Origin of the sequence: Ensifer sp. R-19 (genome assembly GCF_049905105.1) — a bacterium.
GTDB lineage: Bacteria > Pseudomonadota > Alphaproteobacteria > Rhizobiales > Rhizobiaceae > Ensifer.
The window spans coordinates 3,763,832-3,820,121 of sequence record NZ_CP184569.1 but is presented as its reverse complement, the minus strand read 5'-3'; the positions used below and the strand labels follow the sequence as shown (position 1 = coordinate 3,820,121).

Sequence of the window (56,290 nt, the reverse complement as noted above, 5' to 3'; positions counted from 1 at the left end):
GCCGCCGCCCGGCTTCAGGTCCATATCGATCACCTTGCATATTGCCGGCGCCGGGACCCACCATTGCTCAAGCCGGGTCCGATCGCTCCAGGCGCGCCAGACGGTCGCGCGCGGCGCCTTGATGATGCGTGCCATCGTCAGGTCGAGTTCGGGATCTGGAGAGCGGATCATGTCATTCCTCCTCGTGTTCAGTGACGAATTTTTCCAGCCGGTCGGCACGGCCTTCCCAGAGCGCGCGCTGCGCCGAAAGCCAGGTCTCGACCACGGCGAATTGCGCCTTCTCGATGGCGCAGGTCCGCACCCGGCCCTGCTTGTGCGTGCGGATCAGGCCGCTGCCTTCCAGGAAGTGGATGTGCTTCATGAAGGACGGCAGGGCCATGTCGAAGGGTCTGGCGAGATCGCTGATGCTCGCCGGGCCGCCGCCGAGCCGCGAAAGCACGGCGCGCCGGGTGGGATCGGCGAGCGCCTGAAAGATCACGTCCAATCGGCCTGAATACTGTTCCATAAGGCTAAGTATCATGACCAAACACTTAGCGCAACAGCTAACTATTGAAGTCCTCCCCGACAGGCTCGAGCCACTTTGTCTCACGGCGCCGTGCCGTCGACCGCAGGTCGAGAGCCGAGACCATTTCCCCATTTCCCGCTGATATGTTTTACTTGCTGCACTTTGCGGGATCGACAAAGGTCAGGGGCCAAAGCTCGAATGATGCGCTTTTTTGTATTCGCGGTCGCCGCGCTCATCGCATTCGACGGGAATGCAGCAGAGCAGAATTTCCCCGCCGATGGCGGTCTGATTTATTTCAACATGCCGACCGGCAACATCGGTTGCCAATACACGCCAGCCGGTGGCTCCGATGTTTATGTCCCGGAGGACGGCGGCCCGGAACTTGGCTGTGACCGCATCGAACCGACCTATCAGAGGTTCATTCTGGGAAAGGCGGGCAAGGCCCGACGATTCCAGAACGCGGGCGATACAGCATGCTGCGACGGCTCCCATATCCTGAGCTACGGCAACAGCTGGAAGAAGGGGCCGTTTAGCTGTCGGTCCAGCAAGACCGGGCTCAGCTGCGAGCGCAGTGACGGCCACGGTTTTTACATCAGTCGATCGAAGACCGACGTCTATTAGAGCGGCAGCAGGAAAGGTGCATACGGTTTGCCGCGCGCCCTGACTTCTGGTTGATGGCCAGAGCGGGTTTGGTCGCAATCCTGTCGCGTTAGCGCTGACGAGGCCAGCAAGGGGTCGCCGCAGCACGCGGTAGCTCGATCCGGCAGAAGATCAGCGCTCGCCTATCTCCTGCAGAAAAGTCTCCAGGACGCTGCGGCTCTGCGCCAGCTTTTCCGTCTTCTCTTCGACAAGCCGGATCTGCTCGTGCAGGGTGACGCGCAGTTCGTCGCAGGGCTCAAAGATCGGACCTTCTCCGCGAACGCACGGCAGGAACTGCAGGATCGTCGGAAGGGTCATGCCGCCGGCGCCCAGGAGTTTGATGCGCTCGACGGTTCTCACCTCCGCCAGATCATAGTCGCGATAGCCGCTTTCGGTGCGTCCAGGCTTCAACAGCCCTTCGGCTTCATAGTAGCGCAGCATCCGAATGCTGACGCCGGTGCGTTTCGACAGCTCGCCTATTTTCATTCCGGTCCCTTCGCCTCGCCCTTGACTCTGACAGCGCTGTCAGACCTTAGACCTATTGGCTCCTTCATGTGAACACACCCAGGAGCAAGACCATGCCGAACGAAACAAGCCTCTATCCCGCAGCGCTCAACGGCCGCCCGGCCAGCGCTGCCGATCTGATCCCCTTGGCTTTTGCCGGCTTCGCCCACTTCACCGCAATTCAGGTCAGGGACTGCAAGATCAGAGGTCTGGACCTGCATCTGAAGCGCCTCAGCAACGCCTCTCTCGCCTTCTTCGGCCGCGCGCTGCGCGACGAAGAATTGCGCGCCCACATCAGACAGGCAATCGACGCCGGTCCGGCGGACCAGTCGCTGGCGGTCACGATCTTTTCGCCGGACGGCGAGTTTACCGCCGACAGCATGCAGGGAGACCTCGCCGTCCTCGTGCGCAACGGCCCACCCTCCAATGGCCCGAAGGGTCCGTTGCGGCTCGCCGTCATCGAGCACGAACGGCCACATGCCACGATCAAGCACGTCGGCGAATCCGGCAAGACCTATTACCTGCATCAGGCGATCAGGGCGGGTTTCGACGACGCCGCCTTCATCGATCGGCAGGGGCACCTCAGCGAAGCCAGCATCTGGAACCTCGTCTTTTGGGACGGCGAAGCGGTCATCTGGCCCAGGGCCGAGATGCTGACCGGCACGATGATGGGCACGGTCCAGCGACAACTCGAACGCCTGGCCGTGCCGCAGCGCCGGGAGGAAATCACCCTTAGCCGGCTCAAGGATCTCTCCGGTGCGGCCGTCATGAATTCATGGACGCCAGGCATTGCCGTCAGCGCCATCGGTTCGACGGCAATCCCGGAAGCAAAGGCGTTTCTGGATCTGCTGCACCGTGCGCATGCCGCAGAGCCGGCCGAGTCAGTTTAGGGCAGTTGAGTTTGGCCGAGGCGGACAACCCATGCTGCCGCGGCCTGCCTCAGCGCTTGCGAGCAACGATATAGGGACGGTTGTCGTTGCCTTTGGTCGCGTGGTTTTCGATGTCCAGAATGTCGAAGCCGGCAGCCGTTATCTCCTGGCTCAGCTCGATCAAGCCGAAGGTTCCTGCATAGGGTGCCTTTCCGAACGCGCGCATCGCCGGCAACAGCGCCAAACGGATCAGGGGGCTCATCTCCCCGACGCAGGGCGTCTTGGAGATGAACAGCCCGCTCGATGCGAGCAGGGCATGGATGCTGCCGAGCGTGCCCGAAAGGTCGCGCACCAGATGCAGATAGTTGAAGGCCAGGACCGCATCGTATTGCACGCGCTCGGCGGCCAGCGCTTCGGCCGTTGCGGCGCGGAAGACGAGGTTCGGCACCAGGTCGACGGCGTATCTCTCGCTGGCAATTGCGATCATCTCGCTGGAAAAATCGGTCGCAAGATAGTCCCGGACATCGCCTGCGAGCCGAAACGCCGTTGTCCCCGTGCCGCAACCGAGTTCCAGCACGCCGTCATCGGGCAGAAGCAGAGAGCGGGTACGGTCGAGCGTGCGCTCATATCCGGCCGGGTCCGCGATCGCCCCCTTGGCGTATCGCTGCGACGTCCGGTCCCAGAAACGCGCGTCACTCGCCGTCTTCATGCTGCCTGCTCCCCAGAGCGCGACCAGATCTCCTCGGCACGGTCGAGGCCGGAGCCACGCCGGTCAAGGGATTCCGGCTACCGCGCAACCGTCAACAAATGGCGGATATCGTTGAAAAACTCGTAGTTTGAGCATCCGCGACGCTCTCCACGCGGTTTTTCGAAGAGTTGGCAAGGTGTCTCTCGTTGTGATGCGGTGGGATGGCTCCAGGCAACCGGCCGTTATGCCACCATAACGGCGGATGGGAGGCGAGAAGGTCTAAGCTTTGCCAGCCTTCTGAGGTTTTGTGCCGTTGCTGCGAGCAGGAATTCATCGCGAGCACCACACGGACCACGCAGTCTCAACCTGGCCATCCGCAGGATGCGCTTGAGGTGAGCGAAGAGCATCTCGACCTTCTTGCGACGATGCCGTGAACGCTCGTAATCGGGCGTGCCGGCAATGGCTCTGGCGACGTCACGGGCATCCTCATTGAGATCACGAGGGACTTTGCGAGCAACTGCATTCGGGCAGCAGCGCTGTTTCAGGTCGCACACATCACAGTCCTTCTTGCTGGCCCGATAGAGCCGGGTGCCCTCACTGGTGATGCCCGATCGGGGCGTCGCGTAGGTGCGACGGAACTGAACCAGCTCCTTGCCCGCCGGGCAGATGTAGCGATCTGCCTCGCCATCCCAATTGAAGTCGGCACGCGAGAAAGTCCCGTCTGTCCGGTTGGACTTGTCGAACACAGGAATGTGCGGAGCAATCTCCTTTTCCTTCACAAGCCAGGCCAGATTGTCAGCGGAGCCATAGGCACTGTCGGCGACCAGATAGCCTGGCTTCAGGCCAAAGCGGTTCTCTGTTCTGTCGATCATGGTGCGCGAAGCGCCAACCTCAGCCTGTCGAATGGCACGGGTGGCCTCAACATCGAGAATGACGCCATGGTCGGTGTCGATCAGATAGTTGGTGGCGTAGGCGAAGAAGGCATGGCCTTTATGGGCACCCGTCCACTGGGCTGCCGGGTCTGACGGGGAAATAAACTTCGGCGTTACCGGCGAAGCCGCACCAAAAGCAGCGTCATCAAGCACCGCCAGATATTCCTGAACGGAGCGGCCTGCATTCTCCTTCGCTTCTTGCGCGCTCCATTCTGCACTAGATACCGAGCGCTGTTTGTTGGCATCCGCGGCGATCAAGCTGGCATCGACGGCAAAGCCTTCAGCACCGACAAGACCCTGTACCAGGCAGCGCTCAACCACCGTCTCGAACAGATGCCGAAGGATATCGCTTTGCCGGAAACGTCCGTGGCGGTTCTTCGAGAAGCTGGAATGATCCGGCACCTTGCCGTCCAGTCCAAGCCGGCAAAACAGACGATAGGCGAGATTGAGATGAACCTCCTCGCACAGCCGGCGCTCCGACCGGATGCCCATGCTGTAGCCAATGATCAGCATCCGCATCATCAGTTCCGGATCGATCGACGGACGGCCGGTGCTGCTGTAATAGGGCTTCAACTGCGCGCGGACGCCATCGAGGTCCAGGTGGTTGTCGATCCGGCGGAGAAGATGGTCGGCTGGCACGTGCTCATCGAGACTGAAATCGTAAAAGAGCTGCGCCGGAGCCGCCTGCGTTCCCATCATTCGCCTGATCCCCTGCCAAATCACTCAGAGGATTGAATCACGCGTCCCAAGTGCCCGCAATGCCGAGTTTTTCAACGGTATCGGCGGAGATCGGACGGTCAATCAACGGAGGCCCCTTCGCGCTAGGCCAGACGAACCCAATCGACGGTTTCAAGCACATAGGGCGCGAAGAGAAAGTCGCGGATCGCAGCGATCTCGTCCTCGTGCCAGTCGAGAAGGACGAAATGCGCCGGCTTCTCCATGGCACCGGTGCTGTCGAAAACCAGCATGACCGGACGCCCTTCGATCGCTCCAAGCGCGAAACGCCACCTCGTCTCCCCGGCATAACGGGTGAAGTAGCGGCCAATGCCCTCACGGCCCTCCAGCCTCAGCCTGTTGACCAGCTCGAGCTTGACGTCGTCGGCCAGCATGGCGCGGATCGCATCGAAATCGCCCCCCTGAAACAGGCGCACATAGGTCGCCATCTTCTGCCGGTTGGCATCGGACATCAGCGGCAGCCGCACATCGTCCGGGCGGTCCGCCAGTTGCCGGAGCGACGCGCGTCCGCGCTGGAGCGCCGACTTGGCAGCCGCCGGCGTGCAGTCGGCAATATCCGCGATTTCTTCGATCGAATGTCCGAGCACATCCTTGAGAATCACGGCGCAGCGCTGAAATTCAGGCAGCTGCAGGAAGGTGTGAAAGCCGACCGCAACGATGTCCGCTTGGGGCAGCGGTGCGTCCTCCAGATCATCGCGCAGCGGAACGACCCTGTGCCTGGACCGCCGGCGCAGGAAATCGAGGCTGGTATTGTGGGCGATGCGAAGCAACCAGCCCTCGAAATTGTCCACGACCACACCGTCCGCCCGCGCCTGCAGGGCCTTGATCAAGGTATCCTGCAGCACGTCCTCGCCGTCCACGGCCGAGCCGGTCATGCGCGCGCAATAGCGATGCAGCCGCGGCCTGAACTCGCGCAGGCGATCCTCGAAATCTTCCACGTTCATGTATCGAGCTCCATGGGCGCATCTCCAGGCGTCAGCCCACGGGCGACGACGGCACGATAACGCGGCTCCAAGAAAATGTCCGCCGCCTTCCGGCCACTCTCGGCGGGCGTCGGCGGCGGATCGACATCACCTGTTGTCGCTGAACACGGCCTCGCCCAGGATCGACTCAAGGCTTGCCAGTTCCAGGATCTGCGGAAAGTAGGCCTTCATCCGGGGATCGGCCCGCATCGCCTCAATGGCCGCCGGCGTCTCCCATTCCGAATAGATGATGACGCTGGCGCCGTCCTTGGCGGCGATCAACCGGCTTGTGCGCCAACCGCCGAGTGTGCTGATCACGGTTTCGATGTTGCGCTTCAGGAGCGCGATCAATTGCGCCTGCTTGCCGGGGTCGACCTTCAGCAGATTGACGAGTGTGACAGGTTCGGTGGTCATCAGCGTGTCTCCTTTGCTACGGACACAGCGAAGACGAAACGGAGAGGCGAAACGGATCGCGCCGAAGAAGATTTCTTGCGTGATGGCGCCAAGCGGGTTGGCAACGTCTCGATATTGATCGCTGTGGCAAGGGAGGAGAATGGCGGACAGAGAGGGATTCGAACCCTCGATACGCTTTCACGTATACACGCGTTCCAGGCGTGCGCCTTCAACCACTCGGCCACCTGTCCATCCGTCAGCAGCCGATGGTTAATCCGGCTGGATGGGAAGGGCGGGGCCCTTCGGTGTCGACCGGTGTAAACCGGCGGACGCGCGTCTATATACCGATGATTTGCTTGGGATCAACTGCTTTCTGACAGATTGTTGACATCTTGTGAAACGAGTGGCCCGTCGTCCCCATTGTGCATACCAGGCGGCACGCTTATCTCTTGCGCCGGTACGAGCGTCACGCTCCCGGCAGCGTCCAGATGCCAGCTCGGCTCTACTGCGATCACCGCATAATTTCGCCACTGGGCCTTGTCCGAGACCCCCGCGATCGAAGAAGATGCCGCCGGGGCGTTGCGCTTGACCATGGCAAGGCGCTAGCCAGTGACATGAAGGGAAAATTGGACCAATGCGGTTTCTGTTGAGGCTGGCGAGCGCCGTCGTGTTGTTTGCCGCCGTACTTGCCGGTGCCGTCGATGCGATTCAGTCGGTCGCCGCATCGGAACTGGTGATGACCTCGCTTGGCGACGACCTGGAGGCACTGGGCGCCGACACGGCGAGCTGGATCCAGTTTGCGCAGCGTTCCGATACGGCGCAGACGATCTGGCATTCGGTGCTGCATTGGCTGCTGATGCAGCCGGCCTTCGCCGTGCTGGCGCTGCTCGCGCTCGTTCTGTGGATGGTCGGTTACAAGAAGCGGCCGGCGGCGGGCCGCTTCGCCGCCTGATTTTTAGCGGAGCCCGTCTCCGCACCGACGAGGAGTATGCTGATGTTCCTGATCGACATGTTCAACAAGAAGACGATCATGCCCGATGCGCAGACAGCGCTGCTGGGTCGCGACGAGGCGATCCCGACGGCCGAGACGCATTTCGTCTCCGGGCGGCCGCTGAGGGGCCCCTACCCCGACGGCACGAAGCAGATCCTGCTTGGGATGGGCTGCTTCTGGGGCGCCGAACGGCTGCTCTGGAAGATCCCCGATGTCTACGTGACGGCTGTCGGTTACGCCGGCGGGCTGACACGGAACCCGACCTATCAGGAGACGACCACCGGGCTCACAGGCCATGCCGAGGTGGTGCTGGTCGTCTATGATCCCGAGAAGGTTCCGCTTGCGACCCTGCTCAAGACTTTCTTCGAGGAGCACGACCCGACCCAGGGCATGCGCCAGGGCAACGATATCGGCACCACCTACCGCTCGGCAATCTACACCTATGACGACGAGCAGCTGGCGGAGGCCAAGGCCGCGCGCACCACTTTCCAGGCGGCGCTGAAGTATTCCAACCATGGCGGCACGATCACCACCGAGATCGGCAAGGCCGGCCCATTCTACTTCGCCGAGGACTACCACCAGCAATATCTGGCGAAGAACCCGAACGGCTATTGCGGCCTGCGCGGCACCGGGGTGAGTTGCCCGATCGGGTACTAGAGCGCCGTGCGTTCGACTGAATGCACGAAGGACGCTCTAGCACTTTGATTCTAGAGCGTCTTTCCGCCTCCGGTGGTTCCACCCGAGAGCGGGATGTTCCAGGCAGGCCGATGTGCTTGGCCTCAATCGACCCGAACCATCGACGTGATCGTTTCGTGTAAACAAGCGCGGGATGCGGGCGGAGAACCGCACACACTATTCCTCATCCCGCTCCGACACCGGGGGCCGCTTTGGCCTCTCGAAAGCAAGCGCGATACCCACAACCCAGAGGTCGCGCCGGATGGGCGCGCACACTTGCCGGCGATCTCAAAAGCGCAACAGAACCGGTGCCTTACGGGTACCGGCTTCTGTGGCTTGTATTTTTACCATCTGAAAAATTTTGAGTGTTTTTTTGCCGTGACCGTGCAAGGATGCGCCACCCTAGCCCCAAGGAGAAGGGGGTGGGTTCCGCAGACAGGTTCCGTCAGGGAGCCGGCGGGAGGACCCAATAAGATCAATAGCGACAACAGGGCTGCACGATGAAAAAAACCATTCTCGGTCTCTTTGCCTTTTCGATGATGTCCGCGACGGCACTGGCCGCCGACATCAAGCCAGCGATCATCTACGATCTCGGCGGCAAGTTCGACAAATCCTTCAACGAGGCTGCCTTCAACGGCGCCGAAAAGTTCAAGACGGAATCGGGCGTCGAATACCGCGAGTTCGAAATCGCCAACGATGCCCAGCGTGAACAGGCGCTGCGCCGCTTTGCGAGCGACGGCAACAGCCCGATCGTCATGGCCGGCTTCAACTGGGCGGCTTCGCTCGAGAAGATCGCGCCGGAATACCCTGATATCAAGTTTGCGATCATCGACATGGTCGTCGAGAAGCCGAACGTCAAATCGGTCGTCTTCAAGGAACAGGAAGGCTCCTACCTCGTCGGCGTTCTCGCTGGCCTCGCTTCGAAGTCGAAGACCGTCAGCTTCATCGGCGGCATGGACGTTCCGCTGATCCACAAGTTCGCCTGTGGCTACGTTGGCGGCGCCAAGTCGACCGGCGCTGACGTCAAGGTTCTGGAAGCCTACACCGGAACGACGCCGGACGCCTGGAACGACCCGGTCAAGGGCGGCGAAATCGCCAAGTCGCAGATCGACCAAGGCTCGGACGTCGTCTACCACGCAGCCGGCGGCACCGGCGTCGGCGTTCTGCAGGCAGCAGCAGATGCGGGCAAGCTCGGCATCGGCGTCGACTCCAACCAGAACGGCCTGCAGCCGGGCAAGGTCCTGACCTCGATGCTGAAGCGCGTCGACGTTGCCGTCTATGAAGCCTTCACGGCGGCCAAGAACGACAAGTTCGAGTTCGGCATTTCCAACCTCGGCCTCAAGGAAGATGGCGTCGGCTATGCGCTCGACGACAACAACAAGGCACTGATCACGCCTGAGATGCTCGACGCAGTGGAAAAGGTGAAAGCCGAAATCATTGCCGGCAAGGTCGAAGTTCACGACTACATGAGCGACGAGTCCTGCCCCTACTAAGAGCAGCACTTATGTAAATAGAGAGGCCGCCGGTTCGTTGGACCGGCGGCCTTTTAATTTCCGTTTGCCGTGGCGCTCGATCAGTAGTGCGGCGGCCGGGTGATCGCCGGCGCATCGAGCGATTGCTCCTCGAGCGACAGGAAACGCTCGGTCAGCCGGTCGAGCTTGGCGCGCGTCTGTTCCACCACCTTCCATTGCTCGGCAAGCTGATCGGAAAGTTCCTCGATGGTCTTGGCCTGGTGGGCCACCGTTTCCTCGAGGTGGGTGATCCGTTCGTCCGTCTTGTTCATGTCCGCCAACTCCGTCCTGCCACGCGCCGGCGCGCCCGCGCAGCACAATGGGATCTTGCCGGCAGATTGGCCATAGCCGGCATCATGTCAAGCAAGAGCCTCTCAGGCCTTCGCCGCCGCACTGCCCGAGAGCGAAAATCCGGGATCCTTTGCCGAAAGCCGCTTGTGCAGATGCACCATCAGTCCGGCAGCAAAGAGCGGCGTCAAAAGGTTGACGAACGGCACCGCCAGAAAGGCCGCGAGCAGAAGGCCGGCGAGAAAAACGGTGGAACGGTGCTTCTCGCGGAAGAGCCGCGCCTCCGCCGGTGCACGATAGCGCATTGCCGCGAACTCGAAGAATTCGCGGCCGAGCAGATAGCCGTTGACCAGAAAGAAGGCGACGAGATTGACGCCCGGAACGAGCAGCAGGAAGAGCGCCAGCAGGTTGCCGAGGATGACAACGCCGAGAAACTTCAGCGATCCGGCGATCGCCTCGCCAAGCGGCAGCGGCCGGCCCTGCGGCTCGCTCGGATAGTCCCGCTTCTCGATCACCTCGGCAACATCGTCGAGGAAGAAGCCGGCGATCAGCGCGGTGACGGGGGCCAGAAGCAAAGCCAAGGCGAGCGCCAGCCCGAGGCTCGCGAAGATGCCGACGACGAAGGTCAGCCAACCGGCCCAGACGGGCGTGCCCGGCATCAGCGTATCGATCCACGGCAGCGCCAGCCAGATAAACACTTCGCGCACCGCAAACCAGAGCGCGACGAGCGCCAGTATCGTCAGGCCCAGCACCTTCCAGAAAACCGATCGGGTCTCGGGCGCAAGGAGATTGGCAAGCGAAAGTCGCGCCGCGTCCAAGATCATCATCGCTCTCCAGTATGGCCCAAGGTTCGATGATGCATGTAGGCAGGGGCACCACCAGCGACAAGACACACGCGGCGGAAGCCAGTCTTTATGCAAGATTCACGCGCCTCGTCTAAGGGAAGCATGGAAAACGCCAAGGGCGGCGATATTGTAGACGTAGCGGACAGCAGCCGCAGGCAAGAACAGCATTCCGCGGAGGATGACATGACAGAACAAAAGACACTCGCCAGCCTTTCCGTGCTGGTGCAGAGCGGCAAGCTGGACCCCGTGGAGCTCGCCAAGCAAACCTATGCGGCGATCGACGCACACGGCGACTATGCCATCTTCGTCGAACTGACGCCTGAGCGCGCGACGCGGGATGCCGAGGCCGCCTCGAAACGCCTCAGGGCGGGACGCTCGCTCGGCCTGCTCGACGGCCTGCCGGTCGCGTGGAAGGACCTCTTCGATGTGGCCGGCAGCGTCACGACCGCCGGCTCGAAGGTGCTGCAGACGCACGCCCCGGCGAGGAGCGACGCTCCGGTCGTTGCCGCCGTTGCCGCAGCCGGCATGGTCAGCGTCGGCCGCACCAATATGAGCGAGTTCGCCTTTTCGGGCCTTGGCATCAACCCGCATTACGGCACGCCGAGGAACCCCGCGGCCACCGACGTTGAGCGCATTCCCGGCGGCTCGTCGTCAGGCTCGGCGGTCGCGGTCGCGGCCGGGCTGGTGCCAGCAGCCATCGGCACCGATACCGGCGGGTCCGTGCGCATTCCCGCGGCGATGACCGGCATCGTCGGCTACAAGGCAACACGCGGCCGCTACGCGATGAAGGGCGTCTTTCCCCTGGCTGAAAGCCTGGATTCGCTTGGCCCCCTTTGCCACACGGTGCAGGACGCAGTCTGGGTGGACGCTGCCATGCACGGGCTGACGGCCCCGACCGTGCGCCGCGCCGATCTTTCCGGCGTCGCGCTGGTGATCCCGGAAACGGTGGTCTTCGACGATGCGGAGACGGAAGTCGTCGAGGCGTTCGAGGATGCCATCAGGCGGCTTGAAAAAGCCGGCGTTGCCGTCAGCCGCCGCGCCTTCCCGACCTTCTCGGCGGTCTTCGGGCTGATGGCCCGCCACGGCGCCCTGGTGACGGCCGAGGCCTATGCGCTTCATCGCGAGCGGCTGGCCGGGCACGAGGCCAATGAGATGGATCCCCGTGTCGTTGCCCGCACCAGGCTCGGCGAGAAGATCACCATGCCCGACTACATTGCCCTGCTCGACGCGCGCGACCAACTGATCCATGAAACGGTCGACAGCCTGAAGCCGAACGAGCTCATCGCCCACCCGACGCTGCCACATGTAGCGCCGCCGATCGCGCCGTTGATCGAGGACGACGAGCTGTTCTTCAAGACCAACGCCAAGACACTGCGCAACACGTCGATCGGCAACTTCTTGGATTTCTGCGGCATCTCCATTCCCTGCGGTACCGGGGCGGCGGAAATGCCCGTCGGCTTCCAGCTTGCAGCGCCACATCACCAGGACGACAGGCTGCTTTCGGTCGCCCTTTCCGCCGAAGCGATCATCCGGGGTGAGGCATGATCGTCTGTTTCGACATCGGCGGCTCGGCGATCAAGGGCGCGATCGTGCATTCGCGCGACCGGATCTTTCCGCTGCCGCGACGGACGACGCCGCTCAGCAACTTCCGCCAGTTCATTGAGGCGCTCGAATCGGTCCTGGACGAAGCGGGCGGACACCCGGATTGCGTGGCGATCTCGATCACCGGCGTCATCGATCCCGAGACGCGGCGGATCAAATGCGCCAACATCCCCTGCATCGACGGACGTGACCTGGTCGCCGAACTCGAAGCGGCGCTGCACCTGCCGGTGAAGATCGCCAATGACGCCGACTGTTTCGCGCTTGCCGAAGCAGGTGCCGGCGCCGGGCGCGGCCACCGTATCGTCTTCGGCGCCATTCTCGGCACCGGGGTCGGCGGCGGCCTGGTGATCGACGGCCGGCTGATCAACGCCGATGGCGGCTTTGCCGGCGAATGGGGACACGGCCCGGCGATCGCGGCCGAGGCCGGCAACCCGCCGATCGCCATTCCCGCCTATGACTGCGGCTGCGGCCAGAAGCGCTGCGTCGATACCGTTGGCGGCGCCCGCGGGTTGGAGCGGCTGCACCAGACCGCCCATGGCAAGACGCTTTCAAGCCATGAGATCATCGAGGCCTGGAAGGCTGGGGATGCAGAGGCAAAGCGCACGGTCGATCTGCTCGTCGATCTCGTGAGTTCGCCTTTGGCACTCGTCATCAACATCACCGGCGCGACGATCGTGCCTGTCGGCGGCGGACTCTCCAATTCCGAGGAACTGCTCGCCGAAATCGACAGGACAGTGCGTAGCCGGATTCTCCGGCAGTTCGACCGGCCGCTGGTGGTGCGTGGTGAATGCCGGGTCGAGCCCGGATTGATCGGCGCGGCGCTGCTTGGCCTCGGCGAGGAGAAGATATGAGCGACATCAAACTGGAAGTCTGCGTCGACGATGCCGACGGGCTTTACGCGGCGATCGAGGGCGGCGCAGACCGGATCGAGCTCTGCGCCGCCCTGTCCGTCGGTGGCCTGACGCCCAATCCCGGACTGATGGCGCTGGCCGGTCCGCCGCCGGTGCCCGTTTACGCCATGATCCGCCCTCGCCCGGGCGATTTCGTCTTCTCCGCCGCGGACCTCGATGTCATGCGTCGCGATATCGACGCGGCGCGGGCGGCAGGTCTCGCCGGCGTGGTGCTCGGCGCCTCCCTTGCCGACGGTCGCCTCGATAAGTCGATGCTGATCAAGCTCACAGGCCATGCGGCCGGACTCAGGATGACGCTGCACCGCGCCTTCGATCTGGTTCCGGATTTCGCCGAGGCGATGGAGGTGGCGGTCGAGCTCGGCTTCGAACGCATCCTGACCTCGGGCGGTGCCATGAGCGCACCGCAGGCGATCGATCGGTTGGCCGAAATCGTCGATCTCGCCAAGGGCCGGCTGTCGATCATGCCGGGGTCCGGCGTCACCCTCGATACGGTCGATGCCCTTCTCGACCGGGTGACCGTCAGCGAAGTGCACTCCTCCTGCTCCGTTCGTGAGCCGGCTCAGGATCCGCGATTGGTCGAAATGGGCTTCGTTTCGGCCGACCGGCGCCGCACCGATGCGGAAACGGTCCGGGCGATGAAGGCGAGACTTTCAGCGCGCTGAGACAACGTTGCCCGAAATGAAAATCCCCGGACAACATTTGCGCTGTCCGGGGCTTTTGCTTGATGCGTTATGATCAGGCGGCGTAGACCTGCGTGCCGCCGATCCAGGTAGAGCCCATGCCAAGCTCCGGCGTCAGAAGCACGAAATCCGCATCGGCGCCGGGCTTCAGCCGTCCCTTGTGGGTGGCGAGACCCATAGCATCGGCCGGATAGGCGGAGGCCATCCGCAAGGCTTCTTCCACCGGCAGGCCGAGCTTGTCGTGCACGAAACGGACCGACGACAGCATGTCGATGTCGGCGCCGGCGAGCGTACCGTCGGCAAGCGTCAGGCGACCGCCCTCGCGCAGGATCTCGCGGCCGTTCAGCTGGAAGCTGGTCATGTCCGTGCCGATCGGCGACATCGCGTCGGTCACCAGGAAGATCTGGCCCGGGCCGACTTTTGCGCGCAGCGCCACGCCCATCGAGGCCGGCTCGACATGGTAGCCGTCGGCAATCAGGCCCGCATGCAGCGTGCCGGTGGCAAGTGCCGCACCGACCACGCCCGGCTCGCGATGGCCAAGGCCGCTCATGGCGTTGAAGAGATGGGTCACCGTCCTTGCGCCCGCCTTGGCATAGGCGACGGCGGTTTCGTAACCGACATCGGTGTGGCCGAGGCTGACGACGGCGCCGGCTTCGGCCAGCGCCCGCACCTGTTCCCGGGTGGCGTTTTCGGGCGCCACGGTCACCATCAGCACGCCGAGCGCCTTGGCGCAATCGAGCATTTCGGCGAGATCGGCATCGTCCATCGGACGGATCAGCGTCGGATCATGGGCGCCCTTGCGTGCGACCGAGAGATGCGGACCTTCGAGATGCAACCCGAGGAAACCCGGCACGCCAGCGGCCTTGGCGTCGAGACCCGCCTTGATGGTGGCGCTTCTGATTTCGCGCGTGTCGGTGATCAGCGTCGGCAGCAGTGCGGTTGTGCCGAACTTGGCATGCGCCGAACAGATCTGCCGGATACCCTCGACGGACGGTTCTTCGTTCAGAAGCGCACCCCCGCCGCCGTTGACCTGCAGGTCGATGAAGCCCGGCACCAGCAGCATGCCATGCGCATCGATTTTTTTGGCATCGGCGGGGACGTCCGCCACTGCCACGATCGCCTTGACGCGGCCGGCCTCGATCACGAGAGCACAGCCGTCATGCCATTCGACGCCGTCGAACAGGCGGGCGCCGGTGATTGCTTTCCTCTCGCTCATCTCGTCTCCGTTACCTTCTTGAGGCTCGCCGGTGCGTCGGGGTTGAGACCGCGCGAGCGCGACCAGGCTTCGACGAAGCCATAGAACGGCAGGATCAAGGTCAGCGCGTCGGTGATCGGGTGGCCCGTCTCGACGAACGGCAGGCGCTTGGCCTTGCCGGCAAGGCTCGATGTAACATGAACCACTGCGCCCTTTTCGGCCATACCGTCGGCAATGCCGGCGACCGAAGTTTCGGCTGCATCACGGGCCGCAAGCGTCAGCACCGGGAACTTGGCGCCGACGAGCGCCACCGGCCCGTGCAGAACTTCGGCCGCGGAATAGGCTTCCGCATGCATGCCGGAGGTTTCCTTGAACTTCAGCGCCGCCTCGCTGGCGATCGCAAGCGCCGGGCCACGGCCGAGCACATAGAGCGATTCCGCCTCGCCGAGATCGTCGGCAAAGGCCTGCCAGTCGAGCTTGACGGCCTTCGCAAACTGGTTCGGCAGATCGGCGACTGCCCGCTTAAGCGCTGCGTCACCGGTCCATTCGCCGAGCACGGCAAGGCCGGCGACGATCGAATTGACGTAGGACTTGGTGGCCGCAACGGCGATTTCCGGACCGGCGAGAATGTCGAGAGGGTTGGTGCAGGCCTCGGAGATCGGCGAGGGCAGCGTGTTGGTGAGCGCGATCGAGACGGCGCCGGCATCGGTCGCGGCCTGGGCCATAGCGACGATATCCGGGCTCTTGCCCGACTGCGAAATCGCGATCGCCGCGGCACCGCCGAGCTTCAGTTTGGCGCCGTAGATCGAGGCGAGCGACGGGCCGAGCGAGGCGACCGGCCGGCCGGCCTGCAGCTCGATCGCATATTTCAGGAAAAGCGCGGCATGGTCGGAGGAGCCGCGGGCGATCGTGACCAGGAAGGCCGGATCCTTGGCGCGGAGTGCCGCGCCGGCGGCCTTGAGCTGATCGGCCGAGCGTTCCAGCAGGCGCTGGGCGGCTTCGGGGATCTCGTCGATTTCTCGGCGCATATTGGTCTGCATGGTCAATTCCTTTCTGCGGGCGGTCGCCTTAGGATTCCGACAGCGTCAGTTCCGCGACAAAGTCATAGGCATCGCCCCGGTAGAGCGAGCGGGTGAATTCGACGACGCGTCCCGATGCGAGATAGGAGACGCGTTCGATGGAAAGGCCGGCCGAGCCGACGGCAACGCCGAGCATCGAGGCATCCGGGTCCTTGATGTTGCAGGCGGAGATGCGCTGGACGGCACGAACCGGACGCGAGCGTGTCTTGTCCAGCGCGGAATAGAGCGACGAGGTAACGGCCTGCGGGTCCGGCAGGAACTCCGCGGAGATGCTGGCGCGCTCGATCGCAAGCGGCATGTCGTCGGCGATTCGCAGGCGCCCGAGGCGGGCAACCAGCGCGTCAGCGGGAAGGCCAAGCGCCATCATCTCATCCGGCGAAGGATGAAACAGGCCGCGTTCCAGCCAGCGCGCATGGGTGTTCAACCCGCGGCGCGCCATGTCTTCGGTGAACGACGTCAACCGCGACAGAGACTGCTGCACCTTGGAGACCGGCTTGACGACAAAGGTGCCGGAACCGTGGCGGCGAACAAGCAGCCCATCGCGCACGAGATCGTCTACCGCCTTGCGCACGGTCACGCGGCTGATGTTGGCATAGTCGGCAAGATCGCGCTCTGGCGGCAAGGCGTCGCCATGGTTGAGCTTGCCCGACTGGATTGCGTCTTCGAGCGATTGCCGAAGCTTGAGATAGAGCGGCCCCGATCCTCCGGACTGCAGGCCCTCAAGCGGCAGAATGGAAGCGAGCTGGTGCGTCATGCACTCGCCCTCGCCTGTGAGCCAAACCGTTGCGCGGCCAGAGCGACCGACCCGGTCAATGCGTCCGCCTCGGCTTCGACGAGCAACGCCTGATGGCGCTCGGCAAGCCAGGGGCGATAGAGCGGCGCCAATCCGCCAAGCAGACAAAGCCTCTCACAGCCTCGTGCAACCACGACATCGAGCGCCTCATCCACCGTAAGTGCGGCGGCCTTCAGTATCCGCACGGCGACTGGATCGCCTGCGGCAGCCCCTTCGAAGACACGCGGCGCATAGCGCCCGAACTCGCCGGGCTTCGCAAGACGGGCGAAATCGACGACATCGCGCGCGTCGTTGTTGAATTCGGCCAGAACGCTGTCCGTGACCGCGGAAGCTGCATGAATACTGTCGAAGGCAAGCAGGCTTTCCTGCAGAAGCGCGTGGCCGATGCGGGCTCCGCTGCCATGGTCGCCGATGGTGAAACCCCAGCCGCCGACATAGCTGACCGTATCTCCCTGGCGCAAAATATAGATGGTGCCGGTACCGAGAATGGCGACCGCGCCGTCCTGGTTGCCGAGCGCACCTTGCAGCGCGATCAACCCGTCGGATTCGATATCGGCGGCGGCGAAGGGCAGACGACGCTTTACGTAATGCACGGCATCGCCGACATTATGTCCGGCCACACCGACGATCGCCTTGGCGGCAGCAATGCCCTCAGGATCGAGGCCCGCCTCTTCAAAGGCTGCGCGGGCGGCTCCGCCGATATTGGCGAGCGCGGTTTCCGGGTCGGTCAGGATATTGGCGGCGCCGGCCTTGCCGCGCCCGAGAATGCGCCCATCTGCCGTTGCCACGGCAGCCCGGCAGCTAGTCCCGCCCCCGTCGATTCCTATCAGGTAATTTGTCATGAGTACCTCCGGCCATTGAGGATACCAAAAAAATACCAATAACCAAGTCTGAATCCGCCCACGCTTTCGATTTCGTTGCAATTCATTGAAATTTAAAGACTAATTTAGACGATCGGTTTTTTCGGACGCCGAAAGTTAAATTCTGCTGGACAATTGGTATTTTTTTGGCATTAATTTCAACCGAGAGGAGACATGACCCATGCCGTCAGCAAAGACCGAAGAGCGTCACGACAACGCCAAGGGCCTGGATCTTATGCATCCGGCGCTGGCGCTGCGACTGCTCGCCGCCGGCCAGCAGGCAGCGGCCAAGGCCGTCGATGCGGCGATTGAGTCGATCTCCGCCGCCGCCTCGATTGCCGCCGAAGCGCTCAGCTCCGGGCGGCGTCTTGCCTATGCGGGCGCCGGCAGCTCCGGTCTCATGGCGATGGCCGATGCGCTCGAGCTGCCCGGCACCTATGGTATTGCGCAGGATCAGATCGTCATCCTGCTTGCCGGCGGCGCTGCCAGCCTCAGCGACCTCGCGGGCGGTTATGAGGACGATATGGACCTCGCCCGAGAGGACGTGCGCAAGGCGGGCATCGGCGCGGGCGACTGTCTCGTTTCCGTTTCCGCAAGCGGTTCCACCCCTTACGCGCTTGCCGCTGCCGACGAGGCCCGCAAGCGCGGCGCCAAGGTAATCGCCGTCGCCAACAATCCGGGTGCGGCGCTCTTCAAGGACGCGGACGTCTCGATCCTCTTGCAGACGCCGCCGGAAGTGGTCTCCGGCTCGACCCGCATGGGCGCCGGCACCGCACAGAAGATCGCCTTCAACATGTTCTCGACACTGGTCGGCATCCATCTCGGCCACGTGCTCGACGGCCACATGGTCAACCTGCGCGCCGACAATATCAAGCTGCACGGCCGCGCGATCCGCATCGTCACCGACATCACCGGCATCAGCGCCACTGAGGCCGGCCGGCTGATCAACGAGGCTTCCGGCTCGGTCAAGGTCGCGATCCTTCTCGCCTCGGGCGCGAAGGACGTTGCAGCCGCGGATGCCGCTCTGAAAGAGGCCAAGCAGAACCTGCGCCGGGCGATCGATATCGTCTCGGCCTGAAACAATTCTGGGATCCAAACCGCGCCAAAGCGGCGCCTATAAAAAGGGAGAACCTGCATGACCCGTACAACAATCAAAGGCCTGCTGCTCGCTTCGAGCATTCTCGGCACGGCCGGGCTGGCGCACGCCGAGGACGTGACGCTGACCATCGAAAGCTGGCGCAACGACGACCTGGCCATCTGGCAGGAAAAACTGATCCCTGCCTTCGAAGCGAAGAACCCGGGCATCAAGGTCAAGTTCGCCCCGATGGCGCCGACCGAATACAATGCCGCGCTGAACGCCAAGCTCGATGCCGGCTCCGCGGGTGACCTCGTTACCTGCCGTCCGTTCGACGTCTCGCTCGAACTCTACAACAAGAAGCACCTTGCCGACCTGACGGCGCTGCCGGGCATGGAAAACTTCTCGCCGGTCGCCAAGTCCGCCTGGACCACCGACGACGGCAAGTCCACCTTCTGCGTGCCGATGGCATCGGTCATCCACGGCTTCATCTACAACAAGGACGCCTTCGACCAGCTCGGCATCCAGATCCCGACGACGGAAGCCGAATTCTTCGCCGCCCTCGACAAGATCAAGGCCGACGGCAACTACATCCCGATGGCGATGGGCACCAAGGACCTCTGGGAAGCCGCAACCATGGGCTACCAGAACATCGGCCCGAACTACTGGAAGGGCGAAGAAGGCCGCGCTGCGCTGATCAAGGGCGAGCAGAAGCTGACCGACGAGCCGTGGGTCGAGCCCTACCGCGTCCTCGCCAAGTGGAAGGACTATCTCGGCGACGGCTTCGAAGCCCAGACCTATCCGGACAGCCAGAACCTCTTCACGCTCGGTCGCGCCGCGATCTATCCGGCCGGCTCGTGGGAAATCGGCCTGTTCAACACCCAGGCACAGTTCAAGATGGGCGCCTTCCCGCCGCCGGTCAAAACCGCCGGCGACACCTGCTACATCTCGGACCACAATGACATCGGCATCGGCCTCAATGCCAAGAGCGCACATGCCGAACAGGCCAAGACCTTCCTGAGCTGGGTTGCCTCGCCTGAGTTCGCCGACATCTACGCCAATGCACTGCCGGGCTTCTTCAGCCTCAACTCTACCCCGGTGAAGATGACCGATCCGCTCGCCCAGGAATTCGTCTCCTGGCGCGAAAAGTGCAAGCCGACGATCCGCTCGACCTACCAGATCCTGGCGCGCGGCACGCCGAGCCTCGAAAACGAGACCTGGGTCGAGTCGGCCAACGTAATCAACGGCACGGATACGCCGGAGGTTGCCGCCGAGAAGCTGCAGAAGGGCCTCGACTCCTGGTACAAGCCGGCGAAGTGAGAAGAGACGTAAGCGCAACAGGTTCCCTCCCCTTTTTGGGGAGGGTCGGCCCTACGGCACCCGTGTCCTGTCGGACGCAGAAGGGCGCCGTAGCAGTTTGAATTGCTGCATGTTTTGTCCTTGGGACAGTTGCAGCAAGGCCGGGCGGGGCGACATTGGCCGATGAGGCACTCCCCCAGCCGTCGCGTCACAGGCCTCCCATCGTGGGAGGCCACCGACGCAGTCGTTTGCAAAAGAACGCGATAGACTTAACCTTCGTCATGAGCCCTCGCAAAAAGGGCAGATGGCATGCGGCGAGACCGGCCGTGTGGCGTCGATGCGCATCGTGACTGTCTGGGGACCGGTCTTCTAGAAACGGATGGACCAATGAGTGACGCTCTTTCAGTGCAAGACGGACAGCCGACCGCAAGGCGGCCGAAGCGCTGGCACATCCTCGTTTTCCTGCTGCCGGCCTTCCTGGTCTATTCGGCGGTGATGATCCTGCCGCTGATCGAGACGCTCAGGCTCTCTCTGTACAACACGGTTGACGGACAGCCAGCTTTCGTCGGCCTTGCCAATTTCCAGACACTGTTCGGGGAAGAGCGCTGGGCCCACGACTTCTGGAACGCGCTGAAGAACAACGTCATCTTCTTCATCATCCATATGTGCGTGCAAAACCCGATCGGCGTCGCCCTCGCCGCGATGCTGTCGATCCCGAAGCTGCGCTTCGTCACCTTCTACCGCACCGCGATCTTCCTGCCGACGCTGCTCTCCTTCGTGATCGTCGGCTTCATCTGGAAGCTGATCCTGTCGCCGATCTGGGGCGTGTCGCCCTGGATACTCGACCTCGTTGGCCTGAAGTCGCTGTTTGCGCCCTGGCTCGGAAAGCCGGGTTCCGCGCTTATCGCCGTGTCGCTGATCTCGGTCTGGCAATATGTCGGCATCCCGATGATGCTGATCTACGCGGCGCTGCTCAACATTCCCGACGAGGTGATCGAGGCTGCCGAATGCGACGGCGTTACCGGCTGGAGCCAGTTCTGGAAGATCAAGCTGCCGCTGATCCTGCCGGCCATCGGCATCATCTCGATCCTGACCTTCGTCGGCAACTTCAACGCCTTCGACCTGGTCTACACGGTGCAGGGCGCGCTCGCCGGGCCTGATGGTTCGACCGACATTCTCGGCACGTTGCTTTACCGCACCTTCTTCGGTTTCCAGCTGCAGCTCGGTGACCGCTCCATGGGCGCGACGATCGCCACGGTGATGTTCCTGATCATCCTCGCCGGCGTGTCGCTCTACCTCTTCGTCATTCAGCGCCGCATGCGCCGCTACCAGTTCTGAGGAGACCGGAGATGTCGAAAGCACGCGATTCTTTTCTCCGCACCGGCTTCGTCCACGTGGCGCTGATCGCCTACACGCTGGTGTCGCTGTTCCCGGTGTTCCTGACGATCATCAACTCGTTCAAGGACCGCAATGCAATCTTTCGGGCGCCGCTGACGATCCCGACGCCACAGACCTTCAGCCTGATCGGCTATGAAACTGTCCTCGGCCAGGGCGATTTCGCCACCTACTTCCAGAACAGCTTCATCGTCACGATCGTATCGATCGCGCTGGTGCTGCTCTTCGGGGCGATGGCCGCCTTCGCACTGTCGGAATACCGCTTCCGCGGCAACACGGTGATGGGCCTCTATCTTGCGATCGGCATCATGATCCCGATCCGTCTCGGCACCGTCGCCATTCTCCAGGGCATGGTCGCCGCCAACCTGGTCAACACGCTGACGGCGCTGATCCTGGTCTACACGGCGCAAGGGTTGCCGCTCGCGATCTTCATCCTCTCGGAGTTCATGCGCACGGTCTCGGATGACCTGAAGAATGCCGGACGCATCGACGGACTGTCGGAATACTCGATCTTCTTCCGCCTGGTGCTGCCGCTGGTGCGGCCGGCAATGGCAACGGTCGCGGTCTTCACGATGATCCCGATCTGGAATGATCTCTGGTTCCCGCTGATCCTCGCGCCGGCCGAAGCGACCAAAACCGTGACGCTCGGCTCGCAGATCTTCATCGGCCAGTTCGTCACCAACTGGAATGCGGTTCTGGCGGCCCTCTCGCTCGCCATCCTTCCGGTCCTCGTTCTCTACGTCATCTTCTCGCGGCAGCTGATCCGCGGCATCACGGCAGGAGCAGTCAAGTGAGTGCAAGCAGCAAACCCGTCCGGGTCCTCGTCGCAGGGCTCGGCAACATGGGGCGCAGCCATGCGCTCGCCTATCACAACAACCCCGGCTTCGAGATCGTCGGTCTAGTCAACCGTTCGAAGGTGCCGCTGCCGGAGGAGCTCAGCGGCTACACGATCTATCCCGATTTCAGATCGGCGCTTGCCGAACTGAAGCCGGATCTCTGCTCGATCTGCACCTATTCCGACAGCCATGCCGACTTTGCCGTCATGGCGTTTGAAGCCGGTGCCGACGTCTTCGTCGAGAAGCCGCTGGCAACCACCGTTGCCGACGCCGAGCGCGTCGTCGCGGCTGCAAAGAAGCACGGTCGCAAGCTGGTGATCGGCTACATCCTGCGCCACCACCCCTCGTGGATCCGGCTGATCGCCGAGGCCCGCAAGCTCGGTGGCCCCTATGTCTTCCGCATGAACCTGAACCAGCAGTCGAGCGGACCGACCTGGGAGACGCACAAGTCGCTGATGAAGACGACGTCGCCGATCGTCGACTGCGGCGTGCACTATGTCGACGTCATGTGCCAGATCACCGACGCAAGGCCGGTGGAAGTGCGCGGCATGGGACTTCGCCTCTCGGACGAGATCGCCCCCGACATGTACAATTACGGCCACCTGCAGGTGATCTTCGAGGATGGGTCGGCTGGCTGGTATGAAGCCGGCTGGGGTCCGATGATCTCGGAAACGGCCTTCTTCGTGAAGGACGTGATGTCACCCAAGGGCTCCGTGTCGATCGTCATGGACCAGAACGCCAAGTCGGACGACATCGACATGCATACCAAGACCGCGGTGATCCGGCTGCACAACGCCGAAACCGGTCCCAATGGTCGCTTCCTGAGGGCCGATGAGGATCTCAAGATGGATGGCGAGCCCGGGCACCAGGAACTCTGCGACCGCGAGCAGGCCTATGTCCTGAAAGCCATTCGCGAAGACATCGACCTCGACCGTCACATGAACGATGCCGTCCAGTCGCTCCGCATCTGCCTTGCCGCAGACGAAAGCGTGCGCACCGGCAGACCAGTCAAACTCTAAAGGGGGCAACCAGGTGGGATCGCTTCAACTCAAATCCATCCGCAAGGCCTATGGCAGCCATGAAGTGCTGAAGGGCATCGACCTCGAGGTGAAGGACGGCGAGTTCGTCATCTTCGTCGGCCCGTCCGGCTGCGGCAAGTCGACCTTGCTGCGCACCATCGCCGGCCTCGAAGACGCGACCTCCGGCAGCGTGCAGATCGACGGCACCGAAGTCGGCCATGTGGCGCCCGCCAAGCGCGGCATCGCCATGGTGTTCCAGTCCTACGCGCTCTATCCGCACCTGACGGTGAAGGACAATATGGGCCTTGGCCTCAAGCAGGCCGGCAAGCCGAAAACCGAGATCGACGACAAGGTCGGCAAGGCGGCGAACATGCTGTCGCTCGATCCCTATCTTGCCCGGCGCCCGGCCGAACTCTCCGGCGGCCAGCGTCAGCGTGTGGCGATCGGCCGTGCGATCGTGCGCGAACCGAAGCTCTTTCTGTTCGACGAGCCGCTCTCCAACCTCGATGCGGCGCTGCGCGTCAACACCCGGCTCGAGATCGCCCGGCTGCACCGCAGCCTGAAGGCGACGATGATCTACGTGACCCACGACCAGGTGGAGGCGATGACGCTCGCCGACAAGATCGTCGTCTTGAACGCCGGCCAGATCGAACAGATCGGCTCGCCGATGGACCTCTACAACCGGCCGGCAAACGTCTTCGTCGCCGGCTTCATCGGCTCGCCGCAGATGAACTTCATCGAGGGCGCGCGGCTCGGCGATATCAGCGCCAAGACGATCGGCATTCGCCCCGAGCACATGGCGCTTTCGCGCGAGAGCGGCGACTGGAAGGGCAAGGTGGTGCACGTCGAACATCTCGGCGCCGACACCATCGTCTACATCGATTCCGAGCAGGTGGGCCTGATCACCGTCCGCCTCTTCGGCGAGCATCGCTATGCACCTGACGATATCGTCTATGCGACACCGATGGTGGGCAGCATGCACCGTTTCGGCGACGACGATCGCGTTCTCGCCTGACCCCATTTTGGGGCCGACGCCCCATCACAGCTGCGTGAAAACCAGCCGCCACAGGGACTAAATCCCTGTGGCGGCTGAATTATTTTTTGATTCTACGCACCGCATCACGCTGTTGCACTGCAAAGCGAATTAACATACATTTGTGTTTGTATATTAGCTTTCCGGTATTTGCCGAACCTGATACCGGTTCCGCTCCCCTTCACTTCCGGACCGCACGGGCACCTTGCGAGATGCAGCCGTTGCCTGCGGTCACCGAATATGGACATCGCTATGCGCATGAACCGACCGACACTGGCCGCCGCCTTGGCAACTGTGATTCTTCTTTCCGGTTGCCAGAAAGAGGACGAGCAGCCGGCCGCCGCCGCATTCCCACCGTCCGCGGTCGCGGTCTTCACGACCAAGACCGAAACGCTGCCGATCACCAACGAGCTCCCCGGCCGCATTACCGCGACACGCGTCGCCGAGGTCCGCCCGCGCGTTTCCGGCATCGTCGTCGAGCGCGTCTTCCAGCAGGGTTCCAAGGTCAATGAAGGCGACGTGCTCTACCGCATCGATCCGGCGCCCTTCCGCGTGCAGGTCGAAAAGGCCGAAGCAACGCTTCGGCGCGCCCAGTCCGTGCGCCTGCAGGCCCAGCAGAAGGCCGATCGCCAGGAACAGTTGAAGAAGGCGAACGTCGTCGCCGCGCAACAGTTGGAAGATGCGGCGGCCCTGCTCGCGACCGCCGACGCCGATGTTGCGATCGCCGAGGCCGGCCTCGCGGCAGCGAAACTCGACCTGCAATATGCCGACGTGACGGCACCGATCAGCGGCCGCATCGGTCGCGCGATGATCACCGAAGGCGCGCTCGTCAGCACCAACAGCTCGGAAAATCTCGCGACGATCCAGCAGCTCGACCCGCTCTATGCCGACTTCACCCAGTCGGCGACCGACCTCATCCGCCTGCGCAAGGCGCTCGAGGACGGCAAGATGCTGAGCGGCGACGAAGAAGCCGAAGTCCAGCTCGTGCTCGACGACGGCACGGCCTACGAACACAAAGGCAAGCTGCTGTTCTCCGAAGCGGCCGTCGATGCGACGACCGGCCAGGTGACGCTGCGTGGCGAATTCCCGAACCCCGAAAACGACCTGCTTCCCGGCATGTATGTGCGCGTGCTCGTCCAGCAGGGCGTCGAGAAGGATGCGATCACCGTCCCGCAGCAGGCCGTCCAGCGCAACAATGCCGGCCAATCGCAGGTCTACGTCGTTGCCGCAGACAACAAGGTCGAGTTCCGCAATGTGACGCTCGGCCGCACCATCGGCACCCGCTGGCAGGTGACCTCCGGCCTCAAGGCCGGCGAGAAGGTCATCGTCGAAGGCTTCCAGAAGATCGGCCCCGGCGCCCCGGTCGAGCCGACGGACTGGAACCCGGATGCCAAGCCTGCGGCAGAAGCAGCCCAGACGACGGCCTCTGCCGACGAAAAGCCTGCCGAAGCTACAAAGTGAGTTTGATTGATGCCCAGTTTTTTCATCGACAGGCCTATTTTTGCCTGGGTGGTGGCGATCTTCATCATGGTCGCCGGCGTCATTGCGATCCCGCTTCTGCCGGTATCGCAATATCCTGACGTCGCACCGCCGCAGATCTCTATCAACACGAGCTACCCCGGCGCCTCGTCACAGGACACCTATCAGAGCGTCACACGACTGATCGAAGACGAGTTGAACGGCGTCGAAGGTCTGCTCTATTTCGAATCGACCTCCAGCGCCTCCGGTTCGGTTGAAATCAGCGCCACCTTTGCGCCCGGCACCGATCCGGGACAGGCGGCGGTCGACATTCAGAACCGCGTTCGCCGCGTCGAGCCGCGCCTGCCCGATTCGGTCAAGCGCCAGGGTGTTCAGGTCGATGAGGCCGGTTCCGGCTTCCTCATGATCGTGGCCCTGACCTCGACCGACGGCTCGATGGATGCCATCGGCCTCGGCGATTATCTCAGCCGCAACGTTTTGAGCGAAATCCAGCGTGTGCCCGGCGTCGGCCGTGCGCAGCTTTTTGCCACCGAACGCTCGATGCGCGTCTGGCTCGACCCGGACAAGATGCTCGGTCTGAACCTGACCGCGGCGGACGTGACGAACGCGATCACGGCGCAGAACGCCCAGATTGCCTCCGGTTCGATCGGCGCCCAGCCGAACCCGATCAGCCAGCAGATCAGCGCGCCCGTTGTCGTCAAGGGCCAGCTGGAGAGCGCCGAAGAGTTCGGCGCCATCGTCCTTCGCGCCAATCCGGATGGTTCGTCCGTTCGCCTGCGCGACGTCGCCCGTATCGAAATCGGCGGCGAAAGCTATGCCTTCTCGACGCGGCTCAACGGCAAGCCGTCGGCGGCTATCGCCGTCCAGCTGTCACCGAGCGGCAATGCCATGTCGACCTCGGCGGCCATCAAGGAACGCATGGACGAACTGGCGAAGTTCTTCCCGCAGGGCCTCGAATACTCGGTCCCCTACGACACTTCGCCCTTCGTCGCCGTCTCGATCGAGAAGGTGCTTTCGACGCTGGTCGAGGCGGTCGCGCTGGTGTTCATCGTGATGTTCCTGTTCCTGCAGAACATCCGCTACACCATCATCCCGACGCTCGTCGTGCCGGTCGCCCTGCTCGGCACCTGCGCCGTCATGCTGGCGATGGGCTTCTCGATCAACGTTCTGACCATGTTCGGCATGGTGCTGGCGATCGGCATTCTCGTCGACGATGCGATCATCGTCGTCGAAAACGTCGAGCGCATCATGTCCGAGGAAGGGCTGACGCCGAAGGAAGCGACCCGCAAGGCGATGAAGCAGATCACCGGCGCCGTCATCGGCATCACGCTGGTTCTCGCCTCCGTGTTCATTCCGATGGCCTTCTTCCCGGGCGCCGTCGGCGTGATCTATCGCCAATTCTCGCTGACGATGGTCGTCTCGATCCTGTTCTCGGCGCTTCTCGCCTTGTCGCTGACACCGGCGCTCTGCGCCAGCTTCCTGAAGCAGGTGCCGAAGGGCCATCACCACGCCAAGCGCGGCTTCTTCGGCTGGTTCAACCGCAGCTTCGACAAGACCTCGCACGGCTATAGCGGCATCGTGAAGCGCCTGGTCCACCGGACCGGCCGCTACATGATCGTCTATGTCGCGGTGCTCGCCGGCCTCGGCTGGCTGTTCATGAAGCTGCCGTCGTCGTTCCTGCCGGACGAAGACCAGGGCTTCGTGATCGTCATGATGCAGCTGCCGTCGGAAGCGACCGGAAACCGCACGACCGAGGTGGTGGAGCAGGCCGAGAAGATCTTCGGCCAGGAGCCCGCCGTCGAACGCATCATCGCGATCAACGGCTTCTCCTTCTTCGGTACCGGCCAGAACGCGGCGCTTGCCTTCGTGACGCTCAAGGACTGGAAGGAGCGCGACGCCAACAACGCCGCACAGTCGATCGCGATGCGCGCGACGATGGCGATGAGCCAGATCAAGGACGCGATCAGCTTCGCGCTGTCGCCGCCGGCGATCCAGGGCCTCGGCACCACGGGCGGCTTCTCGTTCCGCCTGCAGGACCGCGGCGGTCTCGGCCAGGCGGCACTGTCGCAGGCCCGTGACCAGCTTCTCGGCATGGCAGCCGAAAGCAAGGTGCTTGCCGGCGTCCGCTTCGAGGGCATGCCGGATGCGGCCCAGGTCAGCGTCACCATCGACCGCGAGAAGGCCAACACCTTCGGTGTGACCTTCGCCGACATCAACTCGACGATCTCGACAAACCTCGGCTCGTCCTACGTCAACGACTTCCCCAATGCCGGGCGCATGCAGCGCGTGACGGTGCAGGCGGATGAAGGTCAGCGCATGCAGACCGCCGACCTCCTGAACCTGAACGTCCGCAACGCCAATGGCGGCATGGTCCCGCTGTCGGCCTTCGCGACCGTGGAATGGGTCAAGGCCTCGACCCAGACGATCGGCTATAACGGCTACCCGTCGGTCCGTATCAGCGGCGAAGCCGCCCACGGCTACTCCTCGGGTGACGCGATCGCAGAGATGCAACGGTTGGCGGGACAATTGCCTGCAGGCTTCGGTTACGAGTGGACAGGGCAGTCCCTGCAGGAAATCCAGTCCGGCACCCAGGCGCCGCTCCTGATCGCGCTGTCGTGCCTTCTGGTGTTCCTGTGCCTGGCCGCACTCTACGAGAGCTGGTCAATCCCGGTGGCGGTGATCATGGTGGTGCCGCTCGGCGTCATCGGTTCCGTGCTCGCCGTGATGATGCGCGACATGCCGAACGACGTGTACTTCAAGGTGGGCCTGATTGCGATCATCGGTCTGTCAGCCAAGAACGCGATCCTGATCATCGAGTTTGCCAAGGAACTGCGCGAGCAGGGCAAGTCGCTGATCGACGCGACGCTGGAGGCGGCACATCTTCGCTTCCGGCCGATCCTGATGACGTCGCTGGCCTTCACGCTCGGCGTTCTGCCGCTGGCGATCGCCACGGGTGCGAGCTCCGGCAGCCAGCGCGCCATCGGCACCGGCGTCATGGGCGGGATGATCTCGGCAACGGTGCTCGCCATCTTCTTCGTTCCGGTCTTCTTCGTGTTCGTCACGAAGCTCTTCGGTCGAAAGAAAGTGGAAAACACACCGGCAGCCGCAGAAAACCCGACGCCCGCCGAGTAAAACGACAACAGACGGCCCGCTGAACACCACTGTCGGCGGGCCGTCTGATGAGGAGGAATGAATGCGCCGAACAAAAGCCGACGCAGAAGTAACCCGACAGAAAATCCTGTGCGCCGCCGAGCGCGTCTTCTACGAAAAGGGCGTCTCGAACACGACGCTGGAAGAAATCGCCAAGGCCGCCGGCGTGACGCGCGGTGCCATCTACTGGCACTTTGCCAACAAGACCGACCTGTTCCTCGCACTGCACGACGCCGTGCCCCTGCCGCAGGAAGACATGGTCGCCCGCGAGATCGAGGCGGAAGCCGCCGATACCCTTTCCATTCTCGAAAGCGCCATGGGCGACTGGCTCGATGTTCTCGCCGCCGACGAGCAGCGCCAGCGCATTCTGACGATCATGCTGCGTACCAATTACGACGGCGACATGAGCGAGGTCCTGACCCGCCAGAAAGAACTCGACGAGCGCCACAACGTTCTGCTTGAGCTCGCCTTTTCGCGAGCGCTCGCCAAGGGGCAGATGCACGAGAGCTGGACGCCGGCCTCGGCGACGCGGACGCTGCACTGGATGATGCTCGGGCTCTGTACGGAATGGCTGCTTTTCGGCCGTCCCTTCGATCTGACGGCCGAGGGACGCGAAGGCCTGAGCCGGCTCTTCGCGAGCTTCCGCGCGCCGGCGATCACGGCAACCGCCGTTGCCGCACGCCCCTGACATCCTTAGCCGGCGCCCGTGCGGGTACCGGCTCAGATGCTTTCGGACCCTGTTAGCTGAACACCACCGTCTTGTGACCGTTGAGCATCACGCGCCGCTCCAGGTGCAGCTTGACGGCCCGGGCAAGCACGCGGCTTTCGATGTCGCGGCCGGTGGCGACGAAGTCCTCGGCCGTCAGCGCATGGCTGACGCGCTCGGTTTCCTGCTCGATGATCGGACCCTCGTCGAGATCGGGCGTGACGTAATGCGCCGTCGCGCCGATCAGCTTCACCCCGCGCTCATGCGCCTGATGATAGGGCTTGGCGCCCTTGAAGCTCGGCAGGAAGGAATGGTGGATGTTGATCGCCTTGCCATAGAGGCGCTTCGACAGATTGTCCGAAAAGACCTGCATGTAGCGGGCAAGGATGACGAGATCGGCGCCGGTCTCCTGGACCAGGCGCAAGAGCCTCTCCTCCTGTTCGGCCTTGTTGTCTTTCGATACCGGCCAACAGTGGTAGGCGAGCCCCTCGGCCTCGGCCGTGCGTCGGCTGTCCTCGTGGTTGGAGACGATGGCGACGACCTCCGCGTTCAGCCAGCCGACACGGATCTGGTAGTTTAGATGCAGGAGCGCATGATCGAATTTGGAGACGAGGATGAGGATCTTCGGCTTCACCGTGGCGTCCGCAAGAACGGTCCGCATCTGGAAACGCTCGACGGCCGGGCGCAAGGCCCGCTCGACATCACCAGCCTGAACGCTCGCCGCAACCTGAAAGGCGATGCGCATGAAGAAGCTGTTGGTCTTTGTGTCCCAGAACTGGTTGCTTTCGGCGATGTTCGCGCCGAGCGCGGCAAGCTCGGTGGTGACGGCCGCGACGATGCCGGGTTTGTCGTCGCAGGAAAGCACAAGAATGAAGGTCTTCGGCGCCATGATCTCCTCCGATTGCGGCGGTTCCGGATGAGGCCTCGAGCCCCCTCCCAACCGCTGCCTATGGGGAGTTGAACGCGCCGGCAATCGTTCCGGCTGCGACGGCCGACGCTTTCTATCATCCTGATGGAAAGACGCCCGAGGGCATTAAATGCCCCCGGGCGCTGCAAGATTCATCGCATCTGACTTTTGAGGTTTTCTGAGGGAATTCCATCAGAAAACCAGGCACAGGGCCGCTCGGATTAGTGCGCCTCGTCCCAATTGGTCGCGGCGCGCGCATCGACCTTGAGCGGCACCTTCATGTCGAGCGCCGGCATGGCGGCGTTCTCCATCACCGAGACGACGATCGGAATGGTCTTTTCCACCTCGGCGTCCTCAACCTCGAAGATCAGTTCGTCGTGCACCTGCAGCAACATGCGGGCCGAGAGTTTCGCCTCGGCCAGCGCCGGCTCCATCTTCGCCATGGCGCGGCGGATGATATCGGCGGCCGAGCCCTGGATCGGCGCGTTGATCGCGGCGCGTTCGTTGAAGGCGCGATGCGACGGGATCGACGAGCGGATATCCGGATAATGTGCCCGGCGACCGAAGATGGTCTCGACGTAACCGTGCTCGCGGGCGAACACCTTGGTGCCTTCCATGTAATCGCGAATGCCCGGGAAGCGCTCGAAATAGCGCTTGATGTAGTCGCCGGCCTCGGAGCGTTCGATCGACAGCTGGTTGGCGAGCCCGAAGGCCGAGATGCCGTAGATGATGCCGAAGTTGATCGCCTTGGCGCGGCGGCGGATCTCGCCCGGCATGCCCTCGACTGGAACGCCGAACATTTCCGAGGCCGTCATCGCATGAATGTCGACGCCGTCGGCGAAGGCCTGGCGAAGCTGCGGAATGTCGGCGACATGGGCGAGCACGCGCAGTTCGATCTGGCTGTAGTCGGCCGAGACGAGCTTGTGGCCGGGCGTCGCGACAAAGGCAGTGCGGATCTTGCGGCCTTCGGCGGTGCGCACCGGGATGTTCTGCAGGTTCGGATCGGACGACGACAGGCGACCGGTCGTGGTGGCGGCCAGCGCGTAAGACGTGTGAACACGCTTTGTCTCCGGGTGGACGAAGCCCGGAAGCGCATCGGTGTAGGTGGATTTGAGCTTGGTCAGCTGCCGCCAGTCGACGATCTTGCGCGGCAGCTCGTGGCCTTCGGCGGCGAGATCTTCCAGCACCTGCGCCGAGGTCGACCATTGCCCGGTCTTCGTCTTCGACCCGCCGGCAAAGCCCATCTTGCCGAACAGGATGTCGCCGAGTTGCTTCGGCGAACCAATGGTGAAGGTTTCGCCAGCGAGCTTGTAGATCTCGTCCTCCAGAGCCGCCGCACCTTGCGCGAGCTCGCCCGAAAGCCGCGACAGGATCTGGCGATCAATGGTAATGCCGCGATCTTCCATGCGCGCAAGCACGGCGACCAGCGGCCGCTCGAGCCGTTCATAGACGCGCGTCAGCCCCTTGGCGGCCAGCCGCGCCTTCAGGATGTGCCAGAGTCTCAGCGTGACGTCCGCATCCTCGGCGGCATAGGCCGTCGCCCTGTCGATATCGACGAAGTCGAAGGTCACCGACGACTTGCCGGAGCCGGTGATGTCCTTGTAGGCGATCGGCTTGTGGTTCAGCCAGCGCTCGGAAAGAGCATCCATGCCGTGCGTGCCGTTGCCGGCATCGACGACATAGGACATGAGCATCGTGTCGTCGAAACTCTCCACGGTGATGCCGTGCCGTTTCATCACGAGGTAATCGTATTTCAGGTTCTGCGCGACCTTGAGGACGGAGGGGTCCTCGAGCAGGCGCTTCAGCCGGCTCAGCGCCTCCCCGACCGGGATCTGGTTTTCGGCGAGCCCGCCGCCCAGGAGATCGCCGACACCGGTCTTGTGGATCAGCGGAACGTATGCCGCCCGGATGGCGGTGCCCGTTGGGTCGGCCCGATGGTCGGCGATCGCCAGCGAGAAACCGACGAGATCGGCCTGCATGGCATCGAGCGAGTTCGTTTCCGTGTCGAAGCCGACGACGCCGGCATCGTGCGCGGCTGATATCCACTGGTCGAGAGTGGCGACATCACGGATCGTGACATAGGCGCTGTGATCGAACGGTGCCTTGGCGAAGATTTCGGCGCGAGCTGCGGCCAGCGCCTGCGGCGTGGCGTCTGCCGCATCCGTTTCGCCGGCACGTGACAGGACAGCGGCGGCCTCGGCGGCCTCACCGCGGACCGCTGCCTTGGCGGTGGATCCTTCGCTGACAGCCGTCGCCGCGTCTCCCTTGTCGAGATCCGGGCCGCGCGCATCCGCACCCCATTCCACCGGCACGCTTGCGGCTTCCACGGCGTCCGCGTCCGTGCCCGTCGCCGCGGCGACACGACGCGTCAGGGTGGTGAATTCCATCGCCTTGAGGAAAGCGATCAGCTTCGGCCCGTTTTGCGGCTCCAGGCTCAGCTCTTCCAGCGGAACATCGAGCGGCGTGTCGGTCTTGAGCTCCACGAGCTGGCGCGACAGGCGCGCGAGGTCGGCATTGGCGATGATGTTCTCGCGGCGCTTGGCCTGCTTGATCTCGCCGGCACGCGCCAGCAGCGTTTCAAGATCGCCGTATTCTTCGAGCAGCTGCGCCGCCGTCTTCGGGCCGATGCCGGGAATGCCGGGAACGTTGTCGGTGGAGTCACCCGTCATCGCCTGGAGATCGATCATCTTCTCCGGCGGCACGCCCCATTTTTCGATGACCTCGGGGATCGAGATCTGCTTGTCCTTCATGCTGTCGTACATCGACACATTCGACGTGACGAGCTGCATCAGGTCCTTGTCGGACGAGACGATGGTGACACCCGCGCCGGCCGCCTCGGCAAGGCGCGCATAGGTGGCTATCAGATCGTCCGCCTCGTAGCCTTCCTTTTCGATGCAAGGCAGGTTGAAGGCGCGCGTCGCGTGACGGATCAGGCCGAACTGCGGAATGAGGTCTTCCGGCGGCGCCGTGCGGTTCGCCTTGTACTGATCGTAGAGCGCATTGCGGAACGTCTTCGAGGAATAGTCGAAGATGACCGCGAAATGGGTCGGCGTGACGCCGACCGAGGTGTCGCGCGCATCGGTGAGCAGCTTCCACAACATGTTGCAGAAACCCGATACCGCATTGACCGGGAGGCCATCGGATTTGCGGTTGAGAGGCGGGATGGCATGGAACGCCCGGAAGATGAACCCGGAGCCGTCGACGAGGAAGAGATGATCACCGTTTTTCATGGGCAAATGGATAGCGCGGGGTGAGGCAAAGGTCCATTGCGGTTTTCCCGCCGGGCACTACAATCTCCACTTGCCACAGAGGAGGCCAGCCATGCCGCATGACGTGCGTTACGCCCTGCAACAGTATCTCCTTTTTTCAGGCTTTGCCGTCTTTTGCTTCCTCATTTCCTGGCTCCTGTCGGCTGATCCGACATTCCTCGTCATCATCAAGACAGTCTTTGCGCCCATCTATGTGCTTGCCATGGCAGGTCTCGATGCCCATTTCAGGCGAGCGGATGGCACGCCCTGGCCGCGTTGGCAGAAGGTGGAATATGCGCTCGCTCGCGCCGCACTCAACGTTGCCTTCATTGTCGTCATCTCGATCACGCCAGATCAAACAGCTGGCGAAATGGCAAAAACGGCGATGATGGTTGCAATGGCGATCGGCGTTGTGGAATTCATTTTTGCCTTGCGAAACCGGGCCTCGACGGATCGCTGAGAGGTGCGTGAGCTTTCACGCAAACGTTACGCATTTGTAATGTCGGAATCGCACCGGCTATCCTTGAAAAGCCACATTTGACTCCTCAAATCTTAGTCAACGGCACCGAGTGATGCCGTCTTCTGGTGATTGGCCTGTCCCCCGCCCGCACCAGATGAGGACAAAGGCCTTATCCCCCTCTCCGGGCCTTTGTCCCGTTTTCAAGAAACCGTCACGGCGCCGCCTCCGCGCCGTGACGGTTTTTTACTTGGCACCAAGGCTTTCGATAATGTCCGCTCAAATCGAAGTGAGCTCAGCGCTTCCCAAGGTTCATCGCCTGCATTGTAACTTGTCTTCATGACGCTTCGGGCGTACCGATAGGCATGGCCTTCAATCGTATGGAATCTGCGACCTATCTGGCCAGCCTGCTGGCTAAGAGCTTTTCGCGCGCGCTTCACGAGCGCGGCCAGAAGCTTGGTTTCGCACCCGGGCAGTTTCCGATTCTGCTCGAACTTTGGGCCGAGGAAGGCTTGACGCAGAAGCAACTGCTCGATCGCCTCGACATCGAGCAGGCGACGATGGCCAACACGCTCTCCCGCATGGAGCGGGACGGGCTCATCGTCAGACGCAAGCACCCTCAGGACAAGCGCTCGCAGCAGATCTTCCTAACCGAACGGGCAAAGGAGATGGAGGCAGCCGCCAAGGAAGCAGCCCTTGCCGCCGACCAGTCGCTGCTTTCCGGCCTCAGGAATTTCGAGCGCGAGCTGATGCTCGAATATATGCGCATGGCGCTTGCCAGCGTGGCACGTGGCGACGGCCGCGCCTGAAGCTTCGCACCTCCCCTGATCGATCCATCAAAATATTTGGCTTAAAGCGAATGACCTTAGGCTCTAAAACCAGAGCGAGCGCGTCCAGTGCCTTTGCGTGTCTGAAGGCGCAGCGTCGAATGCTCGTCAGTCGCCGCCACTCTACATCGCCGCGTCTTATCAGACGCGCAAAGGTCGCTGCAGAACTTTGATTTGCTGCATGTCTTTGTCCTTAAATCGAAGTCGATTAAAGGAGACATGCAGTGGAACGTCCCCACGGATTTCGTGCGCAAATCGATTTCGATTTGGCGATTGATGCAGTAGGTTCCGGCAAAACTTGAAGCAAGGATATGCATGATGGCAGATATCACCCCCGTTCTCGAACGCGCAGACGCCAACCTGCCTGACAGCCTCGACCGGCTGTTCGATCTCGTTCGGATCAAGTCGATCTCCACCGACCCGGCCTTCAAGGCGGAATGCCGCAAGGCAGCCGAATGGCTGGTGGCGGAACTCAACGGCCTCGGCTTCACCGCCTCGGTGCGCGACACCCCCGGCCATCCCATGGTCGTCGCTCATCACGATGCTGCCAAGCCAGATGCGCCGCATGTGCTGTTTTACGGTCACTACGACGTCCAGCCGGTCGATCCGCTGAACCTCTGGGACACGGACCCGTTCGAGCCGGGCATCAAGGAAATCGAACCCGGCCGCAAGGTGATCACCGGTCGCGGCACGGCTGATGACAAGGGGCAGCTCTTGACCTTCGTCGAAGCGGTACGCGCCTACAAGGACGTCCATGGCGCCCTGCCCTGCCGCGTCACCATTCTGTTCGAGGGCGAAGAGGAATCCGGCTCGCCGTCGCTGAAGCCGTTCCTGGAAGCCAATGCCGCCGAACTCAAGGCCGATTATGCGCTGGTCTGCGATACCAGCATGTGGGACCGCGATACACCAGCCATCTCCGCAGGCCTGCGCGGCCTCGTCGGCGAAGAGGTCATCGTGAGGGCTGCCGACCGCGATCTGCATTCCGGCTATTTTGGCGGCGCTGCAGCCAACCCGATCCGCATCCTTACCACCATTCTCGCCGGCCTTCACGACGAAAACAGCCGCGTAACGCTCCCAGGCTTCTACGAAGGCGTCGAAGAGACCCCGGCCCAGATCAAGGCTGCCTGGGAAACGCTCGGCCAGACGGCGGAGAAGTTTCTCGGCGAAATCGGCCTGTCGATCCCGTCGGGCGAAAAGAACCGCTCGGTGCTGGAACTGACCTGGGCGCGCCCGACCGCCGAAGTCAACGGCATCACCGGCGGCTATACCGGCGAAGGCTTCAAGACGGTGATTGCGGCCGAGGCTTCGGCGAAGGTTTCCTTCCGCCTCGTCGGCAACCAGAACCCGGAGAAGATCCGCGAAGCGTTCCGCGCCTATGTCCGCTCCAAGGTTCCGGCGGATTGCTCGGTCGAGTTCCACGCCCACGGCGGTTCTCCGGCCATCCACCTGCCCTATGAATCGCCGCTGCTCAACACGGCGAAGGTGGCGCTTTCCGACGAGTGGCCGAAGCCGGCCGTCATCATCGGCATGGGTGGCTCGATCCCGATCGTCGGCGACTTCCAGAAGATGCTCGGCATGGAATCGCTGCTGGTCGGCTTCGGCCTTTCCGACGACCGTATCCATTCGCCGAACGAGAAGTACGAGCTGCAGTCCTACCACAAGGGCATCCGCTCCTGGATCCGTATCCTGGACGCGCTCGCCGCTTGACATCATCAGATCCGCGGCGAAGTGCTTCGCCGCGGCCTTCGACTGCGGTTGCACACACGCCAATCACGCAGCTCTCACGCGCAGTGCATCAACCGACACGCGCGCATTTCCAAACGATCGACGCGGTGTCCGCGCTTTACCGTTTCCCCTTCACCGTTTCCCGGCGGTTTCTCCGGTTTCGGCAGACCCTCAATCCTTGACCTCAGGGGTCTCAGGTGCTTCCTTTTTGTGAAACAAATCACAAAGGGAAATCGGATCATTGGCAAGGGTAAGGACCGAAGCGTCGCGCTGCGGGCGTGACGCTACGACAAAGCAGCTTAGAAAACAGGATGTCTCCGCTCGGAGAACCACTCCGGCAGCTGCAACAGAAGTGTCCTCGGAACGCCTCGCCCACGTCCTCACACCGATCGCGGCGCCTGTATGAAGAGGCTGCAGACCTATTTCTGGCCCGTTGTCGGCCTTCTCGCGATCCTCTTTTCGGTGAATGCGCTTTATCACGAGCTCCGCGGCCTTTCGCTCGACGAGTTCCTCGCAAGCTTCAACGCGATCTCGCTTAAAAGCTGGCTGTTGGCGATCTGCTCGACACTGGTCGCCTATGCGGCGCTTGCGGCTTACGACCGGCTGGCGCTCGACCATCTCGGTCACCGCATCTCGATCTGGTTCATCACGCTCTGCTCGTTCACGACCTACGCGCTGTCGCACAATCTCGGTGCCTCGGTCTTTTCCGGCGCGGTCGTTCGCTACCGGGCCTATCGCTCCAAGGGGCTTTCTCCAGGTGAAGTCGGCGTGCTCGTCGCCTTCTGCTCCTTCACCTTCACGCTCGGCACACTGGTGCTTTCGGCCATCGTCCTCCTGGTGCGACCCGACATCATCGAGCGCTTCGCCGAATTCCTGCCGGTGGAAATGTCGCTGACCACAGGCGTGCTCATCCTCGTCGTTATCGGGCTCTATGTCATCGGCAGCCTCGTCGGGCTGCCATCGTTCCGCACGCGCTGGTTCCACCTTCACTACCCGAAGCCAAGGATCGTCTTCAGGCAATTGGTGATCGCTCCCGTGGAGTTGATCGGCGCTGCCGGGATCATCTATTTCGCACTGCCGGAAGCCGGAAACCCGGGCTACATCGTCATCCTCGGAATCTTTCTCGCCTCCTTCTCGGCAGCGCTGCTCTCGCATGCACCGGGCGGGCTCGGCGTTCTCGAGCTGATTTTCATCGCCGCGCTGCCGGAGATGGACCCGGCCGACGTTCTGGCGGCGCTGGCCATCTTCCGCCTGCTCTACCTGGTCATCCCGTTTGTCCTGGCATTGGTGGTGATCCTCGTCTTCGAGCGGGCACGCTTCTTGGCACAACGCCCTCCCCCAGGAGGGACCGACCTTCCCTAAAGCCTGTCGCGCAAAAGTGCGCAGCGGTTTTGCGCTAACGACATGCGAAATATCAAAAGCTTAAAGCGCATTGAGCGAATCTGAAAGATTGCGACGCGCTTTAGGGGGGATTGCCTGCTTCACTTTGGCTGGAATTGCGGCGCGGGGGAAACGACACGCTTCCCTCGACCACTTCAGGGCGCGTTACAGACCGTCGGCAGCGCCTGCTCGAGCGGCCCTTTCACTTCCTTGAGCCGCGCCGCTTCGACCTGGTAGGGCGTGAAGGGCGGCACCTGTAGCGACGGGTTGATGATGCGCGTGACATAGCAGCCGGCGAAGAACCGGACCCGCGCGCGCTTCTCGATAGACTTCACCGCAACCGGAACCGCCGAATAGATGCTGCCGGCGCCAGCCTCCGTTTTCACCTTGCCGATCTTCACCTCGACCGACACGGTGCGATCATAGCCGCGGGTGAAGGACTTGTAGCCGCCGACGGGCTTCGATTCGCCGAAATAGCCGTAGGCGCGGGCATATTCCTTGCGGTTGATGGCATTGTAGAGCGAACGGACGAGAGCTGCCCCGTCGGAGCGGTCGTCGACATAGGCGACGCCTTCCTGTGCCAGAGCCTCGCCGTTCAACGCTGCAAATGCGCCGAGGGCGAAGACGGTGGATCGAAGCTTCATGGCAGTCCTCCTTTTGTCGTGCGCCAGCCGAGCACAACAATAAGGCGAAGCCATAGCAGGATTCGCTACCCGCATGTTTCCCCAAGTCGTCGCCGACGCGCTGCGCTGAGCTTAGGCCGGAGGCAAGCCGGCACGACGGCGGGCGACGACGCGCTCGCGCCACACGGTGAAGATGCCGGCGGCGACCACCAGCAGGGAGCCGACGATCATGTTGACCGTCAGCGTCTCACTGAAAATCGTCACGCCCATTATCGAGGCAAAGACGAGCTGGAGGTAGGTGAGCGGCTGAACGGCCACCGCATCCAGCACCTCATAGGCCCGGATGAGGAAGTAGTGGCTGGAGGATCCGGTGATGCAGAGCAACAGCATCCAGCCCCAGTCCGCCGGCGCGAGCGTGACCCAGAAGAACGGGCCGACCAGGCTGATCGCGGCAGCGCCCACGACGCCGGTGTAGAAGAAACTGGTCATCGCCGAATCCTGCCGGCTGACGAGCCGCGTGACGATGACATAAAGCGCAAACAGCAGAGCCGCCCCGAGCGGCAAGAGGAAGGTCCGGTCGAACAAGCCGTCTGCGGGCTTCAGAATCAGAAGCACGCCGCCGAGACCGACGGAGATTGCCAGCCATCGCCGCCAGCCGACGCGCTCGCCGAGAAGCGGCATGGACAGGAGGGCAACGAAGAGAGGCGTCGCCGCCAGAATCGCTTGCGAATGGGCGAGCCCGACCCAGGTGAAAGACGTGATCACCATGACGATCTGGGTCGGCAGCAACACGCCGCGCAGGATCTGAAGCCACGGTCTCCTGGTTGTCGCCGTGATCTTCAGGCCTTCCCTGGTACGCGCAGCCAGCGCAATCGCGAAAAGTGCAAAGGCCCAATAGCGGATCATCGCGACGAAGACCGGCGGATAGATCGCGCCCAGATGCTTGGAGATCCCGTCCTGGATCGAAAAGATGACGATCGCCAGAAGCGTGAAGATGTAGCCGTTTGCCTTGGAAGCCTGTGAGACGGTGGACGTCATGGCGCGCCGATACCTGCGAGAACCCGCCGCGCCGCCAATTGCGCACGACAGGTGCCACATACAGGGAAACACGGCCGTATTCGAGACATGAAAAGAGCCCCGTGTGGGAGGAGGTACACGGGGCTCTCGAACTTGATCGGTGACTGGGAGGAGGAGTGCCACCGACCCGCATCGGGCGCCGCGGGAGGAGGTGCAGCGCTTCGATAAGTCATATAATAATCGTGCGTCGCAGCAATTTCAAGACGTGTTTTTTGCATTGCACAAAATCGTGAAGGCGGAGCGTCAGGTCGAGCCATCTTGACCCGCTGATCGGAGCCTGAGCCAGGGAACAACTCGTCGCCGGGCCGGCACGCGAAAGCCATGCATGGCGCGGTAACCAGCCGGAAACCACAACCTTTGATAGCTTTTTACTCTACTTCAGCTTTCCTGATATACGACCAGCAATATTAGAAGAAATATATTCACTCTCCATAATTGCAGGCTTTCAGATGAAATTATTGCTCCAGGTCCCCACCGCAATCATCGTTGTCCTGATCCTCGCCACCTGGATCGCCAGCCTGCGCCTCGTCGTGCTGCCACCGGGCTCCTTCAAGTTAAGAGCGATGACGGCGCTCGTTTATCAAGGGCACGACTACCGGCTGGTGGACAGCCCGCGCGCCATGTGCGACCGACAGGCCTACCAGGCGAAGGACTGCGAGGAAGTGGCGATGAACCACCTGGGGAAACGGGTTCTGTTTCGGCTTCCCTATAGCCAATGGCTCTACGACTTTACCGAGCCCGGTGCTGCCGCATCGAACGTGGCGGTCGAAGATACGCCACTGCGCAGCTCCATCCAGTAGTTGCGACCATATTGGGCTCGTTAGCACAACGGAGTGGACGTCTCACCCACTGCCACGCGCAGCGCGTCGCTTAAACGCAAGTTGTTGAAGACCATGCGTATTTCACGATGCGCTTCTTAACTCCCCCTTAAATTGCCGCATTTAAAGTTCACCCGGTCGCCGTGGCGGATGGGCGCAGAGCGCCGGTACCGCCGTCGAGATCGAAGTCACCGTCGTGATTGAGCCAATCGGCCCCGCAGACGGCAGAGGGACAAATCCAAACGGCATGGCAACAAACGGCAGGTCAGGAGAGCGGATCGAGCCATCGTTCGGCGGAAACCAGGACGATGATGACGATTTTCGCGTCGAGGCCAGCGATCGTGTGACCGCCAGCCGCAAGGCACCCCGCGGCAAATCTTCGGGCAGCGGCAAGAAGGGCAGCAGCAAGAAGAAGGCAGCCGGCAAGCGCGGCAGCGCACGGCGCAACTCTGGCGGCGGCGGCTTTGTTGGCCTTGTCCGCACGCTGTTCTACTGGTGCATCGTGCTCGGCATCTGGGGCGCCATGGGCGTCGGCGGCCTGGTGCTCTACTACGGCGCGCGCATGCCGAGCGCCGAGAGCTGGTCGATCCCCGAGCGACCGCCGAACGTCAAGATCCTTGCGGTCAGCGGCGACGTCATCGCCAATCGCGGCACCACCGGCGGCGAAGCGCTGTCGCTGGAAAACATGTCGCCCTATATCCCGCAGGCGGTCATCGCGATCGAGGACCGCCGCTTCTATTCGCATTTCGGCATCGATCCGCTGGGTCTCGCCCGCGCCATGCTGACGAACCTCACCACCGGCCGCATGGTGCAGGGTGGCTCGACCTTGACGCAGCAGCTTGCCAAGAACCTGTTCCTTTCGCCCGAGCGCACGCTCGAACGCAAGGTGCAGGAGGTGCTGCTCGCCTTCTGGCTCGAGCAGAAATATTCCAAGGACCAGATCCTGGCGATGTATCTCAACCGGGTGTTCTTCGGCTCCAACGCCTATGGCGTGGAGGCGGCATCGCGGCGCTATTTCAACAAATCGGCGCGCGACGTGAACCTCGGCGAGGCCGCACTGCTTGCAGGCCTGCTCAAGGCTCCTTCCCGCCTGTCGCCGGCCCGCGATCCGCAGGCCGCGGAAGAGCGCGCCCAGGTGGTTCTCGGCGCCATGCGCGAGGAAGGTTACGTCACCGATAGCGAGATCAAGACGGCGATGTCGCAGACCCCGACCAAGGCGAAGAGCTACTGGTCAGGCGCCGAGCACTACGTCGCCGACATGGTGATGGACCAGCTTCCCGGCATGATCGGCGAGATCAAGGAAGATCTCATCATCGACACGACGATCGACCTCAATCTCGAGAAGAAGGCCGAGGAGGTGATCGCTGCCACGCTAGACGCCGACGGCAAGAAGCTCGACGCTTCGCAGGCAGCACTCGTCTCGATCGATGGCACCGGCGCCATCCGGGCGCTCGTCGGCGGCAAGGACTACGCAGAGAGCCAGTTCGACCGCGCCTCCAAGGCCAAGCGTCAGCCGGGTTCCGCCTTCAAGCCCTTCGTCTATGCCGCGGCACTCGAGATCGGCCGCACGCCGATGTCGATCCGCAACGACGGCCCGGTCCGGATCGGCAACTGGACGCCCGAGAATTACGACCAGAAATATCGCGGCGAGGTAACAATCGCCGATGCGCTCGCCAATTCGCTGAACACCATCGCCGCACAGCTGGTGATGGAGGTCGGGCCGCAGAACGTCGTCAAGGTCGCCCATCGCCTCGGCATCGATTCCGAGATGCAGGCAAACGCCTCGATCGCGCTCGGCACGTCCGAAGTCAGCCTCGTCGAACTGACGTCGGCCTATGCCCCATTCATGAATGGCGGCTTCAAGGCGACGCCGCATGTCATTCGCCGCATTTCCAAGGCCGACGGCACGGTGCTTTACGAAAACACCTACGACAACCCGCCGCGTGTGCTCGACCCGGCGATCGTCAGCGAAATGAACCAGATGATGGTGCGTGTGCTGACCAAGGGTACGGGCAAGAAAGCGCAGCTCAAGGGCTGGGAGGCGGCCGGCAAGACCGGTACCACGCAATCCTTCCGCGACGCGCTGTTCGTCGGCTACACCTCGAACCTGACGACCGGCGTCTGGTTCGGCAACGACGACGGCAAGTCGATGAAGAAGGTCACGGGCGGCGGCCTGCCGGCCAAGGCCTGGCACGATTTCATGATGGCGGCCCATGAGGGCCTCTCGCCCTCGCCGCTCTTCGGCACGACGGGCGTGCAGCCGGTCTTCGATGAAGGCGTGGGCGCACCGGCCGGCGACTTGCTCTCCGGCGATCCGGAAGCCTTCCCGGAAGCACCCGTGGGCGTCAATGGCGCGGTCGCAGTGGGGCAGCGCCCGGTAGACCAGGGGGGCGAATGGGATGGCCAGAGCGCCGATCAGGGCAATGGCGGTCTCGTGCCACCGGCCGATGTCGGCCAGACGACGGGTGCCACGCGCCGCACGACCCTCTTCGACATTTTGACCGGCGGTTGAGCCGGCGCGACTGGCGCTGCAAGCGTGCGACTGGTGCCATTCTCACCAGCCGCGCATAGCCCATTTCTAGCTAGGCAAATCCCGGACTTGCATTTGCCCCCAAACGCCCCGCAGAATGCCTTGCAGTCCGAAACGCCGGTCCTTATATACGCCGCATCGGCGCAGTCTCGACTGCGAAGAAATCCTGAGACCATCCCGTTAGGGGCTGTCTTACGAATGCCTGACCGGGTTCCGACAGTCCGCTGCAAGGAGAGAACGACATGGCTAAAGTTATTGGTATTGACCTGGGAACGACCAACTCCTGCGTCGCCGTCATGGACGGAAAAGACGCGAAGGTGATCGAAAACGCCGAGGGTGCGCGCACGACCCCCTCGATGGTGGCATTCAGCGACGACGGCGAACGTCTCGTCGGCCAGCCGGCCAAGCGCCAGGCCGTCACCAATCCGGAAAACACGCTTTTTGCGATCAAGCGCCTGATCGGCCGGACCTTCCAGGACCCGACCACGCAAAAAGACAAGGACATGGTTCCTTACAAGATCATCAAGGCCGACAATGGCGACGCCTGGGTCGAAGCGCACGGCAAGGATTATTCCCCGTCGCAGATCTCCGCCATGATCCTTCAGAAGATGAAGGAAACGGCCGAATCCTACCTCGGTGAAAAGGTCGAAAAGGCCGTCATCACCGTTCCGGCCTACTTCAACGACGCCCAGCGCCAGGCAACCAAGGATGCCGGCAAGATCGCGGGCCTTGAAGTTCTGCGCATCATCAACGAGCCGACCGCGGCAGCCCTTGCCTACGGCCTCGACAAGAAGGACGGCAAGACGATCGCCGTCTACGACTTGGGCGGTGGTACCTTCGATATCTCGGTTCTGGAAATCGGCGACGGCGTCTTCGAAGTGAAGTCGACCAACGGCGACACCTTCCTCGGCGGTGAAGACTTCGACATGCGTCTCGTCGAATACCTCGCCGGCGAGTTCAAGAAGGAACAGGGCATCGACCTGAAGAACGACAAGCTCGCCCTTCAGCGCCTGAAGGAAGCTGCCGAAAAGGCCAAGATCGAGCTGTCCTCGTCGCAGCAGACCGAAATCAACCTGCCGTTCATCACGGCTGACGCTTCCGGTCCGAAGCACCTGACGATGAAGCTGTCGCGCGCCAAGTTCGAAAGCCTGGTCGACGACCTGATCCAGCGCACCGTTGCGCCGTGCAAGGCAGCCCTCAAGGATGCCGGCGTCTCGGCTGCCGAGATCGACGAAGTCGTTCTCGTCGGCGGCATGAGCCGCATGCCGAAGGTTCAGGAAACCGTGAAGCAGTTGTTCGGCAAGGAGCCGCACAAGGGCGTGAACCCGGATGAAGTGGTCGCCATGGGCGCCGCCATCCAGGCCGGCGTTCTGCAGGGCGACGTCAAGGACGTTCTTCTGCTCGACGTCACCCCGCTGTCGCTCGGCATCGAAACGCTCGGTGGCGTCTTCACCCGCCTGATCGAACGCAACACGACGATCCCGACCAAGAAGTCGCAGACCTTCTCGACCGCCGACGACAACCAGTCGGCCGTGACGATCCGCGTCTCCCAGGGCGAACGCGAAATGGCCGCCGACAACAAGCTGCTCGGCCAGTTCGACCTCGTCGGCATTCCGCCGGCACCGCGTGGCATGCCGCAGATCGAAGTCACCTTCGACATCGACGCCAACGGCATCGTGCAGGTTTCGGCCAAGGACAAGGGCACCGGCAAGGAACACCAGATCCGCATTCAGGCATCTGGCGGTCTTTCCGACGCCGACATCGAAAAGATGGTCAAGGATGCCGAAGCCAATGCCGAGGCCGACAAGAAGCGCCGCGAGGGCGTCGAAGCCAAGAACCAGGCCGAAAGCCTGATCCACTCCAGCGAGAAGTCGCTGAAGGATTACGGTGACAAGGTTTCGGAAGCCGACCGCAAGGCGATCTCCGATGCGATTGCCGCGCTGAAGACTGCCGTCGAAGCCTCCGAGCCGGACGCCGAAGACATCAAGGCCAAGACCAACACGCTGATGGAAGTTTCCATGAAGCTTGGCCAGGCGATCTACGAAGCGCAGCAGACGGAAGCCGCCCATGCGGATGCCGCAGCAGACGCAGCGCGCGACGGCGATGTCGTCGATGCCGACTACGAAGAAGTCAACGACGAGGACGACCGCAAGCGTTCGGCCTAATCCGTCCCTTCGATCAGACGAAAAGCCCGGGTTCGCCCGGGCTTTTTTGTTGGCCGGAGGGGCCGTTCATGCGGACGCCGCCGCAAACGTTACTTTTCCGACAAAAAACCGCATCTAGCGTCGTTCGGGCTATGGTATCGCGCTTCAAGGTTTACTAAATCGGTGGCAAGGTAAACGGGCAGCCGCCGAGCCCTCGCGCTGGCATGCCAACAGGATAATCTTCGACGAATGAAACGTGATCTCTACGAAACGCTTGGCGTTGCCAAGAACGCCGACGAGAAGGAGCTAAAGGGCGCCTTCCGCAAGCTCGCAATGAAGTATCACCCGGACAAGAACCCCGGCGACGCGGCAGCGGAGAAGACCTTCAAGGAAATCAACGAGGCCTATGAGACCCTCAAGGACCCGCAGAAGCGCGCCGCTTACGATCGCTACGGTCATGCGGCCTTCGAGCAGGGCGGCATGGGCAACGGCTTCGGCGGCGGGGGGGCCGGCGGCTTCTCGGACATTTTCGAAGACATCTTCGGCGAGATGATGGGTGGCGGGCGCCAGCGGCGTTCCTCGGGCGGCCGCGAACGCGGCGCCGATCTTCGCTACAACATGGAGATCTCGCTCGAGGAAGCCTTCAGCGGCAAGACCGCGCAGATCCGCGTTCCAACCTCGATCACCTGCGACGTCTGCAGCGGCTCCGGCGCCAAGCCCGGCACGAGCCCTAAGACCTGCGGCACCTGTCACGGCTCCGGTCGCGTGCGCGCTGCCCAGGGCTTCTTCTCGATCGAACGCACCTGCCCGACCTGCGGCGGGCGCGGCCAGACGATCACCGATCCCTGCGGCAAGTGCCATGGCCAGGGTCGTGTCACCGAAGAGCGCACGCTCTCGGTCAACATTCCGGCCGGCATCGAGGACGGAACGCGTATCCGCCTCTCCGGCGAAGGCGAAGCGGGGCTTCGCGGCGGACCGGCAGGCGACCTCTACATTTTCCTCTCGGTCCGGCCGCATGAGTTCTACCAGCGCGACGGCGCCGATCTCTATTGCAGCGTGCCGATCTCGATGACGACGGCAGCTCTTGGCGGCAAGTTCGATGTGACCACGCTCGACGGCACCAAGTCGCGCGTCACGGTTCCCGAGGGCACCCAGGCGGGCAAGCAGTTTCGTCTCAAGGGCAAGGGCATGCCGGTGCTGCGCTCGGCCCAGTCCGGCGACCTCTACATCCAGATCCAGATCGAAACGCCGCAGAAGCTGACCAAGCGCCAGCGCGAACTGCTGCAGGAATTCGAACAGATCTCCTCGAAGGACAACAATCCGGAATCGACGGGCTTCTTCGCCCGGATGAAGGACTTCTTCGATACGCTGAGCGACTAAGGCGCCCGGCATTCCCACAGCGATCTTGCGCGCCGGATAGGGCGCGCAGTGCTGTAAGCTTCACGTCATGGCCGCAAGCTGCCACAGCCCGGCCATGACGAGCACCACCCCAGCGACCCGGGACAGGAGCCGGCCGCCGGGCACCACCTTTTCGGCGAGCACGAAGATGGCGATCGCCGCGATCCACAACACGTTCATCACCCCGCCGACGAACAGAAGCGCCATCAGCGCCCAGCAGCAGCCGACGCAATAAAGGCCATGCCGCAGGCCGAGGCCGAAGGCGGCACCCGCCTCGCGGCGAAATCCGCCGTGGTTCTGGATGAAAAGTAGCGGCGACTGGCATTGCCTGAGGCAACGATCCTTGAGCGACGTCCACTGAAACAGGCCGACGGCGACGAGGACCGCACCGCTCAAGGCTTCGTTGGCGCTTGAGAGCGCCGGAGTGAGCAACAGGGCGCGATCAAGGAGCCATTGCCCGAGAACGGCGACCAGCGCGAACAGGGTCCAGGCCAGCAGATAGCCACCAGCGAAGAATCCGGTCGCGGCGAAGGGCTTGCCCTGCTGCGCCGCCTGTCTTCCGACACGGGCATAGAGCAGGATCATCGGCGTTGCCGACGGCACCATCATACCCATCATCATGACAGCCCACATGACAAATGCATAGGCGAAGGTTGCCGCGGTCCAGGGACCGGCGGCCGCAGTCGCCATCGATGTCATCGATCCCCCTTGCGCCTCCATGGGCATGTTCATCGGCATGTCGATGGGCATCTCCATGTCCATGCCCGAACCCATATCCATGGTGTCGGAGGCTGCCGGGGGCGCAGTCATGTCCATGGCCGAAGCCAGCCACAGGACGTAAATCCAACTGATCACCGTCAGCGTAATCAGCGCCGCCACAACGATGGCGCGATCACGTCTGAGCAGGGTTTCGAGCGCCGTATCCTTCATCGACGTCAGTGGATCACGCCGCTTTCGGTCAGGTGCATGCGCGCGAAATGAGCATGCGAGTCCGCCAGTGCCAAGGTCAGCGGCCCCTTCGTATCGGCCCATCCGCGCCCGACTTCGCAGACGTCGTATTCGAACCCCTGAGGGAGATTGATGCGCGCCTGATGGGCGGCACCGGTCACCGGATTGAGGATGGGTTCGCCGCGAGCGACGAGCCAGCCCGGCACATTCAGCCGCGCCGTGCGCGCGCCGACATCGACCTCGAAATCGATCTCGGCAAAGACGGGCTCGTGCATGGTTTCGAAGGTCGTCGCAAAGACCTGGAAGAAGGTAGCACCCGGTTCCGTATCCTCGCCGCTCATGATGCGCAGCAACGCACCGCGCTGTTCGGCCGAAGCGCGGCTATCGACGATCGGCACAACCTGCCCCCTCCCCTCGTGGATGGCGCCCGGCCAGGCGGCGATCAGGCCGCCACGAAGCCCATCGAGCCGCGTATCGCCGTGATAGCCTTCCTCAATCTCGAATGCGCCGACGGCGCTGCAATGGCCTTGTGTCGGCAATGCATTGAACTGGCAAGGACAGCCATAGGCGCAGTTGCAATGTATGAATTCGCGCCCCTTCATCATCCATCTCACACTCGTCATCGTCTCCTCCTGGGATCTGATCGGTGTTCGGTCTACTGCATGTTCGTTTCATCGTAGCCGACCAAAGGACAAAAACATGCAGCAATTCAAAGTGCTACAGCGACCTTTGCGCGTCTGGACGCGCGGCGCTGTAGGTCGATTTCTTGCGACTGGATGCATTCCATTAGATTGCAGAAATATACTCCTCCCAACCAGCGATGCCAACGGCCGGCCGAAGACGACGGGAAGCGCCGCGCATCCGATTGAACACGCGGCGCTTCTGTCTGTTCGTTAGAGTTAAGCCGTGATCAGAGCGTCGCCATGCCGCCATCGATGATCAGTTCGGCGCCGACAGTGAAAGCAGCCTCGTCGGAGGCGAGGAAGACGACCGCCTTGGCGATTTCGCTTGCGTTGCCGAAGCGGCCAAGCGGGATCTGCGCAGCGATCGCATCAACAACCTGCTTGTTTTCCTCCACCGTCGGGGCATGGCCGTCATGCAGCGGCGTGCGGATCGGGCCGGGGCTGACGGCGTTGACCCGGATGCCGCGGCCGATGAGTTCGCCGGAGAGCGTTTTGGCGAGCGACAGCAGCCCCGCCTTGGTCAAGGCATAGACGCTTGAGGTCGGCATGCCGATATGGGCGTTGATCGAGGTGTTGAGCACGATCGATGCCGGTTTGGAAAAGACCGGCAGCAAGGCCTGGATCAGGAAATACGGTCCCTTGAGGTTGATGGCGAGCGAGCGGTCGAAGCTTGCCTCGTCCCACTGCTCGATCGGCTGCAGCTTGGCGATGCCGGCATTGATGAACAGGATATCGAGCGTGCCCAAGGCGGCGCGGATCGCCGGCGACATTGCCGGCATCGGCCTCGATGATCAGAGCTGTCTCGCCAAGGACGGCGCGTGCTTCGGCAATGTTCTTCGGATTGGTGCCGGTGACGGCGACCCTTGCGCCTTCGGCGATGAACTGGCGTGCGGTTTCGAGACCGATGCCGCTGGTGCCGCCGGTGATGAGTGCCGTCTTGTTCTGCAAACGTGACATGATGAAAGTCCTCTTGTTGGGTTGAAGAGGAGATCGGCTCGGTTGGCTGGAACCGTCATCCTCGAATGCAGACAGATATGGCGGAAAACGATCGTTCGGATTAGTCTTCCAATTGTGGAACTCGAATTCGGAAAAGTCGAACGATGGTGAAGATCGAGGGAATAACCGCCTTTGTCGCGGTCGCCGAAGCTGGCTCGATCAGTGAAGCGGCGCGGCGCCTGCGCCTGTCGAAATCCGTCGTCAGCGAACGCGTGGCGGAACTGGAGCGCGGGCTCAACGCCACGCTCCTCCATCGCACGACGCGCAAGCTGACGCTCACCGAGGACGGCATCGCCTTCCGCGAGCGCGCCGTCAGGATCGTCAGCGAGGTGCAGGCGGCCGCGAGCGACCTTGCCGAGCGGCGCGGACAGCTGACGGGGCCGCTTCGGATCGCCGCGCCCGTCAGCTTTGGCCGCCGGCATCTCGGCCCGGCGCTCTATCCGTTCCTGGCGCGCCATCCGGAAATCGAACTGACGCTCGATCTCGACGACCGGCGGGTCGATGCGGCCTCGGAAGGCTACGACGCGATTGTCCGCCACGGCGTGATCGCCGATTCCCGCCTGATGGTTTGGAAACTTGCCAGAAGCCGGCGCTTGCTCGTCGCCTCGCCCGATTATCTGGAACGACACGGCACACCGGCGTCGCTTACCGAGCTCGAAGGCCATCGCGGCGTCTTCTACACCAATCGCGGTGCGGCCGATTGGCGGTTCGAAGGACCTTCCGGTGCAACGATCGTCAGGGCGCGCCTGGCCCTCGGCATGAACAATGGCGACATGATGCACGACGCCGCCGTCGCCGGGCTCGGCATCGCGCTGTTGCCCGCCTTCATCGCCGGCCCCGCGGTGCGCGAAGGGCAATTGCGTGAGATCGATGTCGGGCTGCGTCCGGAGCCCGAATTCATCTACATGGCGCATCCGGAAGGACGACGCGTCTCCGCCAAGCTCCGAGCCATCGCCCAACATCTGAAGGAAGCTTTTGGCGATCCGCCCTATTGGGATCCGTGACCCGTTTCCGCAACCCTGGCGTAATCACTGTCGGCGTCTCGCCGATTGCCGATCGAGTCTCGACAGAAGCTTGATCGAAATCGGCTGGCATGCGCTTCGCACCCATCGCAACCAAAGATTGGTTTCCTATCTTCTCATCATGCGGACCTTCTTTCTGAACTGGATCGTCGCCATGACGCTTGGCACCGCCGCCCATGCGGACAACCTTTCCGCGGCTCCGACCGATGCCGAAATCCTGAATATTCTGACCGATCGAATCGACAAGCAGCAGCAGTCGATCGGCATTGTCGTCGGAATCATCGATGCCAATGGACGACGCATCGTAGCGCATGGCCATCCGGCCAAAGGTGACCCGCGCCCGGTCGAAGGGCGGACCGTGTTCGAGATCGGCTCGGTCACCAAAGTCTTCACCGCGCTGTTGCTCGCGGACGCGATTGAAAAAGGCACGCTGCGCCTCGACACGCCCGTCTCGACGTTGCTTCCGCCAGGTGTGGCGATGCCGGACGACAAGGAGGAGCCGATCACGCTGAAGGACCTGGCGACGCACATGTCCGGTCTGCCGCGGCTACCCAGCAATCTGGACCCGACAGACACAAGCAATCCGTATGCGGACTACGGCACAGCAGAGCTTTATGCCTTCCTGTCCCATCACAAGCCGCTGCGACGCCCTGGCGTCGAGCACGAGTACTCCAATCTCGGCGCCGGGCTTCTCGGCCACGCGCTCGCCTTGAAGGCCGGTCTTTCCTACGAGGAGCTCGTCATCAGCCGCATCACAGCGCCTCTCGACATGAAGGACACCGCGATCTCGTCGCAGCCCGGCTGGGCCGAAAGGCGGGCGACGGGCCACAATGCGGCGCTGGAGCCGGTGAGAGACTGGGATCTCAACGCGCTGCAGGGAGCCGGCGCGCTCCGCTCCACGGCGAACGATCTTCTGACATTCCTGGAGGCGGCCATGGGGAAAACGCCATCGCCGCTGGCACCGGCCTTCACCACGTTACTTGCGACCCGGCAGCCGCTCGGCAACGGCGACGACGACCAGCAGGCGCTTGGCTGGGTGATCTCGGGCAAGGGCGACGAGCAGTTTATCTGGCATAACGGCGGGACCGGCGGCTACCGATCCTTCGTCGGCTACCGACCGTCGACCGGTGTCGGCGTCGTCGCTCTCTCCAATGCGTCGACCGAGGTCGGCGTGGACGATATCGGCCACCACCTGCTCAACCGCAACGCTCCGCTTGCGCCGGCAACTGTCAGGCGCACTGCGATAACCGTCGATCCGACGAGCTATGACGCCTATGTCGGCACATATCGGCTGGCGCCCGGCTTCGATCTGACGATCTTCCGCGATGGCGATCGGCTGTTTGCCCAGGCAACAGGACAGGATCGGATCGAAATCTTTCCGGAGGCCGAGCACCGTTTCTTTGCGAAGCTTATCGATGCGCAGATCAGCTTCACCGTAACCGGCACCCGCGCCGGGAGCCTGACCTTGCATCAGGGCGGACGGGACAGCCCCGCGCCTCGGATCGAGAAATGATGCACGTCTCCCGCCGATTGAAGCGGGAGACGCTGTTCGCTTCGATCAGAAGATCAGATCGATCAGGAAATAGGCGAGCGCCGAAATCGCCGCCGCGGCCGGCATGGTGATGAACCAGGCAATCACGATATTGCCGGCAAGCCCCCAGCGGACCGCCGAGACGCGCCGCGCCGCACCGACGCCGATGATCGCACCGGTGATGGTGTGCGTCGTCGAGACGGGAATGCCGAGCCAGGTGGCGGCAAAGAGCGTGATCGCCCCGCCGGTTTCGGCGCAGAAGCCCTGCATAGGATTGAGCCTGGTAATCTTCGAGCCCATGGTGTGCACGATGCGCCAGCCGCCGAACAGCGTGCCGAGCGCGATTGCCGCCTGGCAGGTTATGACCACCCAGAAGGGCACGTAGAACTCCGAACCGAGATAGCCCTGCGAGAAGAGCAGAACGGCAATGATGCCCATGGTCTTCTGCGCGTCATTGCCGCCGTGGCCGAGCGAATAGAGCGACGCGGAAACGAACTGCATCACGCGGAAGGTGCGGTCGACGGCAAAGGGCGTCTGCCGCACGAAAATCCAGGAGACGATCAACACCAGGAGCAAGGCCAGGAAGAAGCCTATCGCCGGCGACATGAAGATGGCGCCGACGGTCTTCAGAAGACCGGTCCAGACGATGGAACTAAAGCCGGTGCTGGCAAGGCCGGCACCGACGAGGCCGCCGATCAGCGCATGCGACGAACTCGACGGAATGCCGAAGAGCCAGGTGACGATGTTCCAGACGATCGCCCCCATGAGGGCCGAAAAGATCACCAGCGGCGTGACGATGCCGGGATCGATGATGCCCTTGCCGAGCGTCTCGGCCACATGCAGGCCAAAGAACAGGAAGGCGATGAAGTTGAAAAAGGCTGCCCAGATGACCGCGTATTGCGGTCTCAGCACCCGCGTCGAGACGATTGTCGCGATCGAGTTGGCAGCGTCGTGCAAACCGTTCAGGAAGTCGAAGAACAGCGCGATGCCGATCAGCCCGACGAGCAACGGAAAGGCGAGCGTCGCATCCATCAGACGTTCTCGATCACGATGCCGCTGATTTCATTGGCGACGTCCTCGAAGCGATCGATCACCTTTTCGAGCTCGCCATAGATCTCACTGCCGATGATATAAGCCATCGGGTTGCTGGCGCCGTGACGGCGGAAGAGATCCTTGAGGCCGAGGTCGTGCAATTCGTCGGCACGCCCCTCGATGCGGGTAACTTCCTCGGCGATGGCGATAAGGCGATTGTGATTGGCGCCGATACGGTCGAGCAACGGAATGGCCTCGCCGATCAGATGCGCGGCCTGGACGATGATCGTCGCCATCTCGCGCATGCCCGGATCGAATGTCTTCTGCTCGTAGAGCCGGATCGTCTTGACTGTCTTGTGCATCATGTCGATGGCATCGTCCATCGACTGGATCAGGTCCTTGATGTCGCCGCGGTCGAAGGGCGTGATGAAGGACCGGCGCACCGCCAGGAGCACCTCGCCAGTAATATGATCCGCTTCATCCTCAAGCGCGACGATCCGGTCGCACTGTTTCTCCATGTCGTCGCCACCGGCAAGCAGCCTGTCGAGCGCTTCGGCGGCACCGACAACGGTGAGCGCGTGTTTTGCGAAAAGGTCGAAGAAGCGGTCTTCGCGGGGAAGCAGTTTGCGGAACCAAGCCAGCATTACAAATATATCCATCCGTGGATTGTCATGAAACTGTCATATTTGACCGAGGCGCTCAAGAAAAGCACCTGATTCAAGGGGTTTGTCGCCTATCCCCTGCCGATATCGACCTATCCCAGGCGATATCGACGCGCTGGCCATTTCGCCTTGCCTTGGCCAACGCTTTCGTCCTACTGCATGTCTCCTTAAATCGACCTCGATTTAAGGACGAAGACATGCAGCAATTCAAAGTGCTACAGCGACCTTTGCGCGTCTCATAAGACGCGCGGCGCTGTAGCTGGCGCCCAACGTCGAATCCGGTTTGCCCATGCCCCACAAGGTCTTTCTCAACCGCTTGAAGCTCACGGAGTTCCGCAATTATGCGGCTCTCTCGCTGGAGCTCGACCAGCGCCATGTGGTGCTGACGGGAGAGAACGGCGCCGGCAAGACCAATTTGATGGAAGCGGTTTCCTTCCTCTCACCAGGACGGGGCTTGAGGCGCGCGGCCTATGCCGACGTCACCCGTGTCGGCGCGAGCGACGGGTTTTCCGTCTTTGCGGAGGTCGAGGGCATGGAGGGGCCGGTCGAAATCGGCACCGGCACCGCCGGGGTAACCGAGGGCCAATCCCGGCGGCTGCGGCTCAACGGAACGCCGGCATCAACCGTCGACGAACTGACGGATCACCTGCGCGTTCTCTGGCTGACGCCATCGATGGACGGGCTCTTCACCGGGCCTTCGGCCGACCGGCGGCGGTTCCTCGATCGGCTGGTGCTTTCGCTCGATCCGGAGCATGGCCGACGCGCCAGCGAATTCGATCGGGCGATGCGCAGCCGCAACCGGCTGCTCGGCGAGTTTCGCCCGGATCCGTCCTGGCTGACGGCGATTGAGCGAGAGATGGCCGGTCTCGGCGTCTCCATGGCGCTGGCAAGGCAGGAAATGCTCGGCCTCTTGACCGCGCTCGTCGAGCGGAATGTCGATGACAGCGTTTTTCCGTCCGCCCGCCTGGCGCTGTCCGGCTTTCTCGACGACGAGGGTCATCGCCCGGCCTATGATCTCGAAGAGCAATATCTGACAATGCTGCGCGACGGACGGCCGCGCGACGCAGCGGCGGGCCGGACGCTCGATGGACCGCACCGAAGCGACCTGCTGGTGCGTCATCGGGACAAGGACATGGAAGCCGCACGCTGCTCGACCGGCGAGCAGAAGGCGCTGCTCGTCGGACTGGTGCTGGCGCATGCGCGCCTCGTCGGCGACATGACTGGCCACGCGCCGATCCTGTTGCTTGACGAGATCGCCGCGCATCTCGACGTCAACCGGCGTGCGGCGCTGTTCGACCTCGTCGATGGTCTTGGCGGCCAGGCCTTCATGACCGGTACCGACCAGGCCATGTTCGAGGCGCTTGGCGAACGCGGTCGCTTCCTGACCGTTTCGCACGGGAGCGTTACGGGATAAGCAAGAGCGGATGAGGAAAAGTGTGTGCGGTTTTCCGCCCGCATCCGCTCTCGCTTGAGAATCGATCGGCCGCCCGGATGAGGAGGATGTTGCATGACCGGTGAGAACAAGCTCGACCAATCGGAGATCGCCCGCTACGCCCGCCATATCGTGCTGCCGGAAATCGGCGGCGCGGGGCAGCAAAAACTCAAAGCGGCGCGTGTGCTGGTGATCGGCGCCGGCGGGCTCGGCGCCCCGGTGCTCGTCTATCTCGCGGCCGCTGGCATCGGCCGGATCGGCGTCGTCGACGACGACATCGTTGCGCTCTCGAACCTCCAGCGGCAGATCATTCACCGCACCGAGGACATCGATCGCGCCAAGGTCGAACGGGTAGCCGAAGCGATCGGTTCACTCAACCCGCATGTCAGCGTCGACGAACACAGGCTGCGGCTCAACCCCGACAATGCCGAGGCCCTGTTCCGGCAATATCACCTGGTGATCGACGGCTCGGACAATTTCGACACGCGCTATCTCGCAGCCGATACGGCAGCGGCGGTCGGCATTCCGCTGGTAACCGGCGCCGTCGGCCGCTTCGACGGATCGCTGACGGTGCTGATGCCGTACAAGGCAGGCAGCGATGGGCGGCCGAACCCCTCCTATCGCGATCTGTTCCCGGAACCGCCGCCGGCCGGCGTCGTGCCCTCCTGTGCCGAAGCGGGCATCGTCGGCGCCTTGACCGGCGTCATCGGTACATTGCAGGCGATGGAGGCGATCAAAGTGATCGCCGGTTTCGGTGAACCGCTGGTCGGGCGCCTGTTGATGTATGATGCTCTGACGGCGCAGTTCAACACCATCCGTTACCGTCGCAGAGCGTAGGCCGATCATGGTGCAGATCTTCCGCATCAGTGAAAGCTTCGACCGGCACGAGGAGCTGCTGAAGCTGATCCTTGGCGCCTTCTCCTACATGGACGGACGGATCGACCCACCGTCGTCAGCACATGCCTTGAGCATTGAATCGCTCCGGCAAAAGATTGCCGACGAGATCGCCTTTGGCGTCAGCGACGGCGCGCGGCTTGTCGGCTGCATCTTTTGCAAGCCTGAAGCCGATTGTCTCTATATCGGCAAGCTCGCGGTTGCCCCGCAGACACAGGGAAAGGGTATCGGCCGGTTGCTGCTCGCGGAAGCGGAGGCGACAGCGCGAGCGCTCGGCCTTTCCGCATTGCGGCTACTCACCCGCATC

The 56,290-nt window shown here is 62.7% G+C and carries 51 protein-coding genes, 1 tRNA gene and 1 pseudogene (2 of these 53 cut by a window edge); 30 read left to right on the top strand and 23 right to left on the bottom strand.

Annotated features, from left to right (window positions below; genetic code table 11):
* On the bottom strand, positions 1-171 hold the start of the coding sequence (locus ACN9MO_RS18360) for an SRPBCC family protein (RefSeq protein WP_113131952.1). 306 nt of this gene lie to the left of the window's left edge; the window shows 171 of its 477 coding nt (coding positions 1-171); it begins with the start codon at positions 169-171; its stop codon lies off the left edge, out of view.
* 1 nt (position 172) lies between these two features.
* Entirely contained in the window at positions 173-505 is a 333-nt protein-coding gene (locus tag ACN9MO_RS18355; protein ID WP_057247793.1) for an ArsR/SmtB family transcription factor, read from the bottom strand.
* 198 nt (positions 506-703) lie between these two features.
* On the opposite strand from ACN9MO_RS18355, the gene ACN9MO_RS18350 reads away from it, so the two are divergent.
* Entirely contained in the window at positions 704-1,126 is a 423-nt protein-coding gene (locus tag ACN9MO_RS18350; protein ID WP_093234305.1) for a DUF6636 domain-containing protein, read from the top strand.
* Positions 1,127-1,276: 150 nt separating this feature from the next.
* Here ACN9MO_RS18350 and ACN9MO_RS18345 read toward each other — a convergent pair whose 3' ends face one another.
* Complete coding sequence (locus ACN9MO_RS18345) at positions 1,277-1,630, bottom strand: MerR family transcriptional regulator (protein WP_057247792.1); 354 nt, start codon at positions 1,628-1,630, stop codon at positions 1,277-1,279.
* A 92-nt stretch (positions 1,631-1,722) separates the two neighbouring features.
* On the opposite strand from ACN9MO_RS18345, the gene ACN9MO_RS18340 reads away from it, so the two are divergent.
* The gene (locus ACN9MO_RS18340) at positions 1,723-2,538 is read left to right on the top strand and encodes an aminotransferase class IV family protein (RefSeq protein ID WP_058324503.1); all 816 of its coding nucleotides are present in this window, start codon (positions 1,723-1,725) and stop codon (positions 2,536-2,538) included.
* Between the two features lie 49 nt (positions 2,539-2,587).
* On the opposite strand, the gene ACN9MO_RS18335 is transcribed toward ACN9MO_RS18340, so the two are convergent.
* The 5 genes from ACN9MO_RS18335 to ACN9MO_RS18315 all read right to left on the bottom strand — a co-directional run bounded on the left by ACN9MO_RS18335 (position 2,588) and on the right by ACN9MO_RS18315 (position 6,478).
* Entirely contained in the window at positions 2,588-3,226 is a 639-nt protein-coding gene (locus ACN9MO_RS18335; protein ID WP_058326176.1) for a class I SAM-dependent methyltransferase, read from the bottom strand.
* A gap of 221 nt (positions 3,227-3,447) precedes the next feature.
* Positions 3,448-4,836: a transposase gene (locus ACN9MO_RS18330; RefSeq protein ID WP_425985914.1), complete on the bottom strand. Its 1,389-nt coding sequence runs from the start codon at positions 4,834-4,836 to the stop codon at positions 3,448-3,450.
* A gap of 122 nt (positions 4,837-4,958) precedes the next feature.
* The gene (locus ACN9MO_RS18325) at positions 4,959-5,816 is read right to left on the bottom strand and encodes a sigma-70 family RNA polymerase sigma factor (RefSeq protein WP_110877806.1); all 858 of its coding nucleotides are present in this window, start codon (positions 5,814-5,816) and stop codon (positions 4,959-4,961) included.
* Positions 5,817-5,942: 126 nt separating this feature from the next.
* Positions 5,943-6,248: an antibiotic biosynthesis monooxygenase family protein gene (locus tag ACN9MO_RS18320; protein ID WP_110877805.1), complete on the bottom strand. Its 306-nt coding sequence runs from the start codon at positions 6,246-6,248 to the stop codon at positions 5,943-5,945.
* 140 nt (positions 6,249-6,388) lie between these two features.
* Positions 6,389-6,478 (bottom strand) — tRNA-Ser (locus ACN9MO_RS18315).
* Between the two features lie 383 nt (positions 6,479-6,861).
* Here ACN9MO_RS18315 and ACN9MO_RS18310 point away from each other — a divergent pair.
* The 3 genes from ACN9MO_RS18310 to ACN9MO_RS18300 all read left to right on the top strand — a co-directional run bounded on the left by ACN9MO_RS18310 (position 6,862) and on the right by ACN9MO_RS18300 (position 9,386).
* Positions 6,862-7,179, top strand: a complete 318-nt coding sequence (locus ACN9MO_RS18310; RefSeq protein WP_057247788.1) for a hypothetical protein — start codon at positions 6,862-6,864, stop codon at positions 7,177-7,179.
* 42 nt (positions 7,180-7,221) lie between these two features.
* Positions 7,222-7,875, top strand: a complete 654-nt coding sequence (gene msrA / locus ACN9MO_RS18305; RefSeq protein ID WP_113132927.1) for a peptide-methionine (S)-S-oxide reductase MsrA — start codon at positions 7,222-7,224, stop codon at positions 7,873-7,875.
* A gap of 518 nt (positions 7,876-8,393) precedes the next feature.
* Complete coding sequence (locus ACN9MO_RS18300; protein ID WP_057247787.1) at positions 8,394-9,386, top strand: BMP family lipoprotein; 993 nt, start codon at positions 8,394-8,396, stop codon at positions 9,384-9,386.
* Between the two features lie 80 nt (positions 9,387-9,466).
* On the opposite strand, the gene ACN9MO_RS18295 is transcribed toward ACN9MO_RS18300, so the two are convergent.
* The gene (locus ACN9MO_RS18295; protein WP_057248228.1) at positions 9,467-9,676 is read right to left on the bottom strand and encodes a SlyX family protein; all 210 of its coding nucleotides are present in this window, start codon (positions 9,674-9,676) and stop codon (positions 9,467-9,469) included.
* Between the two features lie 102 nt (positions 9,677-9,778).
* Positions 9,779-10,516 (bottom strand): sulfate transporter family protein, encoded by a 738-nt coding sequence (locus tag ACN9MO_RS18290; protein ID WP_057248227.1) that lies wholly within the window; start codon positions 10,514-10,516, stop codon positions 9,779-9,781.
* A gap of 204 nt (positions 10,517-10,720) precedes the next feature.
* Here ACN9MO_RS18290 and ACN9MO_RS18285 point away from each other — a divergent pair, with 204 nt between their 5' ends.
* From ACN9MO_RS18285 to ACN9MO_RS18275, 3 genes are read left to right on the top strand one after another with little or no spacing between them, the layout of a single operon-like run.
* Positions 10,721-12,082 (top strand): amidase, encoded by a 1,362-nt coding sequence (locus ACN9MO_RS18285; RefSeq protein WP_113132928.1) that lies wholly within the window; start codon positions 10,721-10,723, stop codon positions 12,080-12,082.
* On the top strand, positions 12,079-12,990 hold the full coding sequence (locus ACN9MO_RS18280) for an ROK family protein (RefSeq protein ID WP_110877804.1): 912 nt from the start codon (positions 12,079-12,081) through the stop codon (positions 12,988-12,990). Before ACN9MO_RS18285 ends, ACN9MO_RS18280 begins: the two co-directional genes overlap by 4 nt.
* Positions 12,987-13,712 carry a copper homeostasis protein CutC gene (locus ACN9MO_RS18275; RefSeq protein WP_058324499.1) on the top strand — a complete coding sequence of 242 codons (726 nt, stop codon included), beginning with the start codon at positions 12,987-12,989 and terminating at the stop codon, positions 13,710-13,712. Before ACN9MO_RS18280 ends, ACN9MO_RS18275 begins: the two co-directional genes overlap by 4 nt.
* Before the next feature lie 73 nt (positions 13,713-13,785).
* Here ACN9MO_RS18275 and nagA read toward each other — a convergent pair whose 3' ends face one another.
* From nagA to ACN9MO_RS18255, 4 genes are read right to left on the bottom strand one after another with little or no spacing between them, the layout of a single operon-like run.
* A complete protein-coding gene (gene nagA, locus ACN9MO_RS18270) occupies positions 13,786-14,946 on the bottom strand; it encodes an N-acetylglucosamine-6-phosphate deacetylase (RefSeq protein ID WP_057247784.1) in 1,161 nt (386 codons plus the stop codon).
* The gene (locus tag ACN9MO_RS18265; protein ID WP_112994223.1) at positions 14,943-15,965 is read right to left on the bottom strand and encodes an SIS domain-containing protein; all 1,023 of its coding nucleotides are present in this window, start codon (positions 15,963-15,965) and stop codon (positions 14,943-14,945) included. The genes nagA and ACN9MO_RS18265 overlap by 4 nt, the downstream gene beginning before the upstream one ends.
* 28 nt (positions 15,966-15,993) lie before the next feature.
* Positions 15,994-16,758 carry a GntR family transcriptional regulator gene (locus ACN9MO_RS18260; protein ID WP_057247782.1) on the bottom strand — a complete coding sequence of 255 codons (765 nt, stop codon included), beginning with the start codon at positions 16,756-16,758 and terminating at the stop codon, positions 15,994-15,996.
* A complete protein-coding gene (locus ACN9MO_RS18255) occupies positions 16,755-17,639 on the bottom strand; it encodes an N-acetylglucosamine kinase (protein ID WP_058326167.1) in 885 nt (294 codons plus the stop codon). The genes ACN9MO_RS18260 and ACN9MO_RS18255 overlap by 4 nt, the downstream gene beginning before the upstream one ends.
* A gap of 199 nt (positions 17,640-17,838) precedes the next feature.
* On the opposite strand from ACN9MO_RS18255, the gene ACN9MO_RS18250 reads away from it, so the two are divergent.
* From ACN9MO_RS18250 to ACN9MO_RS18210, 9 genes are all read left to right on the top strand, one after another.
* Positions 17,839-18,735 carry an N-acetylmuramic acid 6-phosphate etherase gene (locus ACN9MO_RS18250; protein WP_058326166.1) on the top strand — a complete coding sequence of 299 codons (897 nt, stop codon included), beginning with the start codon at positions 17,839-17,841 and terminating at the stop codon, positions 18,733-18,735.
* A gap of 57 nt (positions 18,736-18,792) precedes the next feature.
* On the top strand, positions 18,793-20,052 hold the full coding sequence (locus ACN9MO_RS18245; RefSeq protein WP_113132903.1) for an ABC transporter substrate-binding protein: 1,260 nt from the start codon (positions 18,793-18,795) through the stop codon (positions 20,050-20,052).
* 366 nt (positions 20,053-20,418) lie between these two features.
* The gene (locus tag ACN9MO_RS18240) at positions 20,419-21,369 is read left to right on the top strand and encodes a carbohydrate ABC transporter permease (RefSeq protein WP_057248225.1); all 951 of its coding nucleotides are present in this window, start codon (positions 20,419-20,421) and stop codon (positions 21,367-21,369) included.
* A gap of 11 nt (positions 21,370-21,380) precedes the next feature.
* Complete coding sequence (locus ACN9MO_RS18235) at positions 21,381-22,220, top strand: carbohydrate ABC transporter permease (protein WP_057247778.1); 840 nt, start codon at positions 21,381-21,383, stop codon at positions 22,218-22,220.
* Positions 22,217-23,281 (top strand): Gfo/Idh/MocA family protein, encoded by a 1,065-nt coding sequence (locus ACN9MO_RS18230; protein ID WP_113132904.1) that lies wholly within the window; start codon positions 22,217-22,219, stop codon positions 23,279-23,281. Before ACN9MO_RS18235 ends, ACN9MO_RS18230 begins: the two co-directional genes overlap by 4 nt.
* A 13-nt stretch (positions 23,282-23,294) precedes the next feature.
* On the top strand, positions 23,295-24,296 hold the full coding sequence (locus tag ACN9MO_RS18225) for an ABC transporter ATP-binding protein (protein ID WP_058324492.1): 1,002 nt from the start codon (positions 23,295-23,297) through the stop codon (positions 24,294-24,296).
* A gap of 258 nt (positions 24,297-24,554) precedes the next feature.
* On the top strand, positions 24,555-25,775 hold the full coding sequence (locus tag ACN9MO_RS18220; RefSeq protein WP_057247775.1) for an efflux RND transporter periplasmic adaptor subunit: 1,221 nt from the start codon (positions 24,555-24,557) through the stop codon (positions 25,773-25,775).
* Between the two features lie 9 nt (positions 25,776-25,784).
* Positions 25,785-28,925, top strand: a complete 3,141-nt coding sequence (locus ACN9MO_RS18215) for an efflux RND transporter permease subunit (protein ID WP_058324491.1) — start codon at positions 25,785-25,787, stop codon at positions 28,923-28,925.
* 61 nt (positions 28,926-28,986) lie between these two features.
* A complete protein-coding gene (locus ACN9MO_RS18210) occupies positions 28,987-29,631 on the top strand; it encodes a TetR family transcriptional regulator (RefSeq protein ID WP_058324490.1) in 645 nt (214 codons plus the stop codon).
* 52 nt (positions 29,632-29,683) lie between these two features.
* Here ACN9MO_RS18210 and purU read toward each other — a convergent pair whose 3' ends face one another.
* Entirely contained in the window at positions 29,684-30,538 is an 855-nt protein-coding gene (gene purU / locus ACN9MO_RS18205; protein WP_113132905.1) for a formyltetrahydrofolate deformylase, read from the bottom strand.
* A gap of 239 nt (positions 30,539-30,777) precedes the next feature.
* The gene (gene polA, locus ACN9MO_RS18200; RefSeq protein WP_113132906.1) at positions 30,778-33,786 is read right to left on the bottom strand and encodes a DNA polymerase I; all 3,009 of its coding nucleotides are present in this window, start codon (positions 33,784-33,786) and stop codon (positions 30,778-30,780) included.
* Between the two features lie 91 nt (positions 33,787-33,877).
* On the opposite strand from polA, the gene ACN9MO_RS18195 reads away from it, so the two are divergent.
* The 4 genes from ACN9MO_RS18195 to ACN9MO_RS18180 all read left to right on the top strand — a co-directional run bounded on the left by ACN9MO_RS18195 (position 33,878) and on the right by ACN9MO_RS18180 (position 38,175).
* Positions 33,878-34,264, top strand: a complete 387-nt coding sequence (locus ACN9MO_RS18195; RefSeq protein ID WP_113132907.1) for a hypothetical protein — start codon at positions 33,878-33,880, stop codon at positions 34,262-34,264.
* A gap of 362 nt (positions 34,265-34,626) precedes the next feature.
* Positions 34,627-35,070 (top strand): MarR family winged helix-turn-helix transcriptional regulator, encoded by a 444-nt coding sequence (locus ACN9MO_RS18190; protein WP_057247769.1) that lies wholly within the window; start codon positions 34,627-34,629, stop codon positions 35,068-35,070.
* Between the two features lie 333 nt (positions 35,071-35,403).
* Positions 35,404-36,795: a M20/M25/M40 family metallo-hydrolase gene (locus ACN9MO_RS18185; protein ID WP_113132909.1), complete on the top strand. Its 1,392-nt coding sequence runs from the start codon at positions 35,404-35,406 to the stop codon at positions 36,793-36,795.
* 420 nt (positions 36,796-37,215) lie between these two features.
* A complete protein-coding gene (locus tag ACN9MO_RS18180) occupies positions 37,216-38,175 on the top strand; it encodes a lysylphosphatidylglycerol synthase transmembrane domain-containing protein (protein ID WP_058324485.1) in 960 nt (319 codons plus the stop codon).
* Positions 38,176-38,348: 173 nt separating this feature from the next.
* On the opposite strand, the gene ACN9MO_RS18175 is transcribed toward ACN9MO_RS18180, so the two are convergent.
* Both ACN9MO_RS18175 and ACN9MO_RS18170 read right to left on the bottom strand, forming a co-directional pair.
* Positions 38,349-38,837: a hypothetical protein gene (locus ACN9MO_RS18175; RefSeq protein WP_057247766.1), complete on the bottom strand. Its 489-nt coding sequence runs from the start codon at positions 38,835-38,837 to the stop codon at positions 38,349-38,351.
* Between the two features lie 111 nt (positions 38,838-38,948).
* Positions 38,949-39,854 (bottom strand): DMT family transporter, encoded by a 906-nt coding sequence (locus ACN9MO_RS18170; RefSeq protein WP_113132910.1) that lies wholly within the window; start codon positions 39,852-39,854, stop codon positions 38,949-38,951.
* A gap of 488 nt (positions 39,855-40,342) precedes the next feature.
* On the opposite strand from ACN9MO_RS18170, the gene ACN9MO_RS18165 reads away from it, so the two are divergent.
* From ACN9MO_RS18165 to dnaJ, 4 genes are all read left to right on the top strand, one after another.
* The gene (locus ACN9MO_RS18165; protein WP_057247764.1) at positions 40,343-40,693 is read left to right on the top strand and encodes a hypothetical protein; all 351 of its coding nucleotides are present in this window, start codon (positions 40,343-40,345) and stop codon (positions 40,691-40,693) included.
* 265 nt (positions 40,694-40,958) lie between these two features.
* Positions 40,959-43,223 (top strand): transglycosylase domain-containing protein, encoded by a 2,265-nt coding sequence (locus tag ACN9MO_RS18160; RefSeq protein WP_113132911.1) that lies wholly within the window; start codon positions 40,959-40,961, stop codon positions 43,221-43,223.
* Positions 43,224-43,483: 260 nt separating this feature from the next.
* Entirely contained in the window at positions 43,484-45,406 is a 1,923-nt protein-coding gene (gene dnaK / locus ACN9MO_RS18155; protein ID WP_057247762.1) for a molecular chaperone DnaK, read from the top strand.
* Positions 45,407-45,634: 228 nt separating this feature from the next.
* Positions 45,635-46,765, top strand: coding sequence for a molecular chaperone DnaJ (gene dnaJ / locus ACN9MO_RS18150; protein WP_057247761.1), 1,131 nt, complete (start codon positions 45,635-45,637; stop codon positions 46,763-46,765).
* Between the two features lie 60 nt (positions 46,766-46,825).
* Here dnaJ and ACN9MO_RS18145 read toward each other — a convergent pair whose 3' ends face one another.
* The 3 genes and pseudogenes from ACN9MO_RS18145 to ACN9MO_RS18135 all read right to left on the bottom strand — a co-directional run bounded on the left by ACN9MO_RS18145 (position 46,826) and on the right by ACN9MO_RS18135 (position 49,371).
* Positions 46,826-47,713, bottom strand: coding sequence for a DUF2182 domain-containing protein (locus ACN9MO_RS18145; RefSeq protein ID WP_113132912.1), 888 nt, complete (start codon positions 47,711-47,713; stop codon positions 46,826-46,828).
* Positions 47,714-47,718: 5 nt separating this feature from the next.
* Positions 47,719-48,354: a DUF1326 domain-containing protein gene (locus tag ACN9MO_RS18140; protein WP_057247759.1), complete on the bottom strand. Its 636-nt coding sequence runs from the start codon at positions 48,352-48,354 to the stop codon at positions 47,719-47,721.
* 287 nt (positions 48,355-48,641) lie between these two features.
* A pseudogene (locus tag ACN9MO_RS18135) lies at positions 48,642-49,371 on the bottom strand (SDR family oxidoreductase).
* Between the two features lie 143 nt (positions 49,372-49,514).
* Here ACN9MO_RS18135 and ACN9MO_RS18130 point away from each other — a divergent pair.
* Both ACN9MO_RS18130 and ACN9MO_RS18125 read left to right on the top strand, forming a co-directional pair.
* Positions 49,515-50,414, top strand: a complete 900-nt coding sequence (locus ACN9MO_RS18130; protein ID WP_058328321.1) for a LysR family transcriptional regulator — start codon at positions 49,515-49,517, stop codon at positions 50,412-50,414.
* Between the two features lie 70 nt (positions 50,415-50,484).
* Entirely contained in the window at positions 50,485-51,945 is a 1,461-nt protein-coding gene (locus ACN9MO_RS18125; RefSeq protein WP_425985884.1) for a serine hydrolase, read from the top strand.
* A 45-nt stretch (positions 51,946-51,990) separates the two neighbouring features.
* On the opposite strand, the gene ACN9MO_RS18120 is transcribed toward ACN9MO_RS18125, so the two are convergent.
* The gene (locus ACN9MO_RS18120) at positions 51,991-52,995 is read right to left on the bottom strand and encodes an inorganic phosphate transporter (protein ID WP_057247755.1); all 1,005 of its coding nucleotides are present in this window, start codon (positions 52,993-52,995) and stop codon (positions 51,991-51,993) included.
* On the bottom strand, positions 52,995-53,639 hold the full coding sequence (locus ACN9MO_RS18115; RefSeq protein WP_057247754.1) for a DUF47 family protein: 645 nt from the start codon (positions 53,637-53,639) through the stop codon (positions 52,995-52,997). The genes ACN9MO_RS18120 and ACN9MO_RS18115 overlap by 1 nt, the downstream gene beginning before the upstream one ends.
* 307 nt (positions 53,640-53,946) lie before the next feature.
* On the opposite strand from ACN9MO_RS18115, the gene recF reads away from it, so the two are divergent.
* The 3 genes from recF to ACN9MO_RS18100 all read left to right on the top strand — a co-directional run.
* A complete protein-coding gene (gene recF / locus ACN9MO_RS18110) occupies positions 53,947-55,071 on the top strand; it encodes a DNA replication/repair protein RecF (protein WP_058324476.1) in 1,125 nt (374 codons plus the stop codon).
* Between the two features lie 93 nt (positions 55,072-55,164).
* On the top strand, positions 55,165-55,926 hold the full coding sequence (locus ACN9MO_RS18105; protein ID WP_113132914.1) for a molybdopterin-synthase adenylyltransferase MoeB: 762 nt from the start codon (positions 55,165-55,167) through the stop codon (positions 55,924-55,926).
* A 7-nt stretch (positions 55,927-55,933) separates the two neighbouring features.
* Positions 55,934-56,290: the 5' portion of a GNAT family N-acetyltransferase gene (locus ACN9MO_RS18100; protein WP_425985878.1), read on the top strand. Its footprint extends 114 nt past the window's final position; 357 of the gene's 471 nt are visible here — the first part of the coding sequence; it begins with the start codon at positions 55,934-55,936; the stop codon falls past the right edge of the window.

Coding starts and splice junctions, on each gene's coding strand:
- ACN9MO_RS18355 (WP_057247793.1), bottom strand. CDS start 505: ATGGAACAGTATTCAGGCCGATTGGACGTGATCTTTCAGGCGCTCGCC.
- ACN9MO_RS18350 (WP_093234305.1), top strand. CDS start 704: ATGATGCGCTTTTTTGTATTCGCGGTCGCCGCGCTCATCGCATTCGAC.
- ACN9MO_RS18345 (WP_057247792.1), bottom strand. CDS start 1,630: ATGAAAATAGGCGAGCTGTCGAAACGCACCGGCGTCAGCATTCGGATG.
- ACN9MO_RS18340 (WP_058324503.1), top strand. CDS start 1,723: ATGCCGAACGAAACAAGCCTCTATCCCGCAGCGCTCAACGGCCGCCCG.
- ACN9MO_RS18335 (WP_058326176.1), bottom strand. CDS start 3,226: ATGAAGACGGCGAGTGACGCGCGTTTCTGGGACCGGACGTCGCAGCGA.
- ACN9MO_RS18330 (WP_425985914.1), bottom strand. CDS start 4,836: ATGATGGGAACGCAGGCGGCTCCGGCGCAGCTCTTTTACGATTTCAGT.
- ACN9MO_RS18325 (WP_110877806.1), bottom strand. CDS start 5,816: ATGAACGTGGAAGATTTCGAGGATCGCCTGCGCGAGTTCAGGCCGCGG.
- ACN9MO_RS18320 (WP_110877805.1), bottom strand. CDS start 6,248: ATGACCACCGAACCTGTCACACTCGTCAATCTGCTGAAGGTCGACCCC.
- ACN9MO_RS18310 (WP_057247788.1), top strand. CDS start 6,862: ATGCGGTTTCTGTTGAGGCTGGCGAGCGCCGTCGTGTTGTTTGCCGCC.
- msrA (WP_113132927.1), top strand. CDS start 7,222: ATGTTCCTGATCGACATGTTCAACAAGAAGACGATCATGCCCGATGCG.
- ACN9MO_RS18300 (WP_057247787.1), top strand. CDS start 8,394: ATGAAAAAAACCATTCTCGGTCTCTTTGCCTTTTCGATGATGTCCGCG.
- ACN9MO_RS18295 (WP_057248228.1), bottom strand. CDS start 9,676: ATGAACAAGACGGACGAACGGATCACCCACCTCGAGGAAACGGTGGCC.
- ACN9MO_RS18290 (WP_057248227.1), bottom strand. CDS start 10,516: ATGATCTTGGACGCGGCGCGACTTTCGCTTGCCAATCTCCTTGCGCCC.
- ACN9MO_RS18285 (WP_113132928.1), top strand. CDS start 10,721: ATGACAGAACAAAAGACACTCGCCAGCCTTTCCGTGCTGGTGCAGAGC.
- ACN9MO_RS18280 (WP_110877804.1), top strand. CDS start 12,079: ATGATCGTCTGTTTCGACATCGGCGGCTCGGCGATCAAGGGCGCGATC.
- ACN9MO_RS18275 (WP_058324499.1), top strand. CDS start 12,987: ATGAGCGACATCAAACTGGAAGTCTGCGTCGACGATGCCGACGGGCTT.
- nagA (WP_057247784.1), bottom strand. CDS start 14,946: ATGAGCGAGAGGAAAGCAATCACCGGCGCCCGCCTGTTCGACGGCGTC.
- ACN9MO_RS18265 (WP_112994223.1), bottom strand. CDS start 15,965: ATGCAGACCAATATGCGCCGAGAAATCGACGAGATCCCCGAAGCCGCC.
- ACN9MO_RS18260 (WP_057247782.1), bottom strand. CDS start 16,758: ATGACGCACCAGCTCGCTTCCATTCTGCCGCTTGAGGGCCTGCAGTCC.
- ACN9MO_RS18255 (WP_058326167.1), bottom strand. CDS start 17,639: ATGACAAATTACCTGATAGGAATCGACGGGGGCGGGACTAGCTGCCGG.
- ACN9MO_RS18250 (WP_058326166.1), top strand. CDS start 17,839: ATGCCGTCAGCAAAGACCGAAGAGCGTCACGACAACGCCAAGGGCCTG.
- ACN9MO_RS18245 (WP_113132903.1), top strand. CDS start 18,793: ATGACCCGTACAACAATCAAAGGCCTGCTGCTCGCTTCGAGCATTCTC.
- ACN9MO_RS18240 (WP_057248225.1), top strand. CDS start 20,419: ATGAGTGACGCTCTTTCAGTGCAAGACGGACAGCCGACCGCAAGGCGG.
- ACN9MO_RS18235 (WP_057247778.1), top strand. CDS start 21,381: ATGTCGAAAGCACGCGATTCTTTTCTCCGCACCGGCTTCGTCCACGTG.
- ACN9MO_RS18220 (WP_057247775.1), top strand. CDS start 24,555: ATGGACATCGCTATGCGCATGAACCGACCGACACTGGCCGCCGCCTTG.
- ACN9MO_RS18215 (WP_058324491.1), top strand. CDS start 25,785: ATGCCCAGTTTTTTCATCGACAGGCCTATTTTTGCCTGGGTGGTGGCG.
- ACN9MO_RS18210 (WP_058324490.1), top strand. CDS start 28,987: ATGCGCCGAACAAAAGCCGACGCAGAAGTAACCCGACAGAAAATCCTG.
- purU (WP_113132905.1), bottom strand. CDS start 30,538: ATGGCGCCGAAGACCTTCATTCTTGTGCTTTCCTGCGACGACAAACCC.
- polA (WP_113132906.1), bottom strand. CDS start 33,786: ATGAAAAACGGTGATCATCTCTTCCTCGTCGACGGCTCCGGGTTCATC.
- ACN9MO_RS18195 (WP_113132907.1), top strand. CDS start 33,878: ATGCCGCATGACGTGCGTTACGCCCTGCAACAGTATCTCCTTTTTTCA.
- ACN9MO_RS18190 (WP_057247769.1), top strand. CDS start 34,627: ATGGCCTTCAATCGTATGGAATCTGCGACCTATCTGGCCAGCCTGCTG.
- ACN9MO_RS18185 (WP_113132909.1), top strand. CDS start 35,404: ATGATGGCAGATATCACCCCCGTTCTCGAACGCGCAGACGCCAACCTG.
- ACN9MO_RS18180 (WP_058324485.1), top strand. CDS start 37,216: ATGAAGAGGCTGCAGACCTATTTCTGGCCCGTTGTCGGCCTTCTCGCG.
- ACN9MO_RS18175 (WP_057247766.1), bottom strand. CDS start 38,837: ATGAAGCTTCGATCCACCGTCTTCGCCCTCGGCGCATTTGCAGCGTTG.
- ACN9MO_RS18170 (WP_113132910.1), bottom strand. CDS start 39,854: ATGACGTCCACCGTCTCACAGGCTTCCAAGGCAAACGGCTACATCTTC.
- ACN9MO_RS18165 (WP_057247764.1), top strand. CDS start 40,343: ATGAAATTATTGCTCCAGGTCCCCACCGCAATCATCGTTGTCCTGATC.
- ACN9MO_RS18160 (WP_113132911.1), top strand. CDS start 40,959: ATGGCAACAAACGGCAGGTCAGGAGAGCGGATCGAGCCATCGTTCGGC.
- dnaK (WP_057247762.1), top strand. CDS start 43,484: ATGGCTAAAGTTATTGGTATTGACCTGGGAACGACCAACTCCTGCGTC.
- dnaJ (WP_057247761.1), top strand. CDS start 45,635: ATGAAACGTGATCTCTACGAAACGCTTGGCGTTGCCAAGAACGCCGAC.
- ACN9MO_RS18145 (WP_113132912.1), bottom strand. CDS start 47,713: ATGAAGGATACGGCGCTCGAAACCCTGCTCAGACGTGATCGCGCCATC.
- ACN9MO_RS18140 (WP_057247759.1), bottom strand. CDS start 48,354: ATGACGAGTGTGAGATGGATGATGAAGGGGCGCGAATTCATACATTGC.
- ACN9MO_RS18130 (WP_058328321.1), top strand. CDS start 49,515: ATGGTGAAGATCGAGGGAATAACCGCCTTTGTCGCGGTCGCCGAAGCT.
- ACN9MO_RS18120 (WP_057247755.1), bottom strand. CDS start 52,995: ATGGATGCGACGCTCGCCTTTCCGTTGCTCGTCGGGCTGATCGGCATC.
- ACN9MO_RS18115 (WP_057247754.1), bottom strand. CDS start 53,639: ATGCTGGCTTGGTTCCGCAAACTGCTTCCCCGCGAAGACCGCTTCTTC.
- recF (WP_058324476.1), top strand. CDS start 53,947: ATGCCCCACAAGGTCTTTCTCAACCGCTTGAAGCTCACGGAGTTCCGC.
- ACN9MO_RS18105 (WP_113132914.1), top strand. CDS start 55,165: ATGACCGGTGAGAACAAGCTCGACCAATCGGAGATCGCCCGCTACGCC.